This is a genomic window from Allochromatium vinosum DSM 180, from assembly GCF_000025485.1.
Lineage (GTDB): Bacteria > Pseudomonadota > Gammaproteobacteria > Chromatiales > Chromatiaceae > Thermochromatium > Thermochromatium vinosum.
The window spans coordinates 3196343-3253774 of the sequence record NC_013851.1; the positions used below are offsets into that span (position 1 = coordinate 3196343).

The 57432-nt window shown below is 65.8% G+C and carries 52 protein-coding genes and 1 pseudogene (1 of these 53 running past the window's edge); 29 read left to right on the forward strand and 24 right to left on the reverse strand.

Annotated features, from left to right (window positions below; genetic code table 11):
* Positions 1–2886: the 5' portion of an efflux RND transporter permease subunit gene (locus tag ALVIN_RS14080; RefSeq protein WP_012971995.1), read on the reverse strand. The gene continues 258 nt to the left of window position 1, outside the view; the window shows 2886 of its 3144 coding nt (coding positions 1–2886); the start codon lies at positions 2884–2886; the stop codon falls past the left edge of the window.
* Between the two features lie 21 nt (positions 2887–2907).
* On the reverse strand, positions 2908–4119 hold the full coding sequence (locus ALVIN_RS14085) for an efflux RND transporter periplasmic adaptor subunit (RefSeq protein WP_012971996.1): 1212 nt from the start codon (positions 4117–4119) through the stop codon (positions 2908–2910).
* Between the two features lie 132 nt (positions 4120–4251).
* Here ALVIN_RS14085 and ALVIN_RS14090 point away from each other — a divergent pair, with 132 nt between their 5' ends.
* Positions 4252–4863 (forward strand): TetR/AcrR family transcriptional regulator, encoded by a 612-nt coding sequence (locus ALVIN_RS14090; RefSeq protein ID WP_012971997.1) that lies wholly within the window; start codon positions 4252–4254, stop codon positions 4861–4863.
* 56 nt (positions 4864–4919) lie between these two features.
* On the opposite strand, the gene ALVIN_RS14095 is transcribed toward ALVIN_RS14090, so the two are convergent.
* From ALVIN_RS14095 to ALVIN_RS14115, 5 genes are all read right to left on the reverse strand, one after another.
* On the reverse strand, positions 4920–6554 hold the full coding sequence (locus ALVIN_RS14095; protein ID WP_012971998.1) for a methyl-accepting chemotaxis protein: 1635 nt from the start codon (positions 6552–6554) through the stop codon (positions 4920–4922).
* A 104-nt stretch (positions 6555–6658) separates the two neighbouring features.
* Positions 6659–7312 (reverse strand): hypothetical protein, encoded by a 654-nt coding sequence (locus tag ALVIN_RS14100; protein WP_012971999.1) that lies wholly within the window; start codon positions 7310–7312, stop codon positions 6659–6661.
* Between the two features lie 63 nt (positions 7313–7375).
* A complete protein-coding gene (locus tag ALVIN_RS14105; protein ID WP_012972000.1) occupies positions 7376–8842 on the reverse strand; it encodes an RsmB/NOP family class I SAM-dependent RNA methyltransferase in 1467 nt (488 codons plus the stop codon).
* Between the two features lie 29 nt (positions 8843–8871).
* On the reverse strand, positions 8872–10359 hold the full coding sequence (locus ALVIN_RS14110; RefSeq protein ID WP_012972001.1) for a RimK family alpha-L-glutamate ligase: 1488 nt from the start codon (positions 10357–10359) through the stop codon (positions 8872–8874).
* Between the two features lie 130 nt (positions 10360–10489).
* Positions 10490–11578, reverse strand: a complete 1089-nt coding sequence (locus ALVIN_RS14115) for a GNAT family N-acetyltransferase/peptidase C39 family protein (protein WP_043795689.1) — start codon at positions 11576–11578, stop codon at positions 10490–10492.
* A 148-nt stretch (positions 11579–11726) separates the two neighbouring features.
* On the opposite strand from ALVIN_RS14115, the gene argE reads away from it, so the two are divergent.
* A complete protein-coding gene (gene argE / locus ALVIN_RS14120) occupies positions 11727–12899 on the forward strand; it encodes an acetylornithine deacetylase (RefSeq protein WP_012972003.1) in 1173 nt (390 codons plus the stop codon).
* 7 nt (positions 12900–12906) lie between these two features.
* Here argE and hisC read toward each other — a convergent pair whose 3' ends face one another.
* From hisC to ALVIN_RS14165, 9 genes are all read right to left on the reverse strand, one after another.
* Entirely contained in the window at positions 12907–13992 is a 1086-nt protein-coding gene (gene hisC / locus ALVIN_RS14125; RefSeq protein WP_012972004.1) for a histidinol-phosphate transaminase, read from the reverse strand.
* The gene (gene hisD / locus ALVIN_RS14130; protein WP_012972005.1) at positions 13989–15296 is read right to left on the reverse strand and encodes a histidinol dehydrogenase; all 1308 of its coding nucleotides are present in this window, start codon (positions 15294–15296) and stop codon (positions 13989–13991) included. The genes hisC and hisD overlap by 4 nt, the downstream gene beginning before the upstream one ends.
* 68 nt (positions 15297–15364) lie before the next feature.
* Positions 15365–16015 carry an ATP phosphoribosyltransferase gene (gene hisG / locus ALVIN_RS14135; protein WP_012972006.1) on the reverse strand — a complete coding sequence of 217 codons (651 nt, stop codon included), beginning with the start codon at positions 16013–16015 and terminating at the stop codon, positions 15365–15367.
* Positions 16012–17292 (reverse strand): UDP-N-acetylglucosamine 1-carboxyvinyltransferase, encoded by a 1281-nt coding sequence (gene murA / locus ALVIN_RS14140; protein ID WP_012972007.1) that lies wholly within the window; start codon positions 17290–17292, stop codon positions 16012–16014. Before murA ends, hisG begins: the two co-directional genes overlap by 4 nt.
* A gap of 76 nt (positions 17293–17368) precedes the next feature.
* Positions 17369–17698 (reverse strand): STAS domain-containing protein, encoded by a 330-nt coding sequence (locus tag ALVIN_RS14145; protein ID WP_012972008.1) that lies wholly within the window; start codon positions 17696–17698, stop codon positions 17369–17371.
* Positions 17695–18318, reverse strand: coding sequence for an MlaC/ttg2D family ABC transporter substrate-binding protein (locus ALVIN_RS14150; RefSeq protein ID WP_012972009.1), 624 nt, complete (start codon positions 18316–18318; stop codon positions 17695–17697). Before ALVIN_RS14150 ends, ALVIN_RS14145 begins: the two co-directional genes overlap by 4 nt.
* Positions 18318–18785, reverse strand: a complete 468-nt coding sequence (mlaD, locus tag ALVIN_RS14155) for an outer membrane lipid asymmetry maintenance protein MlaD (protein ID WP_012972010.1) — start codon at positions 18783–18785, stop codon at positions 18318–18320. Before mlaD ends, ALVIN_RS14150 begins: the two co-directional genes overlap by 1 nt.
* Positions 18786–18791: 6 nt before the next feature.
* Complete coding sequence (gene mlaE / locus ALVIN_RS14160) at positions 18792–19571, reverse strand: lipid asymmetry maintenance ABC transporter permease subunit MlaE (RefSeq protein WP_012972011.1); 780 nt, start codon at positions 19569–19571, stop codon at positions 18792–18794.
* The gene (locus ALVIN_RS14165; protein WP_012972012.1) at positions 19571–20449 is read right to left on the reverse strand and encodes an ABC transporter ATP-binding protein; all 879 of its coding nucleotides are present in this window, start codon (positions 20447–20449) and stop codon (positions 19571–19573) included. The genes mlaE and ALVIN_RS14165 overlap by 1 nt, the downstream gene beginning before the upstream one ends.
* Before the next feature lie 274 nt (positions 20450–20723).
* On the opposite strand from ALVIN_RS14165, the gene ALVIN_RS14170 reads away from it, so the two are divergent.
* From ALVIN_RS14170 to mgtE, 14 genes are all read left to right on the forward strand, one after another.
* The gene (locus ALVIN_RS14170) at positions 20724–21743 is read left to right on the forward strand and encodes a KpsF/GutQ family sugar-phosphate isomerase (protein ID WP_012972013.1); all 1020 of its coding nucleotides are present in this window, start codon (positions 20724–20726) and stop codon (positions 21741–21743) included.
* 105 nt (positions 21744–21848) lie between these two features.
* Entirely contained in the window at positions 21849–22370 is a 522-nt protein-coding gene (locus tag ALVIN_RS14175; RefSeq protein WP_012972014.1) for a KdsC family phosphatase, read from the forward strand.
* A complete protein-coding gene (gene lptC, locus ALVIN_RS14180; RefSeq protein WP_012972015.1) occupies positions 22367–22981 on the forward strand; it encodes an LPS export ABC transporter periplasmic protein LptC in 615 nt (204 codons plus the stop codon). The genes ALVIN_RS14175 and lptC overlap by 4 nt, the downstream gene beginning before the upstream one ends.
* Before the next feature lie 8 nt (positions 22982–22989).
* Positions 22990–23490: a lipopolysaccharide transport periplasmic protein LptA gene (gene lptA / locus ALVIN_RS14185; RefSeq protein WP_012972016.1), complete on the forward strand. Its 501-nt coding sequence runs from the start codon at positions 22990–22992 to the stop codon at positions 23488–23490.
* Positions 23487–24212 (forward strand): LPS export ABC transporter ATP-binding protein, encoded by a 726-nt coding sequence (gene lptB, locus ALVIN_RS14190; RefSeq protein ID WP_012972017.1) that lies wholly within the window; start codon positions 23487–23489, stop codon positions 24210–24212. Before lptA ends, lptB begins: the two co-directional genes overlap by 4 nt.
* Positions 24213–24287: 75 nt before the next feature.
* Positions 24288–25778, forward strand: coding sequence for an RNA polymerase factor sigma-54 (locus ALVIN_RS14195; RefSeq protein WP_012972018.1), 1491 nt, complete (start codon positions 24288–24290; stop codon positions 25776–25778).
* A gap of 32 nt (positions 25779–25810) precedes the next feature.
* Positions 25811–26131 carry a ribosome hibernation-promoting factor, HPF/YfiA family gene (gene hpf, locus ALVIN_RS14200; protein WP_012972019.1) on the forward strand — a complete coding sequence of 107 codons (321 nt, stop codon included), beginning with the start codon at positions 25811–25813 and terminating at the stop codon, positions 26129–26131.
* A gap of 245 nt (positions 26132–26376) precedes the next feature.
* Positions 26377–26826, forward strand: a complete 450-nt coding sequence (locus ALVIN_RS14205) for a PTS sugar transporter subunit IIA (protein ID WP_012972020.1) — start codon at positions 26377–26379, stop codon at positions 26824–26826.
* Between the two features lie 24 nt (positions 26827–26850).
* Entirely contained in the window at positions 26851–27804 is a 954-nt protein-coding gene (gene hprK, locus ALVIN_RS14210) for an HPr(Ser) kinase/phosphatase (RefSeq protein WP_012972021.1), read from the forward strand.
* Positions 27805–27839: 35 nt separating this feature from the next.
* Positions 27840–28697: an RNase adapter RapZ gene (gene rapZ / locus ALVIN_RS14215; protein ID WP_012972022.1), complete on the forward strand. Its 858-nt coding sequence runs from the start codon at positions 27840–27842 to the stop codon at positions 28695–28697.
* Positions 28694–29083: a PTS sugar transporter subunit IIA gene (locus tag ALVIN_RS14220; protein ID WP_012972023.1), complete on the forward strand. Its 390-nt coding sequence runs from the start codon at positions 28694–28696 to the stop codon at positions 29081–29083. The genes rapZ and ALVIN_RS14220 overlap by 4 nt, the downstream gene beginning before the upstream one ends.
* 88 nt (positions 29084–29171) lie before the next feature.
* Complete coding sequence (locus ALVIN_RS14225; protein ID WP_012972024.1) at positions 29172–29441, forward strand: HPr family phosphocarrier protein; 270 nt, start codon at positions 29172–29174, stop codon at positions 29439–29441.
* Complete coding sequence (ptsP, locus tag ALVIN_RS14230) at positions 29438–31159, forward strand: phosphoenolpyruvate--protein phosphotransferase (RefSeq protein WP_012972025.1); 1722 nt, start codon at positions 29438–29440, stop codon at positions 31157–31159. Before ALVIN_RS14225 ends, ptsP begins: the two co-directional genes overlap by 4 nt.
* Positions 31160–31257: 98 nt before the next feature.
* Positions 31258–32619: a magnesium transporter gene (gene mgtE, locus ALVIN_RS14235; RefSeq protein WP_012972026.1), complete on the forward strand. Its 1362-nt coding sequence runs from the start codon at positions 31258–31260 to the stop codon at positions 32617–32619.
* Between the two features lie 66 nt (positions 32620–32685).
* Here the strand turns inward: mgtE and gatA are convergent, their stop codons facing one another.
* Positions 32686–34140, reverse strand: a complete 1455-nt coding sequence (gene gatA / locus ALVIN_RS14240; protein WP_012972027.1) for an Asp-tRNA(Asn)/Glu-tRNA(Gln) amidotransferase subunit GatA — start codon at positions 34138–34140, stop codon at positions 32686–32688.
* A complete protein-coding gene (gene gatC, locus ALVIN_RS14245) occupies positions 34140–34427 on the reverse strand; it encodes an Asp-tRNA(Asn)/Glu-tRNA(Gln) amidotransferase subunit GatC (RefSeq protein ID WP_012972028.1) in 288 nt (95 codons plus the stop codon). Before gatC ends, gatA begins: the two co-directional genes overlap by 1 nt.
* Before the next feature lie 245 nt (positions 34428–34672).
* On the opposite strand from gatC, the gene ALVIN_RS14250 reads away from it, so the two are divergent.
* The 10 genes and pseudogenes from ALVIN_RS14250 (at position 34673) to lipB (ending at position 43753) form a co-directional block, all read left to right on the forward strand.
* Entirely contained in the window at positions 34673–35719 is a 1047-nt protein-coding gene (locus ALVIN_RS14250; RefSeq protein ID WP_012972029.1) for a rod shape-determining protein, read from the forward strand.
* A 52-nt stretch (positions 35720–35771) separates the two neighbouring features.
* A complete protein-coding gene (gene mreC / locus ALVIN_RS14255) occupies positions 35772–36644 on the forward strand; it encodes a rod shape-determining protein MreC (RefSeq protein WP_207144896.1) in 873 nt (290 codons plus the stop codon).
* Positions 36641–37159, forward strand: a complete 519-nt coding sequence (gene mreD / locus ALVIN_RS14260) for a rod shape-determining protein MreD (RefSeq protein WP_012972031.1) — start codon at positions 36641–36643, stop codon at positions 37157–37159. The genes mreC and mreD overlap by 4 nt, the downstream gene beginning before the upstream one ends.
* 5 nt (positions 37160–37164) lie before the next feature.
* The gene (gene mrdA, locus ALVIN_RS14265) at positions 37165–39039 is read left to right on the forward strand and encodes a penicillin-binding protein 2 (RefSeq protein WP_012972032.1); all 1875 of its coding nucleotides are present in this window, start codon (positions 37165–37167) and stop codon (positions 39037–39039) included.
* Positions 39029–40159 carry a rod shape-determining protein RodA gene (gene rodA, locus ALVIN_RS14270; RefSeq protein ID WP_012972033.1) on the forward strand — a complete coding sequence of 377 codons (1131 nt, stop codon included), beginning with the start codon at positions 39029–39031 and terminating at the stop codon, positions 40157–40159. Before mrdA ends, rodA begins: the two co-directional genes overlap by 11 nt.
* Positions 40156–40668 (forward strand): annotated as a pseudogene (locus ALVIN_RS14275) (septal ring lytic transglycosylase RlpA family protein); the annotation flags it as partial. The gene rodA and the pseudogene ALVIN_RS14275, both read left to right, overlap by 4 nt.
* Before the next feature lie 177 nt (positions 40669–40845).
* Positions 40846–41988, forward strand: coding sequence for a D-alanyl-D-alanine carboxypeptidase family protein (locus ALVIN_RS14280; RefSeq protein ID WP_012972035.1), 1143 nt, complete (start codon positions 40846–40848; stop codon positions 41986–41988).
* A gap of 13 nt (positions 41989–42001) precedes the next feature.
* The gene (locus ALVIN_RS14285) at positions 42002–42862 is read left to right on the forward strand and encodes a D-amino acid aminotransferase (RefSeq protein ID WP_012972036.1); all 861 of its coding nucleotides are present in this window, start codon (positions 42002–42004) and stop codon (positions 42860–42862) included.
* Entirely contained in the window at positions 42855–43124 is a 270-nt protein-coding gene (locus ALVIN_RS14290; RefSeq protein WP_012972037.1) for a YbeD family protein, read from the forward strand. Before ALVIN_RS14285 ends, ALVIN_RS14290 begins: the two co-directional genes overlap by 8 nt.
* Positions 43121–43753: a lipoyl(octanoyl) transferase LipB gene (gene lipB, locus ALVIN_RS14295; RefSeq protein ID WP_012972038.1), complete on the forward strand. Its 633-nt coding sequence runs from the start codon at positions 43121–43123 to the stop codon at positions 43751–43753. Before ALVIN_RS14290 ends, lipB begins: the two co-directional genes overlap by 4 nt.
* A 7-nt stretch (positions 43754–43760) precedes the next feature.
* Here lipB and cowN read toward each other — a convergent pair whose 3' ends face one another.
* The gene (cowN, locus tag ALVIN_RS14300; protein ID WP_012972039.1) at positions 43761–44048 is read right to left on the reverse strand and encodes a N(2)-fixation sustaining protein CowN; all 288 of its coding nucleotides are present in this window, start codon (positions 44046–44048) and stop codon (positions 43761–43763) included.
* A gap of 151 nt (positions 44049–44199) precedes the next feature.
* A complete protein-coding gene (locus ALVIN_RS14305) occupies positions 44200–45714 on the reverse strand; it encodes a hypothetical protein (RefSeq protein ID WP_012972040.1) in 1515 nt (504 codons plus the stop codon).
* Positions 45715–45882: 168 nt separating this feature from the next.
* Between ALVIN_RS14305 and ALVIN_RS14310 the strand changes: the two genes are divergently transcribed.
* From ALVIN_RS14310 to ALVIN_RS14320, 3 genes are read left to right on the forward strand one after another with little or no spacing between them, the layout of a single operon-like run.
* The gene (locus ALVIN_RS14310) at positions 45883–46758 is read left to right on the forward strand and encodes an ABC transporter substrate-binding protein (protein ID WP_012972041.1); all 876 of its coding nucleotides are present in this window, start codon (positions 45883–45885) and stop codon (positions 46756–46758) included.
* A gap of 25 nt (positions 46759–46783) precedes the next feature.
* On the forward strand, positions 46784–48904 hold the full coding sequence (locus ALVIN_RS16700; RefSeq protein WP_012972042.1) for an ATP-binding protein: 2121 nt from the start codon (positions 46784–46786) through the stop codon (positions 48902–48904).
* A gap of 6 nt (positions 48905–48910) precedes the next feature.
* Positions 48911–49642: a phosphatase PAP2 family protein gene (locus tag ALVIN_RS14320; RefSeq protein WP_012972043.1), complete on the forward strand. Its 732-nt coding sequence runs from the start codon at positions 48911–48913 to the stop codon at positions 49640–49642.
* Here ALVIN_RS14320 and ALVIN_RS14325 read toward each other — a convergent pair.
* The 4 genes from ALVIN_RS14325 to ALVIN_RS14340 all read right to left on the reverse strand — a co-directional run bounded on the left by ALVIN_RS14325 (position 49618) and on the right by ALVIN_RS14340 (position 57232).
* Complete coding sequence (locus tag ALVIN_RS14325; protein ID WP_012972044.1) at positions 49618–50187, reverse strand: Uma2 family endonuclease; 570 nt, start codon at positions 50185–50187, stop codon at positions 49618–49620. The genes ALVIN_RS14320 and ALVIN_RS14325 overlap by 25 nt on opposite strands.
* A gap of 81 nt (positions 50188–50268) precedes the next feature.
* Positions 50269–55386 carry a response regulator gene (locus ALVIN_RS14330; RefSeq protein ID WP_012972045.1) on the reverse strand — a complete coding sequence of 1706 codons (5118 nt, stop codon included), beginning with the start codon at positions 55384–55386 and terminating at the stop codon, positions 50269–50271.
* Positions 55387–55486: 100 nt separating this feature from the next.
* Positions 55487–56557 carry a response regulator gene (locus tag ALVIN_RS14335; protein ID WP_012972046.1) on the reverse strand — a complete coding sequence of 357 codons (1071 nt, stop codon included), beginning with the start codon at positions 56555–56557 and terminating at the stop codon, positions 55487–55489.
* Between the two features lie 96 nt (positions 56558–56653).
* Complete coding sequence (locus ALVIN_RS14340) at positions 56654–57232, reverse strand: c-type heme family protein (RefSeq protein ID WP_043795691.1); 579 nt, start codon at positions 57230–57232, stop codon at positions 56654–56656.
* Positions 57233–57432: the final 200 nt, after the last annotated feature.

A 57432-nucleotide genomic window follows, 5' to 3' on the forward strand; every position in this document is an offset into this window, starting at 1 on the left:
TGCCGCTTCCAGTGCCGCGCTCAGGGCATCACGTCCTTCTTCCTGAAGCGTCTTGGCGAACTCGACGATGAGGATGGCGTTCTTGGCCGAGAGCCCGATCGTCGCCAGCAAACCGACCTGGAAATAGATGTCGCTCGGCAGCCCGCGTCCGAGCGCGGCGACCACCGCGCCGAGCACGCCGATCGGCACCACCAGCATGACGGCGAAGGGCACCGACCAGCTCTCGTAGAGCGCCGCAAGCGCCAGGAACACCACCAGCGCCGAGAGCGCATAGAGCGCCGGAGCCTGGGCGCCGGCTGCGCGCTCCTCATAGGAGATCCCGGTCCACTCCAAGCCGATGCCGGGCGGGAGTTTCCGGGCCAGTTCCTCGACCGCGACCATGGCCGCGCCCGTACTCAGACCAGGGGCGGCCTGACCGAGGACTTCGGCCGAGGGCAGACCGTTGTAGCGCTCCAGACGCGGCGAACCATAGGTCCAGGTTCCGGTCGCGAAGGCCGAGAAGGGCACCATGTCGCCATCGGCATTGCGCACGTACCAGGCGTTCAGATCCTCCGGCAGCATCCGATAGGGTCCGTCGGCCTGGACATAGACCTTCTTCACCCGTCCCTCGTGGACGAAGTCATCGATATAGGCGCTGCCCCAGGCCATCGAGAGCGTGCGATTGATGTCGGCCAGCGACAGCCCGAGCGCGCCGGCCTTGGTGCGGTCGACCTCGACCTGATACTGCGCCTCGTCCTCGCGTCCGTTCGGGCGCACGGCGATGAAACGCGGATCCTGCATCGCCATCCCAAGGAACTGACCGCGCGCGGCGGCCAGCACCTCGCGCCCGGCACCGGCCTTGTCCTGCAACTGCACGTCCCAACCCGAGGCGGTGCCCAGTTCGATGACCGCCGGCGGCGGGAAGGCGAACACGCGCGCGTCGCGGATGCGCGAGAAGGCCATCATGGCGCGTCCGGCCACCGCCTTGACGTGCAGATCGGGCCGCTGACGCTCCGACCAGTCCCTGAGCTTGACGAAGCCGATGGCCATGTTCTGGCCCTGACCGGCAAAGCTGAAGCCCGAGACCGTGATGAGCTCCTTGACCGCTTCCTTCTCGTTCTCCAGGAAGTGCTTCTCGACCTGCTTGAGCACCTCGCGCGTGCGTTCGAGCGTAGCCCCCGAAGGCAACGTAGCCTGGATGATGAGGATGCCCTGATCCTCGTCGGGCAGGAACGACGTGGTCATGCGCTCATGCAGCACCACCAGGGCACCGACCAGGATCAGATAGACGCCCAGGAAGATCCAGCGCCGGCGGGTGATACCGGCCACGCTCTTGCCGTAGACCGAGACACTGCGTTCGAAGTTACGGTTGAACCAGCCGAAGAACCCGCGACGCGGCCCATGCGGCATGGGCTTGAGCAGCGAGGCGGCCAGCGCCGGACTGAGCGTGAGCGCCACCACCACCGACAACAGCATGGCCGAGACGATGGTGATCGAGAACTGCCGATAGATGACCCCGGTCGAGCCGCCGAAGAAGGCCATGGGCACGAACACCGCCGACAGCACCAGGGCGATGCCGACCAGCGCGCTGGTGATCTGATCCATGGATTTGCGCGTCGCCTCCTTGGGCGGCAATCCATCTTCGTGCATCACGCGCTCGACGTTCTCGACCACCACGATGGCATCGTCGACCAGCAGACCGATGGCCAGCACCATCGCAAACAGCGTCAGGGTGTTGATGGTGAAGCCGAAGGCCGCCAGGATGCCGAAGGTGCCGAGCAGCACCACGGGCACGGCTATGGTCGGGATGAGCGTGGCGCGGAAGTTCTGCAGGAACAGATACATCACCACGAACACCAGGATCACCGCCTCGAAGATGGTCTTGACCACCTCACCGATGGAGATGCGCACGAAGGGCGTGGTGTCATAGGGGAAGACCGCCTCCATCCCCGGCGGGAAGAAGGCCGAAAGCTCGGTGATCTTGGCCTTGACCGCGTCCGCCGTCTGCAACGCATTGGCGCCCGTGGCGAGCCGGATCGCCATACCGGCAGCCGGACTGCCGTTGTGACGCGCCATCTTGCCGTAGCTCTCGCTGCCCAGCTCGATGCGGGCCACGTCGCGCAGATGCACGGTCGAGCCGTCGGCCTGGGTGCGCAGCCGGATGGCGCCGAACTCATCGGGCGTGTTGAGCCGGCTCTGGACGTTGACGGTGACGTTGAGCTGCTGACCCTGGGGCGAGGGGATCGCGCCCAGTTGACCGGCCGAGACCTGAGCGTTCTCGGCCTCGATCGCCGCGACCACGTCCGACGGCGTCAGGCCGTACTGGTTGAGCCGGTTGGGGTCGAGCCAGATCCGCATGGCGTACTGGGCCTCGAACAGGGTGATCTCACCCACGCCGGGGACACGGCTGATCGGGTCCTTGACCAGACTGGCGGCATAGTCGCCCAGATCAGCGTTGGTCAGGCTCCCATCGCGCGAGACGAAGGCCACGACCATCAGGAAGTTGCGCACGGATTTCGCGACCTGGATACCCTGGCGCACCACTTCTTCCGGCAGCAGCGCGTTGGCCAGTTGCAGCTTGTTCTGCACCTGCATCTGGGCCACGTCGGGATCGACGCCGTTCTCGAACGTCAGGGTGATGGTCGAGAGTCCGTTCGACTCGCTGGTCGAGGACATGTAGCGCAGACCGTCGAGACCGTTCATCTGCTGCTCGATGACCTGCGTCACCGAATCCTCGACGGTCTGGGCCGAGGCACCCGGATAGGTGGCGCTGATGGCGATCGCCGGCGGCGCGATGCTCGGATACTGCGAGACCGGCAGGATGCGGATCGACAGCAACCCGGCCAGCATGATGACGATGGCGATGACCCAGGCGAAGACGGGTCGGTCGATGAAGAAACGGGCCATGATGGGGTGCTCGGTGGTCGGTTAGTGAGTCGTGCCGGGACCGGACGCCGCCGCAACGGCCCCGGACGGCTGATCGTCGAGCACCACGGGCTGGGCCTGACCGCCCGGACGCACCTTCTGAAGACCGTCGATGATCAACCGATCGCCGGGCGCCAGGCCCTCGTCGACCAGCCAGTCGCTACCCAGTGCGCGATCGGTCTTGAGCATCCGCTGCTCGACCACACCCTTGGCGTCGAGCACCAGGGCATAGGGCCGGCCGCGCCGGTCGCGCTGCACGGCGCGTTGAGGTGCCAGGATGGCCTCGGGGCGCGTGCCCTCCTCCACCCGAGCGCGCACGAACATGCCGGGCAGCAGGACGTGATCGGGATTGGGGAAGGTCGCGCGCAGTGTGACCGCGCCCGTGCCCGGATCGACGCTGACTTCGGAGAACTCCAGCCGGCCGGCGAGCGGATAGTCGCTGCCGTCCTCCAGCACCAGGGTCACACGCGGCTGATCGCCGTCCGGACGCTGGAGACGCCCGTCTTCCAGTGCACGGCGCAGACGCAGAAGCTGGGCGCTCGACTGGGTGAGGTCGACATAGATGGGATCGAGCTGTTGGATGGTGGCCAGGGCCAGTTCCTGATTGGCCGTCACCAGCGCGCCCTGGGTGACGACCGAACGCCCGATGCGTCCGCCGATCGGCGCCGTCACCCGCGTATATTCCAGATCGATGCGCGCACGCGCCAACTCGGCCTCGTCGACCGCCACACTCGCGGCCGCCTCCTTGAGCGCCGCCTCAGCGTCGTCGAAGTCTTCCTGGCTGACCGCCTTGGCCTTGAGCAGATCGGCATAGCGCGTGGCCTTGAGCCGGGCGCGCTCGAAGGTCGCACGTGAGCGATTGAGCGCGGCCTGGGCGCTGTCATAGGTCGCCTGATAGACGGCCGGATCGATCCGGTAGAGCACCTGTCCCGAGCGAATCAGCGCGCCCTCCTTGAACAACCGCTCCTTGATGATGCCGCCGACCTGGGGTCGCACCTCGGCGACCCGATAGGACGCCGTGCGGCCCGGTAGCTCGGTGGTCAGGGTTGCCTCGCGCGCCTGGAGCGTGACGACTCCCACTTCGGCTGGCGGGCCGCCAGGGCCGCCCGGCCCCCCGCCCGGCGGTGCCGAGCGCTCACAGCCGACGACGGAGAGTGCCGCAACGAGCACGCACAGCCAGGCACCGGCCTGCTGCCGAGGGATCAGGGGGTTCATGGGCAACCTCGAGAGAGCACTAGGATTGTATAGAACGTTCGTTCTAGAATGATCATTCAATCTAGACATTCGAGGCCGCGACGTCAAGTGCGGAGGCGTGCCTCCACAGCGAGAACGAGGAGCGATCCCCGCATGACCCCGACGACCCGACCCGACCCAGAACAGACGCGCGCCCAGACGCGCCGACGTCAGATCCTGGATGCCGCCGCCATCTGTTTCGCGCGCGAAGGCTTCCACGGCACCAGTATCGCCGCACTCTCCAAGGCGGCGGGGATGAGTCCGGGGCACATCTACCATTTCTTCGAGAACAAGGAAGCGATCATCGAGGCCCTGGTCGAGCGCAAGCTGGAGCAGTCGCTGGAGATGGTGAGTCAGTTCGAGAACGCCGAGGACGTCTTCCAGGCGCTGATCGATCGCGTCGACATCGGGCTGAACGAGAAGACGGATCTGGACAACGCGGCGCTGGAGCTGGAGATTCTGGCCGAGGCGGCGCGCAACCCCAGGGTCGCGGCCAGCGTGCGTGCGGCCGACCGCATCAAGCACGAGCGCTTGATGGGCCTGCTGCGCAGCGTGCGACGTGCGCGCGGCTTGACGCACGACAGCGATGCCGCCGCCGTGACCGAAATCCTGATGGCCCTATTCGATGGACTCGCCGCACGGGCCATCAACCATCCTGATCTGGATCGCGAAGCCTTGATTCCCCTGATCCGAATAGCGCTGCGCACCTTCATCGAAGGCCAATAGCGCGGCCCCGCTTTCCGGTTCAGCCGTGTTCGTCCCCACAAACCACGCGCCCGGCTTCACAGCTGGAAGCGCATGGCGTGTCCCCTCAGCTCGTCGGCCAATTCCGACAGTCCGTGACCAGCCTGTTCGAGTTCGGTCATGCTGTCACGGGCCTCGCGCGTCCCTCCGCTGATCGAGAGGATGCCGCGACTGATCTCGACCGCGACCGCCGTCTGCTCCTCGGCGGCACTGGCGATCTGGGTCATGGTCTCCGAGATCCCGTCGACGGCTGCGGTGATCGCCTGAAGCGACTCACCGGCCCGGCCGGCCGTGGCCATGGAGTCGCCGGCTCCCTGCTGGCTGCGGTTCATCTCGCTGGCGGCCTGTTGTGCGCTGTGCTGCAATCGCTTGACCATGGCCTCGATCTCCTGGGCCGAGGACTGGGTACGCTGCGCCAGGGTCCGGACCTCATCGGCCACGACCGCGAAACCGCGCCCCACCTCGCCGGCACGCGCCGCCTCGATCGCGGCATTCAGCGCCAGCAGATTGGTCTGGCTGGTGATGGCCTGGATCACGTCAAGGATCTTGCCGATCTCCTGACTGTCGCGCTCCAGCGACCGGATGCTCTCGCCGGACTGGGCGATACGCTCGGCCAGAGCGGACATGGAATCAATGGTCTCGGTCACGGCGAGCCGGCCTTGATCAGCGAGCCGCTTGGAGGCACGGGTGGATTCGGCCACCGAAGCGGTATTACGCGCCACCTCCTCGACCGAGGCCGTCATCTCCTCCATGGCGGTGGCCACCTGATCGGTTTCCTGGTGCTGACGCTGCGCCACCTCGCGGACCTGTGCCAGATTGCCCGACATCTGGCCGGTTGCCGAGGACAGCGTCATGGCCGAGCCGGTGATGCGCTCGACCAGGGAGCGTAACTCAGTGACCATGCGATCGAAGTCGCGCGCGATGGCGCCGATCTCGTTCGGGACATCGAGATCCGTGCTGGCGGTGAGATTGGAATGTTCGACGATGCTGTGGATGGCGCGGCGCAAGGCACCGAGTTGTCCCGTGATGGAACGGTGAAACAGCCAGCCGAGCGCTACAACCACGACCAGCGCCGTGAGCGTGAACGCGATGGCCACGCTCGCCGAGGTCTGGTAGAGGGCGTGGGCGGCTTGCTGCTCGTCATGCGCCACCTCCAGTTGCAGATCGACCAGCTCGTTGAGCTTGGCGCTGACGGGATCGATGCTGTCATAGAGCGGACCATCGAACTCGTGCAGCTGCTCGGCCATGTTGCCGCGCTGCCCCTCCAGGCGGCGCATGACCGCCGCGATCGCCGCATCGGCGCGCGTGAAGCGTTGTTCGGCTTCATCGGCCAAAGCCGCCTCCCGTGGAGAGAGGCGGGTCTGGAGATAGGTCGACCAACGCGCGTGGATGCGTTCCTGGGCCTGGCGAATCCCGTCCAGCGCGTCCTCGGCGCTCATCCGGCCGGCATTGGCCTTGTTGACCGCGTCGATGATGAACACCGCATAGTCATCCGCGATCCCCTTGAGTCCCTGCAAGGGAACGACGCGATCCAGGTAGATGCGATCGACGCCTTGGTCGACCTGCCGCAATGCCGCAGTCGCAACCAGGCCGATCAGCACCATGGAGACACTGGGGACCAAGGCCAGAAGGATCAGTTTGGTGCTGATGTTGGCGCGTTCGATGAGTCTCACGTCCTACTCCTTAGCAGTGTCGATGAGCGTCATGATGACGGCAATCCCATCGTTTGGTCAGATCCCGAAACCGGCTGAAACCAGACCCGATCGGCTGGACGCGGTCAGTCGTTCCAGTAGAAGGACTGCTCGATCGCGCCGCTGGCCGGTATCTCGATATCGCGCGTCTGGACCTGACCGGCGTTGTCGACGCGCAGGACATAGCGTCCGGGTGCCAGGCTGGCATAGAACCAGGGGCCTTGGGAGACGGCTTCGAGCAGAGTCGGACCGGCGGCATCGTCGATGCGCACCCGGACGTCGGCCAGATAGGAACCTGAACCGGCGACGGCGAAGAGCAGGCGCAGGTTGAATTTGGATTTGACCTCCTGCATCTCGGTACGCTCGGAGAAGCCGATGCCGCCACTGATGTAGGGCACACCGCCGGCCACGTCGGTTGCAGGTGCGGGCGCTGGAACCGGAGCCGGAGCCGGCATCGGTGCGGGCTGAGCCTGAACGGGCGCGGCCGGTTCAGCGGGCAGAATGGCGCCGCCCGGCAGAACGGTCCCTGGCGGCAACAACATGCCTTCCTGAAGCACCGTACCCTGGGGAAGCTGGACCGCCGCCGGCGGTTGCTCGCCCGCAGGCGCGACGGCCCATTCGGTCCTCAGCCCCTGCTCGACCGGTGCGGGAGGAGCCGATCCGTACTGGGCCAGGACACCCGTCGGCAAGGTCAGCGCCAGCAACAGACCAAACCCGGGGGTCTTGTCGATTCGTGTCATGAAGTACCTCTCAGGTTTAATTCCGATGATCCGAAACCGTGCATCGAGGATAGTGCATTTTCGTCAGTCCGTCCCCGAGGTTCGACCACTCCAGCGACTCGGGAACTGACTCTCGATGACACCCGAGCGATGCAGGATGGCGATGCCGAGTACATGGCCCCGATAGCTCGCGATGACCTGTCCCGGCGGGTTGGCGGCCAGTTGCTCGGGCGTGGGCGCGAAGATCTCGCGGCGCAGATAGGCATCGCGCTGCTCGCGGCTGAGTTCCAGCCGAAAGCGCGTCACGTCCGGCCCGATGAGCAGCGCCCCGCTGGTGGTGGGCTTGGGCGGGCGGACGTTGGTGCGATGGAAGAAGATCCCGCGTCCCTCGGCCGGCGGCACGGCGGGCGGCGCGTGATCGGCGGCCATCAGGTGCAGACCGCGCCTGGTCTGGCGATTGATGCGGTAGCGGCTCCAGTAGTCATCCGGCAGTCCGTATTTAGACAACAGACCGTCGAGCCATTCGTCATGCTCGCTTTCGGCGAGGGTGGCGAGTTCGGGTTCCGGCTCGGCCGGAAGTCCGGCCTCCTTCTCCAGCAGTGCGATGAAAAAGCCGCCGGTGTCGTTGCGGTGGGGCCAGAGGCGCCGGCATCGCGCCAGCTCGGGCGGCAGCGTGCGGCCCAGCCACTCGGTCACGCCGGGCGCGGCGTCGAAGCCGGGGATGTCGACGGTCCTCAGCCGCACCCGGCCCTCGCACTCGGCCAGAATGTCGGCCACCACCAGCTCGTTCTCCTCAGGCGCGAAGGTGCAGGTCGAATAGAGGATCAGACCGCCCGGCCGGCAGCGCTGCACGGCCTTGCGCAACAGGGCGCGCTGGCGCGGCCCGAGCCGCTGGGAGCCGGCCGGATCGTGCCGCTGCAACAGGGACGGATTGCGCCGGATGGTGCCCTCGCTGGAACAGGGCGCGTCGAGCAGGATGCGGTCGAACTGACCGCCGGCAGTCGGCCAGTTGCTGGCGTCGCTCTGGGTGGTGGTCACATTGAGCACACCGAGCCGGTCCAGATTGCCTTGGAGCGCCTTGATGCGGCCATAGGAGATGTCGTTGGCGACGACCGTGCCCCGGTTGTCGAGCGCAAAGGCAATCTGGGCGGTCTTGCCGCCGGGCGCGGCGCACATGTCGAGCACGCGCTGACCGGGCTTGAGGTCCATGAGCGTGACCGGCAGTTGCGAGACGGCCTCCTGCGCATGGGCCAGACCCACGCAGTACCACCACTGCTGACCGGCCCGGAACGCGGGCGGCAGATTCAGAGCGTTGGGCAGACCCTGGATCGGTTGCGGTGACAGTCCCTGCTCGACGAGCAGCTCGGTCAGCGCCTCGACCGAGATCCGCGCCGGATTGGCCCAGAGCGCGACCGGCAACGGGCGGCCGAGCGACTCGGCAAAGGCGTCCCAGTCGTCGACTAGATCGCGATAGCGTCCGAGCCAGGAGTCGGCGATCTGATCCGGCGTGGGGAGCGAGGCCGCGCTGGAGCGGGCGGTGCGTTGGTTCATACAGAGAGTTCCTGAAACATCGATTCGGTCTATTTGTCCGCCCTGGCCGTGCGCCGCCGGTCGAGCCGCCGGACGAACTCGGCGATCAGCCGTGCGTAGAGTTCATCGCCCAGCACCCGATCCTCGACCCCGGCATCCAGACTGGGATTGTCGTTGACCTCGATCACGACCGGCCCCGTGGGCGTCTCCTTGAGATCCACGCCATAGAGTCCGTCCCCGATCAGGTCCGCCGCCTTGAGCGCAGTGCGCACGACCGCCGGCGGAACATCCGCGATGGCGAGCGTCTCGTGTCCGCCCTCGACATGACGCCCATCGCTCTCGTGCTTGACGATCTGCCAGTGATCCCGGCTCATCAGATATTTGCACGCGTAGAGCGGCTGGCGTCCGAGAATGCCGATACGCCAATCGAAGGGGGTATAGAGAAATTCCTGAGCCAGGATCAGATCGGACTCCTTGAACAGTCGGGCGGCGATACGGGTCAGACTCGCTCGGTCCTCGGCCTTGTGGACGCCGCGCGAGAAGGACCCCTCGGGAATCTTGAGCACCACCGGATAGCCGATCCGCTCCTCGGCCTCCAGCAGATTCTCCTTACGCAGCACCAGCGTCTTGGGCCGCGGGATGCGATGCGCGGCCAGCAGTTCGGCCAGATAGACCTTGTTGGTGCAGCGCAGGATGGAGTCGGGATCGTCGATGACGACCATACCCTCGCTGTCGGCCTTCTTGGCGAAGCGGAAGGTGTGATGCCCGATGCGGGTGGTCTCGCGGATGAAGAGCGCGTCGTACTCGGCCAGACGGCTGTAGTCCTTGCGCTGGATGAGTTCGACGTTCACGCCCTGGCTCTTGCCGGCCTTGACGAAACGGGCGAGCGCCTTGGGGTCGGAGGGCGGCAGTTCCTCCTCCGGGTCGTAGAGGATCGCCAGATCATAGCGATAGGACAACCGCGCGCGCGGCTGGCGCCAGCGCTTGGACAGATAGCCCTCGAGCGCCGTGAACAGCGGACTCTCGACCTCGTTGGCCACGGCCGTGATCGGCAACGCCTTGATCGCGCCGATGCGCCAGGTGCCGTGCAACCGGAACTCGACCTTGAGGATGGGGCAGCGGAAGGTCTCGAAGATCAGGCGCGCCAGCGGCTGCAACTCCTTCACGTCGCACTGACCGAAGCAGATCGTCAGCTCATAGGCGGTCGGGACCAGCGCATTGGTCTTGCGCCGTCCGAGCAGACGCTGCGCCAGGATGTTGAGCTCCTCGGTCGCCAGATCGTAGAGTTCGCGGCTGGAGATCTCTTGAATGGTGCGTACCGTCGGAATGACCTTGTGCCCGCGCGCCTCGGCCAGCAGCGAGCAGTAATAGCCGAGCGAAAGGTAGCGATAACTGCGGCAGAGATTGATGACACGCAGATCGCGCTTGGCCGCCAGCTCGCCGCCGGCCAGATAGTCGCGCGCCGTGACCACGGGCAGACGCGGAAAACCGGGCTTCCAGTCGCCTGGTTGCTCCACCAACAACAGATGTTCAGCCATGTGGATCGCGCTCGTTCATGGGGTCGGCCAGATATCGAAGCAAAGTGGAAGGTTTCAGGGTTCGCGCGGGCTCCGGGGACAGCCGCGCGGCCGGATCGCCCTGACAACGCACGAGACGCCCGTCGGTTGGTCAGTTGGAGACGAGCACGACGGCTTGCAGTCCGACCCGCCCATAGCGGGCCATGCGGGTGAATTCGTCGCGCTGGATCGGCATGTCGATGGAGTCGATGGTGGTCTCGCCGTTGGCGGTGTCGACATAGGGGTCGTGGACATAGACGAAGTGCTCATCGAAGCCGGTGATCACGACCCAGTGCGGAAACTTCTCGCCATAGATGCGGTAGGAACTGATGAGCACCAGCGGCACGGCGCCGGCATCCCAGCGCTGCTGGATGTCCTGGATGCCGAGCGTCCGGTAACGGATCGGGATGCCGCGTTGTTCGGCCTCAGCGAGCATGTCCTCGTGGACCAGACGCATGACTTCCTTCTTCTCGGGACTGCGCACCGAATCGACCAGCAGCACGCCGGTGTCGTTGACATAGACCTCGGCGGCGAAGTTCCGGCGCTGAGCGGCCAGTGCCAGACCGAGCGGGCCACAGCCGCCATGCCCCGAAGTCATGAAGATGGTGGTCGACTCGCGCCAGATGCGCAGTTCCAGGGTGCGGTTGAGCTCCAGGCTCGGGCGCAGCGCCTGCATGGCCATCATCAGCGACGAGGGGCCGCAGGTGAAGTCCAGCGTTTGCTCGTAGAAGGGCACGCGCTTGAGCTCGGGCTTGAGACCGGGCGCCATCGCCTTCTCGTAGCGCAGCGCCTCCATGTGGTCTTCGTAATAGTCCGAGAGCACGCCGAAACGCCGATAGCCGGCGCGCTCGAACAGGTGTTGCGAGGCCAGATTGTCGCGCCGGATCTCCAGACGCAGATAGGCACGATCCTGCTCCCAGGCGGCCTGCTCGGCGGCGGCGACCAGGGCGCGCCCGAGACCCTGCCCGCGCGCCCGCGCGTCGATGGCGATCGAATAGATCCGGGCCACCGAGGTGGCGCGACTGAAGAGTACCAGCACATAGCCCAGCAGCTCGCCGTCGGCCTCGGCGACCAGCGTGCTCGCGCGTCCGCGCGTGAGCAGATAGCGGAACTGGCGCCGGCTGATCCGGTCAGTCTCGAAGCAGGCGTTCTCCAGCCGCAGCAGGGCGCTCAGATCACTGAGGACGGCAGGGCGGATCACGAAGGGCAGGATAGCGGCAGCGATTGACACACGTGGCACGCCTGAGCGATTTCTATTGGAGCCGGCAAAGCCGACAATCTACAGCGCGGCCCGAAAAACGCAAGATCGCTGCACCCATCGCCGTCGAGACCCGGAGAGCTTCAAGACCATGACCACACAGTCCCCATCCCTCAAGACCATGCTCGAAGGGCTGATCGGCACGCTCTCGGTGAGCAGCGTCACACCCGCCTTCGATCACAGCAACGAACCCTTGGTCACGCTGCTGGCCGACTGGCTGGAGAGCGCCGGATTCCGCGCCGAGATCCTGCCGGTCCCCGGACATCCGGGCAAGTTCAACCTGCTCGGCACGCTCGGCTCAGGCCCCGGCGGTCTGGTGCTATCGGGTCACACGGATACCGTCCCCTTCGACGCCCCGCTCTGGACCCATGACCCGCTCAAGCTGACCGAAGCCGACGGGCGCTATTACGGGCTGGGCACCTCGGACATGAAATCCTTCTTCGCATTGGCGTTGGAGGCGGCGCGTGCGTTCCGCGCGTCGGATCTCAAGTGCCCGCTGATGATTCTGGCCACCGCCGACGAGGAATCGGCCATGCACGGCGCACGCGCGCTGGTCACGGCCGGACGGCCGCTCGGACGTCACGCCCTCATCGGCGAGCCGACCAATCTGCGGCCGGTACGTCTGCACAAAGGGGTGATGGGCGAATCGGTGCGGCTGGTCGGACGCAGCGGTCATGCCAGCGATCCAAGTCTGGGCAACAATGCGCTCGACGGCATGCACGAAGTCATGTCGGTGATCCTCGACTGGCGCGCTGAGTTGCAGCAGGCACATCGGCATCCGGCCTTTCCGGTCCCCTACCCCACAGTCAACCTCGGCCATATCCACGGCGGCGACAATCCCAACCGCATCTGCGGCGAGTGCGAGCTGCATCTGGATCTGCGCGTCCTGCCCGGCATGGATCCGGCTGACCTGCGCAACGCGCTGGCCGAGCGTGTCGCCGGGGTCGGCCGGCGGCGTGGGCTCCAGTGGTCGGTCGAGCCGCTGTTTGCGCCGATCCCGCCCGCCGAAACGCCGACGACGGCCGCTATCGTGCGCGCCTGCGAGTCACTCACCGGGCACGCGGCCGAGGCGGTCAGCTTCGGCACCGAGATGCCGTTCCTGAACCAGCTCGGGATGGACACCCTGATCCTGGGACCGGGCGACATCGCTCAGGCCCATCAGCCCGATGAGTTCCTGGCACTCGACCGCATCCCGCCGACGCTGGAGCTGCTGCGCGCGCTCATCCGGCGGTTCTGTGTCGAGGGTGAAGCCGCCGCTGGCTGAAGCGCGCTCAGGAGGCCGTCAGTAGCGACTCCAGCGCCGTCACCAGGGCTGCATTCTCAGCGGGCGAACCCACCGTGAAGCGCAGACAGTCCTTGAGCAGGGGATGGGCGCCATCGAGGTTCTTGATCAGGATGCCGGCCTGCTTGAGTCCCTCGAAGAGCGCCCCGGCACGTCCCTCGGGGACGCGCGTGAGGATGAAGTTGGCCTCGCTCGGATAGGGATGCAGTCCGGGAATCCGGTGCAGCGCCTCCTGGAGCCGGGCGCGTTCGGCGCGGATGGTCCGCGTCTGCTCATCGAACACCGCCTTGTGCTTGAGCGCAAAGGCCGCTGAGACCTGGGTCAGCACATTGACGTTGTAAGGCAGCCGCACCTTGTCGATCTCGGCCAGCCACTCGGGTGGCCCGACCAGATAACCGAGCCGCAGTCCGGCCAGCCCCATCTTGGAGACGGTGCGCATCACCAGCAGATTGTCCCAGTCGCCGACCAGCCCCATGAAGCTCGAATCGGTGAAGGGCGCGTAAGCCTCGTCGACGATGACCAGACCGGGCGCGGCCTCGATGATCCGCACCATGTCGTCGGCGTCGAAGCGGTTGCCGGTCGGATTGTTGGGATAGGCCAGATAGACCAGCGCCGGTTGCTCGCGCTCGATGGCCTCCAGCACCGCCGGCAGGTCGATCGAAAAATCCTCGGCCTGGAGCGGCACGCCGACATAGTCCATCCCGGCGAACAGCCCGATCATCCGGTACATGACGAAGCCCGGATCGACCGAGAGGATCTTGCGACCCGGCGCGGCGACCGTGAACGCCAGCATCTGGATCAGCTCATCGGAGCCGTTGCCGAGCAAGAGCCCCATGTCCTCGGGGATCTCCATCGCCTCGCGCAGGGCCGCCTGGAGCACGAGTCCCTGCGGATCGGGATAGCGGTTGAGTTCCAGTCCGCGCAGCGTCTCCAGCCAGTCGGCCTGGAGCGACTCCGGCCAGGTATAGGGATTCTCCATGGCATCCAGCTTGATCAGTCCGCTCGACTCGGGGACGTGATAGGCCCTGAGCGCGCGGATCTCGGGGCGGACCAGGGACTCGATGCGTGCGTTCATGCCTCGAAGTCTCCGCGATACTCGGCCGAACGGGCGTGCGCCGTCAGTCCTTCGCCGCGCGCCAGCACCGAGGCGGTCCGCGCCAGTCGGGCCGACCCCTCGGCCGAAGCCATGATCAGACTGGAGCGCTTCTGGAAGTCATAGACCCCGAGCGGCGAGGAGAAGCGCGCGGTGCGCGAGGTCGGCAGGACGTGATTGGGGCCGGCGCAGTAGTCGCCGAGCGCCTCGGCGGTATAGCGCCCCATGAAGATGGCCCCGGCGTGCCGGATGCGCCCGACGATCGACTCGGGATCGGCCACCGACAGCTCCAGATGCTCGGGGGCGATGTGGTTGGCGACCGCGATGGCGTCGTCCAGATCGCGCGCCAGGATCAGCGCTCCGCGTGCGCGCAAGGCCGCTTCGATGATGGGCGCGCGCTCCATGGTCGGCAGCAGCCGGTCGATGCTCGCGGCCACCCGATCGAGGAACCCGGCGTCCCAGCTCACCAGGATCGATTGGGCATCCTCGTCGTGCTCGGCCTGCGAGAACAGATCCATGGCGATCCAGTCCGGATCTGTCTGACCGTCGCAGATCACCAGGATCTCGGACGGACCGGCGACCATGTCGATGCCGACCTGACCGAAGACGGCGCGCTTGGCCGTGGCCACATAGATGTTGCCCGGCCCCACGATCTTGTCGACGCCGGGGATGGTCTCGGTGCCATAGGCGAGCGCGGCCACCGCCTGCGCCCCGCCGACGGCGAAGGCCCGATCGACACCCGCGACATGCGCCGCCGCCAGCACCAGCTCGTTCAATTCGCCGTCCGGTGTCGGCACCACCATGATGAGCTCGGCCACACCCGCGACCTTGGCCGGGATGGCGTTCATCAGCACCGAAGACGGATAGGCCGCCTTGCCGCCGGGGACATAGAGTCCGGCGCGATCCAGCGGCGTGACCTGCTGACCGAGCAGGGTGCCGTCTGGATCGCGATAGCTCCAGCCGCTGAGCTTCTGATGCTCGGCATAGGCCCGGATGCGTTCGGCCGCCGCTTCGAGCGCCTGACGTTGCTCGGCGGGGATGGTGTTCCAGGCCTGTTCCAGACGCGCGCGCGGCAGTTCCAGATCGGCGGGCGCGGCCGGCGTCCAGCGATCGAAGCGCGCGGTATAGTCCAGGAGCGCGGCGTCGCCCCGCGCCCGCACCTCGCGGATGATCTCGGCGACGATCTGCTGGACTCGATCATCGGAGACCGACTCCCAGGCCAGCAGCCCATCGAGACGGGTGTCGAAATCTGAGTCCGAAGTGGAGAGACGTTGGATGTCGGTCACGGCGGTAAGATCCTTGTTCGGTAAAGCGCGCCCGAAATCCGCAAAGGCTCCAAGCGCAAGATGACGACTCAAGCCTGGCGTTCGGTCACGGCCTCGCGCAGCAATTCCAGGAGCGTGGTCACGGCTTCGTGCTTCATCTTCCAGGAGGCCTTGTTGACCACCAGACGCGAGCTGATGTCGGCGATGTGTTCCAGCGGCACCAGACCATTGGCCTTGAGCGTGTTGCCGCTCTCGACCAGATCGACGATGAGATCGGCCAGTCCGACCAGCGGAGCCAGCTCCATCGAGCCATAGAGCTTGATGATCTCGACCTGCTGGCCCTTGGCGGCGAAGTGACGCTCGGCCGAGTGGACGTATTTGGTCGCAATGCGCAGTCGGCGTGTGCCGGGTTCGGGCGTCTCGGGGCGGCCGGCGACCATCAGGCGGCAGCGGGCGATGCCCAGATCCAGGGGTTCGTAAAGCCCCTCCCCGCCATGCTCCAGGAGCACGTCCTTGCCGGCCACGCCCAGATCGGCCGCGCCGTACTGGACATAGGTCGGCACGTCGCTGGCGCGGATGATGACGAACTTCACCATCGGGTTGGAGGTTTCAAGGATCAGCTTGCGGCTGGTCTCCGGATCGTCCAGCGGCTCGATCCCGGCATGGGCCAGCAGCGGCAGTGTCTGATCGAAGATGCGGCCCTTGGAGAGCGCGATGGTCAATGGGACAGTGAGATTCATGGCGATAGGATCCTGTCAGCCCCGGCGATGCGCCGGATGTCGGCGCCCAGGGTCGAGAGTTTGGCCTCCATGGTCTCATAGCCGCGATCCAGGTGATAGATGCGATCGACCAGGGTCTCGCCGCGCGCGACCAGTCCGGCCAGCACCAGCCCGGCCGAGGCGCGCAGATCCGTGGCCATCACCGGCGCGGCGGTGAGACATTCGACGCCGTGACAGACGGCGACGTGCCCGTCGATACGGATGTCGGCGCCCATGCGCTGGAGTTCCGGCACATGCATGAAGCGGTTCTCGAAGATGGTCTCGGCGACCGTGCCCACGCCCTCGGCGATGGCGTTGAGCGCACAGAACTGGGCCTGCATGTCGGTCGGGAAGGCCGGATGCGGCGCGGTGTGGATGTCGACCGCGCGCGGACGCCGGCCGCCCATGTCGAGGTCGATCCAGTCCGGCCCGGTCGTGACAGTGGCGCCGACCTCGCGCAGCTTCTGGATCACCGCATCCAGACAGTCGGGACGGGTCGCGTTCACCCGCACCCGGCCGCCGGTCATGGCCGCGCCGACCAGGAAGGTTCCGGTCTCGATGCGGTCGGGCATGATCCGGTAGTCGCCGCCGCCAAGCCGCTCGACGCCCTGGATGCGGATGCGGTCCGTGCCCGCGCCCTCGATGCGTGCGCCGAGCGCGTTGAGGAACTCGGCCAGATCCACGACTTCCGGCTCGCGCGCGGCGTTCTCGATCAGGGTCTCGCCGGAGGCCAGACAGGCCGCCATCATCAGGTTCTCGGTGCCCGTGACCGAGACCAGCTCCATAACGATGCGCGCACCGTGCAACCGCTGGGCGCGCGCGCGGATATAACCGCCCTCGACCGTGACTTCGGCGCCCATGGCGCGCAGTCCGTCGATGTGCAGATTGACCGGCCGCGCACCGATGGCACAGCCGCCCGGCAGCGAGACGTCGGCCTGACCATAGCGCGCGACCAGCGGCCCGAGCACCAGGATCGAGGCGCGCATGGTCTTCACCAGCTCATAGGGCGCAACGAAGCTGCTCAGCTCGGCGGGATCGACACGGATGCCGTCGGCCGCATCCTGGGTCAGACGCGCACCCATGCGCCCCAGCAGTTCGAGCGTGGTGCGGATGTCGCGCAGACGCGGCACATTGGTCAGGTTCACCGGGCCATCGGCCAGCAGGGTCGCCGCCAGGATCGGGAGCGCCGCGTTCTTGGCGCCGGAGGCGCGCACCTCGCCCTGCAAGGGAGTGCCGCCGGTGATGAGGAGTTTGTCCATGGGAAATATCGCGATCGAAGACTGTGACGACAGGAGCACGCCTGTCACGCGCCGCGTGGCCGGCTAACGGGATCGTTCAGGTTGGTGGTGCGGCCGGAGCCAGCAGATCACCCAGGTTGGAGACGGCCGCAAGCCGGCCGAGCGAATCGGGCAGATGGGCATAGCTCAGGTGCAATCCACGACGGCGCGCCATCTCCAGCCATTCCAGCAGGAGCGCCAGACCGGCGCTGTTGGCCCGCTCGACCCCGGCGAGATCGACGACCAGTGACGCCTGACCGCGCGCCGCCGCCGTGCGCAGCAGCACCTGCCCCTCGACGGCGAGCCGGCCGACGGTATCGAAGTCGAGCACGCCGTCGAGCGTCCAGCGGTCAGGCTCGGACGCGGTCAGCCGGGCAGGAGGATTCACTCCTGACCCTTGCGGTTCATCTCGCCGAGCCGTGCGATGAGTCCGTCGATGCCGTTCTGACGGATCTCGGTGGCGAAGCTGCTGCGATAGTTGCCCACCAGGCTGGCGTTGTTGATGACCACGTCATAGACCTTCCAGCCGCCGCCGGCATTGTGCATGCGGTAATCGACCGGGATGGGCGTCGAACCGGCCTCGCGCACCTCGGTCGCGACCGTCACCATCGCAGGCCGGTTGCCCGGCTTGGACGGCAGATAGCGGATCTCCTGACCCGAATAGCTCAGGAGCGAGCGCGCATAGGTGCGGATGAGCACCTGCTTGAAGCCATCGACCAGCTGGCGCTGCTGGGCCGGCGTGGCCTGACGCCAGTACTGGCCGACCGCGCCCTGGGTGATGCGCTCGAAGTCGAAGTGCGGCAGGACGATGGTCTCGACCAGCCCGTAGATCAGCGACGGATTACGGTCGATCTCGGCGCGGCGCGCCTCCAGCGTGTCGAGCATGCGCTCGGCGGTGCGCTGGACCAGCGCGGTGGCCTCGTCCTGGGCGGCCAGGAGCGAGCCGCTCCAGGTGAGCGGTGCCAGCACCAGGAGTAACAATAGGAAATGACGTCGTTGAAGAAGCATTAGCCGCTCTCACCCGCTTTCTTGAAAAGGAATTGTCCGATCATCTGTTCGAGTACCAGCGCCGACTGCGTGTTGACGATCTCGTCGCCGTCGCGCAGCGGCTCGGGACTGCCGCCCGGCTCCAGACCGATGTACTGCTCGCCGAGCAGGCCGGCAGTGAAAATGCTGGCGAAGGTGTCGTCCGGGATCGAGTCGACCGCCGCGTCGATCCGCATCGAGACCACCGCCTCGTAGGTCTGCTTGTCGAAGCGCACCGACTCGACGCGCCCGATGCGCACACCGGCCATGGTCACGGGCGCGCGCACCTTGAGGCTGCCGACATTGGCAAAGCGCGCCTGGACCAGATAGCCCTCGCCGGCCGTGTTCAGGCTGAGGTTGCTCACCTGCATGGCCAGGAAGAAGAGCGCGACCAGCCCCAGGGCCACGAAGGTTCCAACCGTCAGCTCGACATTGCGTCGTTTCGCCATCTCGATTCAGTCTCCGAACATCAGCGCCGTCAATACGAAATCCAGCCCCAGCACCACCAGGGCCGCGTGCACCACCGCGCGGGTGGTCGAGCGGCTCACGCCCTCGGAGGTCGGAACCGTGTCATAGCCCTGGAAGAGCGCGACCCAGGTCACGACCACGCCGAAGGCCAGACTCTTGATCACACCATTGACCAGATCCTCGTCGAAGTCGATCTTGGCCTGCATCTGGCTCCAGTAGGCGCCCTCGTCGACCCCGAGCAGACCCACGCCGACGAAATAGCCGCCCAGCACCCCGACGGCGCTGAAGATGGCCGCGAGCAAGGGCATCGACAGCACGCCGCCGACGAATCGCGGCACCAGGATGCGCCGCACCGGGTCGACGGCCATCATCTCCAGACCCGAGAGCTGTTCGGTGGCCTTCATCAATCCGATCTCGGCGGTGAGCGCCGAGCCAGCGCGCCCGGCCACCAGCAGGGCCGTGACTACGGGGCCGAGTTCGCGCACCAGAGACGCCGCGACCATGACGCCCAGACTCTCGGCGGCGCCGAACTGCGAGAGCACATAATAGCCCTGGAGGGCGAGCACCATCCCGACGAACAGCCCCGAGACGCCGACGATCAGGAGCGACAGCACGCCGATGTTGAACAGTTGCTCCCAGAGCAGACGCGGACGGCGCAGCACCTCGCCCAGACCGAGCAGGATCGCCAGCAGCAGCAGATGACCGCGCCCGAGCCGTTCCAGGGCGTCGAGCACGCCGCGACCGAGTCGCGCCAATGGATCGAGCATCAGCGTCGCCTCCCGGTCAGCAGATCTTCGGCCAGCTCGGGGGCCGGATAGTGGAAATGCACAGGCCCGTCCGGCAGACCGTCCATGAACTGGCGCACCCACTCGGAGCGATCGGCGGCCAGTGCGTCCGGCGTGCCCTGGGCGACCACCCGCCCCTCGAAGATCACATAGAGATAGTCGGCGATGCTCGCCGTCTCGCGCACATCGTGCGAAACCAGGATGCTGGTCAGGCCCGAGGCGTCGTTGAGCTGGCGGATGAGCGCCATCAGCATCCCCATCGAGATCGGATCCTGGCCGGTGAAGGGTTCGTCGTAGAGGATCATCATGGGATCGAGCGCGATCGCCCGCGCCAGCGCCACCCGGCGCGCCATGCCGCCCGAGAGTTCGCTCGGCATCAGGTCGCGCGCCCCGCGCAACCCAACGGCCTCCAGTTTGAGCAGCACCAGCTTGCGCACCATCGAGGCGCTCAGATTGGTGTGCTCGCGCAGGGGATAGGCGACGTTGTCGAAGACGCTCAGATCGGTCAGGAGCGCACCCGACTGGAAGAGCATCCCCATGCGCCGGCGCAGCCGGTAGAGTTCGGCCCTGTCGAGCCGGGTCACGTCCCGACCGTCGACGAGAATGGTTCCGGCGTCCGGGTGCAGTTGTCCGGTGATGAGCTTGAGCAGCGTCGTCTTGCCGGTCCCGCTCGGCCCCATCACCGCTGTCACCGCGCCGCGTCGGATGTCGAGATCGAGATCCTCGAAGATGACCCGCTCGCCGCGGCGAAAACTCAGACCACGGATCTCGACGAGCGCGTCCGAGACGGCGGCGACCGGATCGCTCACCGCGCCGCGGGTCTCCAGTACATCATCTGGCTCAAGCCCTTGCCCCGTCATGATCCCAGCGTCTCGATCGAAACGTGCGATTCTCATCCTCACGGATGCCAGCGTCAAGCCATGCCGACGATCGGCGGCGAATCCGGCGCACGCTTCCGGCTGCGGCGACAGGGCGGTCGCCTGGAGGTCTGGGCTTGCAGGATTTGCCGATACGGCCATCAATCCTGTTAATCTTGCCCCAGCCATCGATCTGGACCCTTCACGAATGTGCCGCTTGATCGATGCTCGCCCCCTGGTCCTCAATCACATCGAACCCAGCTGGATACGGCTCGCCATGACTGAACGACGACGACTCGGCACACCGCCGGCTGTGCTCTCACCCGAGCAGGCCGGCCAGATCAAACGCCTCGGGCGCGCTGTGATCGAGACCGAGGCCAGCGCCGTGGCGGCGCTCGCCGAACGCCTGGACGACGCCTTCGTCGCCGCCTGCGGCCACATGCTCGCCTGTGACGGGCGCATCGTGGTGCTCGGCATGGGCAAGTCCGGCCACATCGGCGGCAAGATCGCCGCCACCCTGGCCAGCACCGGCAGTCCGGCCTTCTTCGTCCATCCCGGCGAGGCCAGCCACGGCGATCTGGGCATGATCACCCCGCGTGACGTGGTGCTGGCCATCTCCAACTCGGGCGAGACCGCCGAACTGTTGACCATCCTGCCGCTCATCAAGCGGCTTGGCGTCCCCCTGATCGCCATGACCGGGCGGCGCGAGTCCACGCTGGCACACGAGGCCGATGTCCATCTCGATATCAGCGTCGCCACGGAGGCCTGTCCGCTCGGTCTGGCGCCGACCTCCAGCACCACGGCGGCCCTGGCGATGGGCGATGCGCTGGCCATCGCGCTCCTGGAGAGCCGCGGCTTCACCGCCGAGGACTTCGCGCGCTCGCATCCGGCCGGCACGCTCGGACGGCGCCTGCTGCTGCACGTCGACGACGTGATGCACCAGGGCGAACGCCTGCCCTGGGTGGCGCTCGGCACGTCGCTACTCGATACGCTCGAAGAGATCTCACGCAAGGGGTTGGGCATGAGCGCCGTGGTGAACCCGGATGGCACCCTGGCCGGTGTCTTCACCGATGGCGACCTGCGCCGCGCGCTCGACCAGGGCATCGACGTCCATCACACATCGATCGATACGGTCATGACGCGCCAATGCGCCACCATCCAGTCGGGCGCGCTGGCCGTCGAGGCCGTGCGTCTCATGGAGTCGCGCGCCATCAATGGCTTGCTGGTGGTCGACACTGGAGGGCGCCTGATCGGGGCGCTCAACATGCACGACCTGCTGCGCGCTGGAGTCGTCTGAGGATCGGCCCGCCGGATTCGAGCGACTCCGTGCTCGTATTGACCCCATGCCGCGAAAAGGCTACAAGGGCACGCATTCCAACCCTGGACGCGATTCAATCACGACATGACAGAGCTTCGAGAACGCGCCTCACGCATCCGGCTGGTCATCTTCGACGTCGACGGCGTACTCACCGACGGCAGTCTCTACCTCGGCGACGATGGCCAGGAGTACAAGGCGTTCAATTCGCGCGACGGTCACGGCATGGTTCTGCTCCGGGAGAGCGGCATCCGTCTGGCCGTGATCACCGGACGCAACTCCAATGTCGTGCAGATGCGCATGGAGAGCCTGGGCGTCTCCGACATCTTCCAGGGCTATCGTCACAAACTCCCGGCCTATGAACAGCTCAAGCAGGTCCATGGACTCACCGACGATCAGGTCGCCTATGTCGGCGACGACATCATCGACCTGCCGGTGATGCGCCGGGTCGGGCTGGCGATCGCGGTCGCCGACGCCGATCCACGGGTGCGTGAGCTGGCCCACTGGCGCACCACGGCACCGGGCGGACGCGGCGCGGCACGCGAGGCCTGTGAATTCATCCTCGACGCCCAGGGACATCTCGAACCCCTGCTGGCCTCCTACGCATGACCCACTTCGCCGAGCGTCAGTATGGAGCACGCCGCCAGTGGCTGCTCGGGGCCGGCTTCGTGCTCCTGGGACTCGGCGCCTGGTGGCAGCTTCGCTCCCTGCCCGAGGACGATGGCGTCCGCGCACCGCGCGAGCGGCGGCCGGACTATAGCGTCCAGGGGCTCGCCGCCCTGGAGACCGACGCCAGCGGCCAGCCGAGCCGGCGTCTGAGTGCCGAGCGGCTACGCCACTATGCCGACGAGGATCTCTCCGAACTCGATGAGCCGCGTCTGGTGCTCTATCGGCCCGACGGGCCGCCCTGGTTCGCTCAGGCACGCCTGGGGCAGGTGCAGGCCGGCGGTGATCAGGTGCGCCTGACCGGCGCCGTTCGGTTCGACCGCGAGGCCGACGCCACCAACCGCCCGGTCCATCTGCAAACCGAAGCCATGGACATCTGGCGCCAGACCGGACTGGCCGAGACCGATCTGCCGGTGCGTATCGACAGCGACGGCGACTCAGTGACCGCCAACGGGATGAAGCTGTGGTACCTGGAAGACAGCTCGCGCACCAGCTTCCATGGCCGCGCCCGCATCCGGCTCTCACCCGAACCCGAACGCCAGCCAGCACCATGAGGCGTCCCATGTTCTCCAGCTTTTCCAAGTGGCCGCCGCTCCTCGGCCTCCTGCTCGGCCTCGGTCTTGGCACGCATGCCTGGGCGCTCGAAGCCGACGCCAGGCAGCCGATCTACATCGAGGCCGACGAGGTCGAGGTCAACGAGGCCAACAGCACCAGCGTCTATGTCGGCCATGTCCAGGTCGACCAGGGCAGCATGCGCCTGCTCGCCGACCATGTGACCGTCTACCATCGCGAAGATCGTCAGCCGCGTCTGATCATCGCGCTCGGCCAACCGGCCCGCTACAAGCAGTTACTCGACGACGACCAGGGCGAGGTCCAGGCCTTCGCCAAGCGCATGGAATACGACGCCGACAAGGACGAGCTGGCGCTGATCGGCGAGGGTCTGCTGATCCAGGGCGAGGATCGGCTCACGGGCGAACGCATCCTCTACGACCGGGCCAAGGCGCGTTTCCGGGCCGGCGGCGCGGGCCGGGTCAAGATCACCATCACCCCGGACGAGTCATGAGCGGTCTGCGCGCCGAACACCTGATGAAGCGCTACGGCAGCCGCCAGGTGCTCCAGGACGTCAGCGTCCGGGTCGAGCCGGGCGAGGTCGTGGGCCTGCTCGGACCCAACGGTGCCGGCAAGACGACCTGCTTCTATCTGATCGTCGGTCTGATCCAGGCCGACCAGGGCCGCATCCTGCTCGACGAGCGCGATCTCACCCGCCTGCCCATGCACGCGCGGGCGCGGGCCGGACTGAGCTATCTGGCCCAGGAGCCCTCGATCTTCCGCAAGCTGAGCGCACGCGAGAACATCCTGGCCATCCTGGAGACGCGACGCGACCTCAGGCGCGCCGAGCGCGAGGAGCGCTGCGAGCATCTGCTGGAGGATCTGGGCATCGCGCATGTCGCCGACTCGCTCGCGCTCAGTCTCTCGGGCGGCGAGCGCCGGCGGCTGGAGATCGCGCGCGCCCTGGCGGTCGAACCCTCGGTGATGCTGCTCGACGAGCCTTTCGCCGGTGTCGATCCGATCGCCGTCGGCGACATCAAATCCATCGTCACCCATCTGCGCGATCGCTCCATCGGCGTGCTCATCACCGACCACAACGTACGCGAGACGCTCGCCATCTGCGACCGCGGCTACATCATCGGCGGCGGCACCGTGATCGCTGCCGGCGAGCCTTCAGAGCTGCTGGCCAACCAGCGCGTGCGCGATGTCTATCTGGGTGCCGATTTTTCCATGTAGACTAGACTCAAATTACAGGCACCCTTATTGCTCAAATCACGTTAGACGGAACACAGCCGGACGCCAACTCGATCGATGAAGCCATCCATTCAGCTTCGACTCAGTCAGCAACTCACCATGACGCCACAGTTGCAGCAGGCGATCAAACTGCTGCAACTGTCGACGCTCGAGTTGCAGCACGAGATCCAGGAGGCGCTCGAAAGCAATCTGATGCTGGAGGAAGGCGAGGAATCCGAGCGTCTCGACGCCGGCGTGCTGGAGGACGCACGTCTGCCCCGGCTCGACGACGACCGCTTCCAGACCGACGAGACCCCGTCCGAATCGCCCCTGGAGCGCGAGGTGCGCGCCGAGTCCAACGAGATGCCGGAGGAGTTGCCGGTCGACACCCAATGGGCCGACGTCTTCGATGGCTATCTGCCGGCGACGGCGTCGGGTTCGAGCGACGACGCCGACTACGACCCGCTGCTGCACCGCTCGCGCCCGCAGACGCTCTGGGATCATCTGACCTGGCAGCTGAACCTCAGCCGCCTGAGCGAGCGCGACTTCATGATCGCCCAGGCCGTGATCGACGCCATCGATGCCGACGGCTATCTGCGCGCCGACGTCGGGGAACTCGTGGCCACCATCGACGATCCCACGATCGGCGCCGATGAGGTCGAGACCCAGATCCACCGCGTCCAGTCGCTCGATCCGGCCGGCGTCGGCGCGCGCGACCCGCGCGAGTGCCTGCTGATCCAGTTGCGCCAGCTGTCGCGCGAGACGCCCTGGCGCGATCTGGCCATCGCCGTGTGCGAGACCGGATTCGAGCACCTGCCGCGCGGCGACGTCACCGCCCTCGCGCGCCTGCTCAAGGAAACCGAGAGCGACCTGACCCGCGCGCTCGACCTCATCCGCGGACTCCATCCGAAGCCGGGCCGCTTGATCGAGGAGACGGCCTCGGAGTACGTTGTCCCCGACATCTTCGTGCGCAAGAAAGAGGGCCGCTGGCAAGTCGAATTGAACCCGGACATCACCCCCAGACTCAGGGTCAATGCCGACTATGCGCGTCTGGTGCGGCGCGCCGACCAGAGCGCCGACGGCCAGACGCTCAAGAGTCACCTGCAGGAGGCACGCTGGTTCATCAAGAGCCTGGCGAGCCGCAACGACACGGTGCTGCGCGTGGGCGCCAAGATCGTCGAGATGCAGCAGGACTTCCTCGAACATGGCGACGAGGGGATGCGTCCCATGGTCCTGCGCGACATCGCCGAGGCACTGGAACTGCACGAGTCGACCATCTCGCGGGTGACGACACAGAAATACATGCATACACCACGAGGCACCTTCGAACTCAAATATTTCTTCTCGTCCCACGTCAACACCACATCTGGCGGCGAATGCTCGTCGACGGCGATCCGCGCCCTGATCCGCAAGCTGATCGCGGGAGAATCCCCGCGCAAGCCACTCAGCGACAACAAGATCGCCGAGGAACTGGCGAATCAGGGCATCGACGTCGCACGCCGAACAGTCGCCAAATACCGCGAGGCCATGGGTATCCCAGCCTCGAGTGAGCGCAAACGCCTGGCTTGACAGGCCGTTTGAATCTTTGAAGGAGTCCAATGATGCAAATCAATCTGACGGGTCATCACATCGACGTCACCGATGCGCTGAAGTCCTATGTCGACAGCAAATTCGAGCGTCTGGCACGCCACTTCGACCACGTCATCAACGCCCATGTCGTCCTGAGCGTCGAGAAGCTCGAGCAGAAGGCCGAGGCCACGCTCCATGTCAACGGCGGCAAGGTCTTCGCCGACTCCGTGCACGAGGACATGTATGCGGCCATCGACGGCCTGATCGACAAGCTCGATCGTCAGGTCATCCGCTACAAGGAGAAGAAGAGCAGCCATCGCGGCGGAGCCGTCAAGGTGGCCGAATCCGAATGAACCCGGCCACTCCACTCCCTTGGAAGCCGTGTCTTCCGAGGTGATGGATGCAACGCCCGTCACACCTCGAGGGCCGGCACCACCGGCGTTCGAGGTGTCTTTCATCGAGACGGCACCGGCCACGTCCGTCCGCCCGAGGTACCCCAATCCATGACCAGCATCGAATGCCGGCGGCATCCTGGTTGGATCAGCCATCACCCCCTGGCCGCCCGCGCGCGCGTCAGTGGTTAGCAGGAGTTGGAGCCATGTTAGGCCCTGACCTGATCAACGAAGCCCGTATCGGATGCGGCCTCGAGATCGCGAGCAAGAAGCGCCTGCTCGAGACGCTGGCCGAGCTGCTCGCCAGCGATCATCCCCGACTTCAGACCGAAACCGTCTTCGAGCATCTGCTCGAACGCGAGCGTCTGGGCAGTACCGGACTCGGCCACGGTATCGCCTTGCCCCACGCGCGCATGAAGGACGTCGGTGAGGTGGTGGGCGCCTTCGTGCAGACCGTCCAGGGCGTCGATTACGACGCCGCCGACGGCGAGCCTGTCGACCTGGCCTTCGCGCTGCTCGTGCCCGAGGCGGCCAACGAGGAGCATCTGCGACTGCTCGCGCATCTGGCCAGCCTGTTCAGCGACCCGAACAGGCGGGTTCGACTGCGTGAATCCGGCTCGCGCGCCGAGATCCTGCGTGTCCTGAGTGCCTTCTAGGCCCATGCACCCCAGTCGATTCACATGATCGACAGCCTCCAGAGCGTCGTCGCCCAGACCGGTACCCAGCTCAAGCTGCGCTGGCTAACCCCTGAGCCCCAGCCCCCCCGCCCGTTGCGCGGGGCGGATCCGGGGCAGTCGCTGATCGGCTCGCTCAATCTCATCCATCCCAACCGACTCCAGGTCGTCGGTCCGCCCGAGCAGACCTATCTGGCGGCACTCGGGCGCACCGCCCACGACGAGACGCTCGACAAGCTGTTCGCCGACCGACCGGCGGCCATCATCCTGAGCGACGACATCGCCCCGACGTCCGATCTGCTGGAGCGCGCCCGCGCCACCCGGACGCCGTTGCTCGGCTCCACGCTGGGCGATCAGGAACTCATCAACCATCTGCGCTACTTCCTCACCCAGGCCCTGGCCGAGCGCAAGACCATCCACGGCGTCTTCATCGAGGTGCTGGGCATGGGGGTGCTCCTGATCGGCGCGCCGGCCGTCGGCAAGAGTGAGCTGGCGCTCGATCTCATCACGCGCGGCCACCGGCTGATCGCCGACGACGCGCCGCGTTTCGCCCGCATCGCGCCCGAGGTGATCGAGGGGAGCTGCCCGGAGACGCTCAGGGACTTCCTGGAAGTGCGCGGACTTGGAATCCTCAACATCCGCGCCATGTTCGGCGAGGGCGCGGTCCTGCGTGACAAGACGCTCAATCTCGTCGTCGATCTCCAGCCGCTGGCCCAGCCCGAGCTCGAATGCATCGACCGGCTCACCGGCAGTCTGTCGGCCATGAACGTGCTGGGCGTGGCCATCCCCAAGATCATCATGCCGGTGGCGCCGGGCCGCAATCTGGCGATCCTGGTGGAAGCGGCCGTCAGGCACCAGATCCTGCGCATCCGCGGTTATGACGCGGGCGTGGACTTCATCGACCGCCAGGCGCGCGCCATCCGCCTGGATCGGCCGGATCCCCCCGTCGCCCGAGACTGATCCCGAACCCGATCGCTCGACAGGAGGCACGCCCCATGCAAATGATCATCCTCAGCGGTCTGTCCGGTTCCGGCAAGAGCATCGCGCTCCACACGCTGGAGGACATGGGCTTTTACTGCATCGACAATCTGCCCTTCTTCCTGCTCCAGGATCTGGTGCTCGGGCTGCACGAGACGCTCGACGAGGCCTTCGGCAAGACGGCGGTCGGCATCGACGCACGCAGCAATCCCGAGGCCCTGCGCCACCTGCCCGATCTGGCGAGCGCGGCGCGCGAGCGCGGGATCGACTGTCGCGTGCTGTTCCTGGAGACCCAGCTGGAGATCCTGATCCGGCGCTACAGCGAAACGCGGCGCCGTCATCCGCTCACCAACAACGACCGCTCGCTGCGCGAGGCCATCCAGCTCGAACAGGAGTTCCTGGAACCGGTGCGCAAGCGCGCCGACCTGGTGATCGACACCACCCAGACCAATGTGCATGAACTGCGCGATCAGGTGCGTGGCTGGCTGCTGGGCGGGGAGTCGCCCCGGATCTCGATCCTGCTCAAATCCTTCGGTTTCAAGCATGGCGTGCCGCCCGACGTCGATTTCGTGCTCGACGTGCGCTGTCTGCCCAATCCGCACTGGGAGACCGAACTGAGGATGCTCACCGGACTCGATCCCGAGGTCGCGCGCTTCCTGGAGTCCAGCGCCGAGGCGCTGAACATGCGCGCCGACATCCTCACCTTCTTCGAGCGCTGGATCCCGCGTTTCGAGACCGACGGACGCAGCTATCTGACCATCGCCATCGGCTGCACCGGCGGCCAGCATCGCTCGGTCTACATGACCGAACGGCTCGGCGAGCACCTGGAGTCGCTTGGCCACAAGGTCATCGTCCGCCACCGGGAACTGGCGTGAGCGTCGGTGTTCTGCTCGTCACCCATCGTTCGCTCGGAATGGATCTGCTGCGCATCGCCGGCGAGATCCTCGGCCAGACACCGGTCGGGGTCGCCTGCTGCGAGGTGATCAACGACACGCCGCCCGAGGAGATCCTCCGTCACTGCCAGCAGCTGGCCGCGACCATCGATCAGGGCGAGGGTGTACTGGTGCTGACCGACCTCTATGGCGCCACGCCGGCCAACATCGCGTATGCGTTCGCCGGCGCGCATGCGCACGTACGCGTGGTCAGCGGTCTGAACCTGCCGATGCTGCTGCGGACTCTGAATTACGCCGCACTCGATCTCGACGCCCTGACCGAGAAGGCTCTCAGCGGCGGTCGCAATGGCGTGCGCGGCAGCGACTGAAGCGCGCTCGATCCGAATACCCTCACGCCGATTCAAACGCCTCCACAGGCGATTCAGGTACTACTCTTAGCCAGAAGGATCACATCGGATGATTCGCCAAGAACTCGAGATCCGCAACAAGCTCGGTCTGCACGCGCGGGCGGCCGCCAAGCTGGTGCAGTGCGCCAATCGCTTCGAGAGCGAGGTCACGGTCGAGCGCCGTGGCCAGAGCGTCAATGGCAAGAGCATCATGGGCGTCATGATGCTGGCGGCCAGTCAGGGAACCACGGTCGTGGTGGAGGCTACGGGCGCGGACGAACAGGAGGCCATGACGGCCATCGAGCAACTCATACTGGACCGCTTCGGAGAACCAGAGTGACCCTCGCCTTCCAGGGCATCGGCATCGGCACCCCGAACTCGATCGCACTGGGTCCGGCCTTCGTCGACATCCGTGGACAGGGGGGCGTGACCCACGCACCGATCGGTGCCGATGAGATCCAGGACGAGATCGCCCGTTTCGATCTGGCGGTCGAGGCCGCGCGCGGCGCGCTCAAGCGGGTACATGCCCAGATCCCGCCGGACACGCCGATCGAGATCGTCGAGTTCATCGACACCCATCTGCTGATGCTGGAGGATACGGCGCTCATCGACGGCGTGCGCCATATCGTGGCCGAGCAGCTGTGCACCGCCGAATGGGCGCTGCAACGCCAGCGCGATACCCTGATCGCGGTCTTCGACCGCATGGACGATCCCTATCTGCGCACGCGCCGCGACGACATCGAGCACGTGGTGCGCCAGATCCAGATCTTCCTGCGCGGCGAGCCGAGCGAACCGATGCTCGCCGAGCGGGATCTGGCCGGTCATGTCGTGGTCGCGCGCGACCTGATGCCGGCCGATGCCATCCTGCTGCATCATCGCGGTGCCGTGGCCTTCGTCACCGAGTACGGCGGTCCCATGTCGCATACCGCGATCCTGGCGCGCAGTCTCGGCGTGCCGGCGGTCATGGGGCTGCACGACATCAGCCGCTATCTGCGCGCCGGAGAGTTGCTGATCGTCGACAGCGCGAGCGGGACGGTCATCGCCAATGCCGACGCGCAACTCGTCGCCGACTACCGTCGGCGACTGCGCGAGATCCAGGTGCGCCAGAGCCGACTGCGCACGCTCGTCGACCGTCCGGCCCGCACGCGCGATGGCGTGGAGATCCGGCTCCAGGCCAATCTGGAGCTGGCCGAGGACGTCGAGCTGGCCAAGGCCAATGGGGCGCACGGAGTCGGACTCTATCGCACCGAGTTCCTCTACATGAACCGCGCCGACCTGCCGGACGAAGAGGAACACCTGGCCAACTACAGCGCCATGCTGGCCGATCTCGACGGCCGGCCCATCACCATCCGCACGCTCGATCTCGGGGTCGACAAGCACAGCGAGGCCCTGGCCCGGCCCGGCTCGAACGTCAGCAATCCGGCGTTCGGACTGCGCGCCATCCGGCTCTGCTTGAAGGAGCCGGAACTGTTCCGGCCCCAGGTGCGCGCCATCCTGCGCGCCTCGGCGCTCGGCCCGGTGCGGCTGATGCTGCCGCTCGTCACCAGCGTCCACGAACTCGACCGCGCCCTGGCCATCATCGCCGAGCTCAAACGCCAGCTCGACCGCGACGGACTGGACTATGACGACGCCATGCCGATCGGGGCCATGATCGAGGTGCCCGCCGCCGCGCTCACCGCGCACGCCATCGCGCGCCGGATGGATTTCCTGTCGATCGGCACCAATGACCTGATCCAGTACACCCTGGCCATCGACCGCCTGGACGATGCGGTCAACGACCTCTTCGACCCGGCGCATCCGGCCATCCTGCGTCTGATCCGGCTCACCATCGAGGCCGGACGCGCGCTCGACGTCCCGGTCGGGATGTGCGGCGAGATGGCCGGCGATCCGCGCTTCACCCGGCTGCTGCTCGGCATGGGACTGCGCGAGTTCAGCATGCAGCCCGGCGCCCTGCTCGACTCGGATGCCGACACCCTGGCCAGACGCGCCGACCGGCTCTTCGCTCGACTCGACGAGTCCGACTCCACCGATCTGCTCGCCGCCTTCGATGCTGCCTGAACCTGCCTGCCCTCGCCGCGAACTGGTAGCATAGTCGTCTCCCGGCTCGTACCGGGCGATCCGGCCTCCCGACTCAGCGACCGCGCCAGCAGGTGACCATGAGCCTTCCCGCGACCTCCATTGCCGACAACACGCGCCTCGAGGATCTGCGTCGCGTCCTCGAACAGGGCGCGGTGCGTCAGGCCGCGCGCATGCTCAATGCCCTGCAACCGGCCGAGATCGCCCACCTGCTCGAATCGCTGCCGCACAAGGAACGCGAGCTGCTGTGGAACCTGGTCGATGCCGAATACGACGGCGAGGTGCTGGCCTATCTGCACGACGACGTGCGCGAGCAGCTCATCGCCCTGATGGATGCCGGCGAGCTGATCGCCGCCATCGGCACCCTGGACACCGACGACCTGGCCGACCTCATCCAGGATCTGCCGCTGGCCATCACGCGCGAGGTGGTCAAGTCGCTCGATCAGCAGCGGCGCGACCGGCTCGAAAAGGCGCTCTCCTATCCCGAGGACAGCGCCGGCGGTCTCATGAACAGCGACACCGTAACCGTGCGTCCCGAGATGACGCTCGACGTGGTGATCCGCTATCTGCGCCGGCTCAAGGACGGACTGCCGGACATCACCGACAACCTGATCGTGGTCGACCGCAAGGGCCGCTATCTGGGCGTGCTCTATCTGACCGACCTGCTGACCCATGACCCGGAGGACTCGGTCGCGGAGGCCATGACGCTCGATGTGCAGGCCATCCCGGCGACCTGGAGCGCGCGCGAGGTCGCCACCCGCTTCGAGCAGCACGACCTGGTGACGGCGCCGGTGGTCGACGAGGAGGGCAATCTGCTCGGACGCATCACGGTCGACGACGTCATGGACGTCATCCGCGAGGAGGCCGATCATCAGTTCCTCGGTCAGGCGGGCTTGTCGGAGACCGAGGACATGTTCGCACCCGTGATCCTGAGCGCGCGCCGCCGCGCGCTCTGGCTGGGGATCAATCTGCTCACGGCCTTTCTGGCCGCCTGGGTCATCGGACGCTTCGAGGACACCATCCAGCAGATCGTGGCGCTGGCGGTATTGATGCCGGTGGTCGCCAGCATGGGCGGTATCGCAGGCACCCAGACGCTCACGCTCGCCATCCGCGGACTGGCGCTCGGTCAGCTCACGTCCAACAACAGTCGCTGGTTGCTGATGAAAGAGCTGGCGGTGGCGGCCATCAACAGCGTCATCTGGGCGCTGGTGGTGGCGCTGATCGCCTGGGTCTGGTTCCGGGATCCGCAGATCGCGCTGGTCATCGGCGCGGCGATCAGTATCAATCTGCTGGCCGCCGCCCTGGCCGGGGCGCTGCTGCCGCTGGCGCTCGAACGGTTCGGCATCGACCCGGCGCTGGCCGGCGGGGTGATCCTGACCACTGTGACCGATGTGGTCGGCTTCCTGGCCTTTCTGGGGCTGGCGACCCTGTTTCTGCTCTGAGGACGAATCGCGCTGTTCCCCTGCCCCGCCCTCTCCCGCAAGGGGAGAAGCGGGCGGTTCGGGCGTTCACTCGAAACCGGCTGGTGCGGCCTGATGCCAGTGCGTCGCGTGCTGGTAGCGGTGGGCGACGTTGAGCAGACGGGCTTCCTGGAAGTAGTTGCCGATGATCTGCAACCCGACCGGCAGACCGTCGACGGGTTCGACCGGGATCGACATCCCCGGCAATCCGGCGAGGTTGGTGGCGATGGTGTAGATGTCGTTGAGATACATCGACACCGGATCGTCCATCTTGGAGCCGAGCTGGAAGGCGGTCGTGGGGCTGGTCGGTCCCATGATGACGTCGACCTGCTCGAAGGCGCGCTTGAAATCGTCCGCGATCAACTGGCGGATCTTCTGCGCCTTGAGATAGTAGGCATCGTAATAGCCGGCCGAGAGCACATAGGTGCCGATCATGATCCGGCGCTGGACCTCGGGACCGAAGCCCTCGGCGCGACTGCGCTCATAGAGGTCTTGCAGGTCTTTCGGATTGTCGCAGCGATGGCCGTAACGCACCCCATCGAAGCGCGCCAGGTTGGATGAGCACTCTGCCGGCGCGACCACATAGTAGACCGGCACCGATAGAGGGCTGTTGGGCAGGCTGATCTCGACGATCTCGGCGCCGAGCGCCTCGTACTCCTTGATCGCCGCCATGACCGCATCGCCGATGCGCGCATCGAGTCCGGCCCCGAAGTATTCCTTCGGCAGCCCGATGCGCAAACCGTGCAGATCGTCGTCGAGCGCGTCGACATAGTCCGGCACCGGGACGTCGGCGCTGGTCGAGTCGCGCTCGTCGAAGCCGGCCATTTCGTCGAGGATGAAGGCCGCGTCCGCCGCCGAGCGCGCCATGACACCGGCCTGATCGAGCGAGGAGGCGAAGGCGATCATGCCCCAGCGCGAGCAGCGTCCATAGGTCGGCTTGATGCCGGTGACGCCGCACAGCGCCGCCGGCTGACGGATCGATCCGCCGGTGTCGCTGGCGGTCGCCGCCGCGCACAGCCGTGCGGCCACCGCCGCCGCCGAGCCGCCCGAGGAACCGCCCGGCACGCGAGCCGCGTCCCAGGGATTCCTGACCGGGCCATACCAGCTCGTCTCGTTACTCGACCCCATGGCGAACTCGTCCATGTTGGTCTTGCCCAACACCACGGCACCGGCCGCCGCCAGCCGCTCGACGATGGTCGCATCATAGGGCGCGACGAAGCCGTCGAGCATGCGCGAGCCGCAGCTGGTCTTGAGTCCTTGGGTACAGAAGATGTCCTTGTGCGCGATCGGGATGCCGGTCAGCGGCCCGGCCTCGCCGGATCTGAGCGTCTGGTCGGCACGCTCGGCCGTCGCGAGCGCCGATTCGGCCGCCACCGTGATGAAGGAGTTCAGCGCCGGATCGAGCCGCGCGATGCGCTCCAGATAATGCCGGGTCAGCTCGACGCTGGAATAGGTACGCAGCCGCAGATCCGCGGCCATTTGAGCGATCGATTTGTTCTGCATCAGTCGATGACCTTCGGAACCAGATAGAGTCCGCCCTCGGTCAGGGGGGCGATGGACTGGAAGCGTTCGCGCCGGTTCGGCTCACGGGGAACGTCCGGGCGCAGACGCTGGGCCATGTGCAGCGGATGGGCCATGGGCTCGACGCCTGAGGTGTCGACCGCATCCATCTGGGCGACCAGATCGAGGATGTTGGTGAGGTCCGTGGCATAGCGCGCGCGCTGCTCGGGAGCGATGGCGAGCCGCGCCAGATGGGCGATCTTGTCGATGTCGGATGAATCCAGTGACATGTTGCAGCAGCCGTTGGCAGTAAAATGGGCGAAAATAGCACAAAAGGGCGTCCGGGCGGGCGACTCTGCCCGGCATTCCCGAAGACCGGACACAGCGGGCGCCTTGCCGATCCAAGCCCGCATTGCTAGATTAGCGCCCCAATCATCCAGGGATCCCGTATCGGAACCGAGACCCGGGCTACTCCTCTTCTGCGACGCCGCACCCATCCATGGCGTTCCTTACCACCCGGAAGGTATCTTTACCGATGTTCTTCAGAAACATTCGCGGAATGTTCTCCAATGATCTGTCGATCGACCTGGGGACCGCCAATACCCTGATCTATGCGCGCGGCCGCGGCATCGTGCTCAACGAGCCCTCGGTCGTGGCCATCCGGCACGAACGCCAGGGCGGCACCAAGACGGTGGTGGCCGTCGGCGAGGAGGCCAAGCAGATGCTCGGTCGTACCCCTCAGAACGTCACCGCGATCCGGCCGATGAAGGACGGCGTCATCGCCGACTTCACCGTCACCGAGAAGATGCTCCAGTACTTCATCCATAAGGTGCATGAGACCAGCTTCCTGCGTCCCAGTCCGCGCGTGCTCATCTGCGTGCCCTGCGGCTCGACGCAGGTCGAGCGCCGTGCCATCAAGGAGTCGGCCGCCGGCGCCGGCGCGCGCGAGGTCTATCTGATCGAGGAGCCCATCTCGGCAGCCATCGGCGCCGGGCTTTCGGTGCACGAACCGCGCGGCTGCATGGTCATCGACATCGGCGGCGGCACGGCCGAGGTGGCGGTGATCTCGCTGAGCGGCATCGTCTATGCCGAGTCGGTACGGGTCGGGGGCGATACCTTCGATGACGCCATCGTCAACTATGTGCGCCGCAACTACGGCACCCAGATCGGCGAGGCCACCGCCGAGCGCATCAAACACAGCATCGGCTCGGCCTTCCCCGGCAACGAGGTGCTGGAGATCGACGTCAAGGGCCGCAGTCTGGCCGAGGGCGTGCCGCGCAGCTTCACGCTCAACAGCAACGAGATCCTCGAAGCCCTTCAGGAGCCGCTGTCGATGGTGGTGCAGGCGGTCAAGATGGCCCTGGAGAAGACGCCGCCCGAGCTGGGCGCCGATGTCGCCGAGCGCGGTATCGTACTGACCGGCGGCGGTTCGCTGCTGCGCGGTTTCGACCGGCTGATCGAAGAGGAGACCGGACTGCCGGTGATCGTGGCCGAGGATCCGCTGACCTGCGTCGCGCGCGGAGGCGGGATGGTGCTGGAGATGCTCGACACGCAGGAGAGCGCCTTGTTCGCGACCGAATGACAACCAAGAGCGTTCGCGGACTCTCTCGCCGAGGACTGCCGTCATCAAACCTCTGTTCAACCCTGGCCCATCACCCAATGTCCGCGTCATCCTGGCCGTGCTGATGGCGCTCGGGTTGCTCGTGGCCGATCATCATCAGCACCACCTGGAACTGCTGCGCACGGCGCTCTCACTCGTCACCTATCCGTTGCAACTGGCCTCCGACCGACCCAGCCAACTCTTTCGCGAGGCCCGTGAACGCTTCGTCAGGCAGGACGTCCTGCGCGACGAAAACGCCGAACTGCATCGCGAAAACCTGCTGCTCAAGGCGCGACTCCAGCAATTCGATTCGATGGAGGCCGAGAACGCGCGTCTGCGCGACCTGCTCGGCTCCTCGCTCGACGTCGGCGAGCGGGTGCTGATCGCCGAGATCATGGCCGTCGAACTCGCGCCCTATCGTCAGCAGGTCATGCTCAACAAGGGCACCAATGCCGGGGTTTTCGTCGGTCAACCCGTGCTCGACGCCAATGCGGTGATGGGGCAGGTCATCCGCACCAATCCGTTCTCTTCAGTGGTCCTGCTGATCACCGACTCGGATCATGCGCTACCGGTCGAGGTCAATCGCAACGGACTGCGCACCATCGCCGCCGGCACCGGTCCCAATCAGGATCTCGAACTGCTCTATATCCCCAAGAACGCCGACATCCAGGTCGATGATCTGTTAGTGACCTCGGGAATGGACGGACGCTTTCCCGCCGGCTATCCGGTAGCACGGGTCAAGACCGTGCGCCAGGATCCGGACAACCCCTTCACCACCGTCCTGGCCGCGCCCACGGCCCGGCTCGATCGCAGCCGCGAAGTCCTGCTGGTCTGGAATCTGAACGAGACCTCACGCCTGCAGGCCCTGACCGCCGAGGCCCTCCAGCCCAGGGACATGCCGCAGTGAAGACCGTCAAGAAGCGCGCGAGCAAACCGTCCTACAAGCCCCGTCAGCCCTTCTGGCCGATCGCGCTCTCACTCACGCTGGCGATGTACCTGACCATCCTGCCGCTGTCGGACTGGCCCTGGGACTACCGCCCACCCTGGACCGTGCTGGCCATCCTCTTCTGGTGCTTTGCCACACCGCGCCGGGTCGGCATCTTCACGGGGTTCGTGGTCGGCCTGATGCTCGACGTGCTCACCGGCGCCCTGCTCGGTCAGCACGCGCTGTCCCTCTCGGTCACGGCCTATCTGGCGCTGGTGCTGCGCCCGCGCATCCGCATCTTTCCACCGTGGCAGCAGGCCTTCTTCGTGGCGCTGATCCTGTTGACCGAGCGACTGCTGACCCTCTGGATCATCGGCGCGACCGGGCAACCGATGCCGGCCCTGACCTACTGGATCTCGGCGCTGGTCGGTCTGGCCTTCTGGCCGATCATGGCCTGGCTGCTGGTGCCTTTCGAACGCCGCCTGGGGTTGGGTTGAGCGATATGCTCGAAAGCAGTCTGGAGGATCGCCAGCGCGAACAGCGTCTGGTCAGGACGCGCGCCATCGTGGCGGGCGTGTTCGTCGTCCTTGGGCTGAGCCTGATCCTGGCGCGTCTGTTCCATCTGCAACTGGAGCTTCACGAGCATTTCACGGTCCTGTCGACCGAGAACCGGGTCAAGATCCAGCCGGTACCGCCCAACCGCGGGCTGATCTTCGATGCCAAAGGCGTGGTGCTCGCCGAGAATCATCCGTCTTTCTCGCTGGTGATCACGATCGAGAAGGTCGGGGATCTGAAGGCCACCATCGACGAACTCAAAAAGCTGATACCGATCGAGGATGGCGACCTGTCGCGCTTCGAGCGTCTCAAACGCCAGCGCATGCGCTTTCAGCCGGTCCCCATCCGCTTGAACCTGACGTCCGAAGAAGTAGCCCGCTTTGCCGTCGACGGCTATCGTTTCCCAGGTGTCGAGGTCCATGCCGAGCTGATCCGCACCTATCCAAAGGGCGAACTCACGGCCCATGTGCTCGGCTATGTCGGACGCATCAACGAAAAGGAACTGGCGCGCATCGACAAGGGCAACTATGCCGGCACCAACTTCATCGGCAAGGGCGGCGTGGAACTGGCCCACGAGGACGTGCTGCACGGCAAGGTCGGCTATCAGCAGGTCGAGGTCAATGCGCGCGGACGCATCCTGCGCACGCTCGAGAGCACGCCGCCGGCACCGGGTCAGGATCTCTATCTCTATCTCGACATCGCGCTGCAACAGGCGGCCACCGAGGCGCTCGGCGAGAATCGCGGCTCGATCGTGGCCATCGATCCGCGCAGCGGCGGCGTGCTGGCCCTGGTGAGCACACCGAGCTTCGACCCCAACCTCTTCGTCGAGGGGATCAGCCAGAGCAATTACGACGCCCTGCTCCACTCGCCCGACAAACCGCTCTACAACCGCGCCATTCGCGGTCAGTATCCGCCCGGCTCCACGGTCAAGCCTTTCATCGGGCTCGGCGGTCTGTCGCTGGGGTTCGTCACGCCGCGCAAATCGACCTTTTGTCCGGGTTACTTCTCGCTGCCGGGCCAGAAGCACCGCTTCCGCTGCTGGCGGCGCGGCGGACATGGCACGGTCGATCTGGAGCTGGGCATCGTGCAATCCTGCGATGTCTATTTCTACTGGCTGGCCAACCAGATGGGAGTCGACAAACTCCACGCTTTCCTTTCGGAATTCGGTTTCGGTTCGCGAACCGGCGTCGACGTCTCGGGCGAGCTGCCCGGACTCCTCCCGTCGCGCGAATGGAAGGAGCGCGTACGCAAACAGCCATGGTATCCGGGCGAGACGCTCATCATGGGCATCGGTCAGGGCTATTTCCTGGCCACGCCCATGCAACTGGCGGCGGCCACCGCCGCCCTGGCCAACAAGGGGCACTTCATCCAGCCGCGACTGGCCTATGCGCGACGTGTGCCGGGGGCCGACGTGGCGACCGTCTTCCCCACGGTTGCACGTCAGATCCAGATCACCAATCCGGGCGATTGGGACATCGCCATCGAGGACATGGCCAAGGTCGTGGAGAGCCAGCGCGGAACAGCCAAGCGCATCCACTCCAACGACTACCGGATCGCCGGCAAGACCGGCACCTCGCAGGTCTTCACCATCGGCCAGAAGGAGCGCTACGACGCGTCCAAGATCTCGGAGCGTCTGCGCGATCACGCGCTCTTCGTCGCCTTCGCGCCGGTCGAGGATCCGCGCATCGCCGTGGCGGTGATGGTGGAGAACGGCGGTTCGGGTAGCGGGACCGCCGCGCCGATCGCACGCCGGGTCATCGATGCCTATCTCGGCGGCACGCCGCTACCGGACGAATCGGGGGAGACGCCGGATGGCGACTGATCCACTGTCCTCGCGGACGAACTGGGAGGTCGATGCGCCCGAGAGCGGCTGGCTGCGCCGGCTGCATATCGATGCGCCGCTCATGACCGGACTGCTGGCGCTCTGCGGCTTCGGCCTGGTAGTGCTCTACAGCGCCGGTGACCGCGAGCTGGTGATGGTCGAGCGCCAGCTCCTGCGTCTGGGCATCGCCTTCGGCATCATGCTGGCCATCGCCCAGATGCACCCCAGCCAGTTCAAGCGCTGGTCGCTGGGACTCTATGTGTTGGGTGTACTGATGCTGGTGGCGGTGCTTTTGATCGGCGACATCGGCAAGGGCGCGCAACGCTGGCTCGATTTCGGCGTAGTGCGCTTCCAGCCCTCGGAGCTGCTCAAGCTCGCCGTGCCCATGACCGTGGCCTGGGTATTGTCGCTGCGCCCGTTGCCGCCGCGTCTGTCGGTCGTGCTGCTGGCGGCGGTTCTGAGCCTGATCCCGGTCGGGCTGATCGCCAAGCAGCCGGACCTGGGCACCTCGCTGCTGGTCCTGAGCGCAGGCGTCATGGTGCTCTTCATCGCCGGACTGAGCTGGCGCATGATCACCGGACTGGCGGCCATCGCCGCCGCCGTGGCGCCACTGGTCTGGATGCACATGCACGACTACCAGCGCGCGCGCGTCATGACCCTGCTCGATCCGCAGTCCGACCCGCTCGGAAGCGGCTACCACATCATCCAGTCCCAGATCGCCATCGGCTCGGGCGGACTCTCGGGCAAGGGCTGGCTCAACGGCACCCAGTCGCACCTGGAGTTCCTGCCCGAGCGCCACACCGACTTCATCTTCGCCGTGATCGGCGAGGAATTCGGCTTCACCGGCATCCTGGCGCTGATGGCGCTCTACCTGTTCATCATCGGACGCGGACTCATGATCGCCGCGCGCGCTCAGGACAACTACGAGCGCCTGCTCGCCGGCGGCCTGACGCTGGTGTTCTTCGTCTATCTGTTCGTCAACACCGGCATGGTGAGCGGTCTGCTGCCGGTGGTCGGCGTGCCCCTGCCCCTGGTCAGCTATGGCGGCACCTCGATGGTGACACTCATGGCCGGTTTCGGGATACTGATGTCGATCGAGACCCACCGTGCCAGAAAATGAGCCGGATCATGCGTGACACCCTCTTCTTACCGCCCCTCATCGCCATCCTGCTGCTCTCACTGGCCGGCTGCGCCAGTCGCGGCGAACTCGACGATGAGGCCATCGCCCGCATCCCGGATGCCGTGCCCAAGGTCGAGCCGCTGGCCAAGTCGGGCAACCCCGAGTCCTATGTGGTCTTCGGCCGGCGCTATTTCACCCAGAAGTCCGCGCGCGGCCATGTCGAGCGCGGACTGGCCTCCTGGTATGGACGGCCCTTTCATGGCCGCCGGACCAGCTCGGGCGAGACCTACGACATGTATGCCATGAGCGCGGCGCACAAGACGCTACCGCTGCCGACCTATGCGCGCGTCACCAATCTCGAAAACGGTCGCCGTGTCGTGGTGCGGATCAACGATCGCGGCCCCTTTCACGACGGTCGCGTCATCGATCTCTCCTACACGGCCGCCGTCAAGCTCGGAATGAAGCGCCAGGGCACGGCGCGAGTGGAAGTCCAGGCGATCGATCCCAGACGCCGTTTCTGGAGCTTCCTGCCCTTCCTGGCTGACCACTCCGAGGCCGAGAGCGACACTGGCCGCCCGACCCGCGCGGCGGCTTCGCTACAAAACTGAAACACTGTGCCATTTTTGCGATTTGAGGGGTAAAATGCGCCACAATTCTCTCGCCACCCCCGAGTTTTCGGATCACCCATGAAATCAGCCATCAAGCGCCTGCTCCCGTGGTTTCTGCTGCTGCTCCCGCTCGGCCTGCCCGTCGGTGCGCAAACGACGACGCCCGCTCCTCCCGAACTGGAGGCCAAGGGTTATCTGCTGGTCGACTTCCATACGGGCAAGACCCTGGCCGAACTCAACGCCGACGAGCGGCTCGAGCCGGCGAGTCTGACCAAGATCATGACGGCCTACACGGTGTTCCGCGAACTGGCCTCCGAGCGCATCAAACTCACCGATCAGGTGTTGGTCAGCGAGAAGGCCTGGCGCACCGGCGGCTCCAAGATGTTCATCGAGGTCGGCAAGCATGTCAGTCTGGAGGATCTGCTCAAGGGCATGATCATCCAGTCGGGCAACGATGCCAGCGTGGCCCTGGCCGAATACGTCTCGGGCAACGTCGAGTCCTTCGCCAATCTCATGAACGCCCATGCCAAGCGGCTCGGCATGACCAACAGCCATTTCACCAACCCCAATGGCCTGCCGGACCCCGAGCTCTATACGACCGCGCGTGACATGGCGCGGGTCGCCGTGGCCCTGATCCGCGAGTTTCCCGAGTACTACGCCTGGTACTCCAACCAGGAGTTCACCTACAACGGCATCACCCAGGCCAATCGCAACCCGCTACTCAAGCGCGATCCCACGGCCGACGGCATCAAGACCGGCTACACCAAGGCGGCCGGTTACTGTCTGGTCGGATCGGCCAAGCGCGACGACATGCGCCTGATCTCGGTCGTGATGGGCACGCCCAGCCCCAGGGCACGCGCCGAGGCCAGCCTGGCCCTGCTCAACTATGGTTTCCGCACCTACGAGAGCCACAAGCTCTACCCCGTCGGTCAGCCGATCGAGAACCTGCGCGTCTGGTATGGCGAACAGGACACCCTCCCCGTGGGACCGGAGCGCGACGTGGTGGCCACGATCCCGCGCGGCCAGTACGACAAGCTCAGCGCACGTATCGAGAAGACCTCCGACATGAACGCCCCCATCGCTCAGGGCGACCAGCTCGGCGACGTGGTGGTGTCGATGGGTGAGGAGGAAGTCACGCGCATTCCGCTCGTCGCGCTCCAGGATCTGCCCAAGGGCGGTCTCTGGCGTCAGGCCAAGGACAGCGTGTTGCGGATGTTCTGATGGGCGATCGCACGTGAACGAACTCTATCTCAACGGCGCCTTCGTGCCGCCCGAGGCCGCGCACATCTCGGTCATGGACCGTGGATTCCTGTTCGGCGACGGCGTCTACGAGGTCATCCCGAGCTATGGCGGACATTTCCTGGGTCTGGAGCCGCATCTCGACCGGCTGGACGCGAGCCTCGCCGCCATGCGGCTGGAGGCGCCGCTCGCGCGTGAGGACTGGCGCGCGGTGCTGCGGCGGCTGATCGGCGAGCCGCCGGCCGCAGATCAGTACGTCTATCTCCAGGTGACGCGCGGCACGGCGCCCGAGCGCGATCATCTCTGTCCCGCAGGTGTGCGACCGACCGTGCTCGCCTTCGCCAAGCCGATCAAGCCGCGCGCGCCCGCCATCGCCGAACAGGGCGTCGCCTGCATCACCCATCCCGACATCCGCTGGCTGCGCGGCGATATCAAGTCGATCTCGCTGGCGGCGGCGGTGCTGATGCGCCGCGAGGCCGCCGACGCCGATGCGCTGGAGACCATCATGCACCGCGACGGCTGGGTGACGGAGGGCGCGGTCTCCAACGTCTTCGTCGTCGCCGGAGGCGCGCTCATGACCCCGCCCAAGAGCCGGCTGCTGCTCTCGGGCATCACGCGCGAACTGGCCCTGACCCTGGCGCACGAGCACGGTCTGGAGTTCGTGGAACGGCCGGTCGCGCTCGACATCCTGCGCGCGGCCGACGAGATCTGGCTCAGCAGTTCGACCCGTGAGGTGCTGCCGGTCACGCGGCTCGACGGCGAACTGGTGGGCGACGGGCGTCCGGGACTGCTCTGGCGCCGGATGGATGCCCTCTATCAGGACTACAAGGCACGGGTGCGAGCAGGCCATGTCTGACCAAACAGAAACCCTGATGACCTTTCCCTGCCGCTTCGCGGTCAAGGCCATGGGACCGGCCGGACGCGGACTGGAAGCGGTCGTGGTCGAGATCGTCAGCCGTCATGCCGAGGGCGTCGACGAGACGGCGATCTCGGTGCGCGAGAGCCGGGGCGGCAAATGGATCGCCGTCACCCTGACCTTCGAGGCCCACAGCAAGCCCCAGCTCGACGCCATCTACCAGGAACTCAGCGCCCACGAACTGGTGGCCTGGGCGCTGTGAACGCGCCGTCTCCACCGCTGCGCATCCGACATCTGGCCGGACTCCAGGACTATGGAGCGACCTGGGCAGCGATGCGCGCCTTCACCGATACGCGCGACGCCGAGACGCCGGACGAACTCTGGCTGCTCGAACATCCGCCGGTCTTCACGCTCGGTCAGGCCGGGCGTCCCGAGCATCTGCTCGCCCCCGGCGCCATCCCGGTGGTCCAGACCGATCGCGGCGGGCAAGTGACCTATCATGGTCCGGGTCAGCTCGTCGCCTATCTGCTGCTCGATCTGCGACGCGCGGGGATCGGTATCAAGCGGCTGGTGGAGCGACTGGAACAGGCGATCATTGATCTGCTGGCCGCGCACGGCATCGAGGCCGAACGGCGCCCCAACGCGCCCGGCGTCTATGTCGCCGACGCCAAGATCGCGTCACTGGGTCTGCGCGTGCGCAACGGCTGCAGCTATCACGGTCTGGCGCTCAACGTCGACCTGGACCTGGAACCCTTCGGCCGCATCAATCCCTGCGGCTATGCCGGACTGGCCGTCACCCGGCTCGTCGATCATGTCCCTGGGATCACGCTCGCCGAGACGGCTCAGGCGCTGGCCGAGATCCTGCCGCGACAACTGAGCCGACCGGACTGAAGCCGACTCAGCAGCACTCGTCCTCGATCCGGTCGAGCAGATCCAGCCCTTCGCGGTGTCCGTGGTGCTCGAACAGGGCGCGGATATAGTTGACCTGACTGCCGACGACGAACAGCTCGTCCTGCCCCATCCGCGTGATCTCATCGAGCTTGCGCTCGAAATAGGCGCTCCAGGACGAGGCCTCGGGCGCCTCGATACAGTCACGGATACAGTCCAGAACGCGACGCGCCTGCTCGTCGCACTCGATTCCCTCGAACGTGATATAGCGATCAATCTTCACGGCAGCCTGGGACACGGTTGATGATTCCTCTGTTGTCTCGAATCCGACACGACCCGGCTGGATCGGAACAGGCCAGGTCATTGATACCGGGTCGGTTTCGGTGGAGAGCCGCTACCGACCCATCATGTGCCGGAGATTCAAGCAAGAACGAGGCCGGATTCGCGTCTCAGGGCACCCGCGCCACCGGACGCATCTCCTTGTCACAGGTGCCGCCGACACTCACCGAGCGCATCGCACCCGACCCCTTGCAGGTTTCGCCGCGATCGGCGATCCGGCAATGGAGTTCGACCGGATCGCCTGAGCCGAGCCAGTTCGGCACCTTGCGATAGCGTCCGGTGCCGGCCGAGCGACAGCCGCCCGGGATGCCATAGGGCGGACAGTAATCCGGACGCTTCAGCGAGACCTTGCGCGCATCGACCAGGAAGCCCGGATAGTTGTCCTGGACGCGGACGACATCGCGATCCGGCTCCTGAGTGACCAGAAACTCTTTGAACGCATAGCCGGAGCCGGATTTGTCGCCGACCTCGATGCGGGTATTGGCGATCAGCGCGAAGTCGCCGCCCTTGCGCGCTACGGCGCCGGTCATGTACTCGACCCGGTCGTGGTTGGGGAAGCACTGGCCCATGGCCGGGGCGTGATAGTAATGGCGCGTGGTGGTCAGATCGCTCAGACTGTTGCCGGGGAAGACGGCGCGCAGACCCGAATCACCGCCATAGAGGATCTGCTCGGCATCCGGCACGGTCTGGGCATACATGGCCTGGAGCTTGGCATAATTGTCGCGGTCGGCCAGATCCGGGCGCAGATAGCAGGCGGTCAGACCCGAAATCTGGGTCAGGTACTCGTCCCAGATGTTGTACTGAGAAGGCGCTGAGGAGACGCCCTGGAAGTCGCCGGGAAAGGTACAACCCTGCTTACTCTGGCACTGGCCCACCGCACGATTGCGGATCGAGAGCACCACGATGTTGCGCTCGCAGGCGCCATAGGCATTGCAGCCGCGTCCCAGATGTCCCTCGTAGAGCGCGGTGCGCATGGCGTAATCCAGGTGCTTGGCGCGCGCGAGCGTGGTCGGCGAACCGAGATCCGAGCGCCGGGCGCTGAAATCCTCCCAGGCGCGTTCCAGAGCCTGACGGCGGCGCGTCAGGCGCGCGTTGACCGAAGCACATTCGTTCGAATCATGGAAGGCGCGCACGATGCGGTCGAGTTCACTGGTGCCGCCGGTCGAGCCGTTTCGTCGACCCGAGCGCGGCGGATCGAAGAAGGGCGCCTTCTCCAGCGCATAGAGCTCGCGCACATTGATGACGTTGCGCACGCTGGCCGGGCAGTGATGGTTGCGTACCTGGAGTTCCTTGCGTTCGGCCACGGCGCGCTTGAAGACCTCGGTCGAGGCCGGAGTCGCCGAGCGCGGGTCGACCACGACCTCGAAGCCGACATAGGGCGTGCCGTCCCTGTCGGTCAGCGGCTCGCCGTCGCGGATCATCAGACAGGGGATGACCGAGGTGCCTTGCACCAGGGTTCCGGCACGTCCGGCGGCGGTGCCGGCAGCCGCGAAGCGGTCGGCGTCGTAATAGGGGACGTCCATGGGGCCATTGAACTTGTAGACCGTCATCACGGGCGTGGCCGGAATCGCAGCCAGCAGATCGAACGAGACGAGTAGCGCGAGCGCGCCGAACCAGATACGCATGAGACTGAACCTTCCTCGATGTTGGATGCAGGGGGCGTTCTAGGCTAGGCCAAGCCGGAGTGCGAATCCACCCCCGAGTCCTTCACAGGGACCGGCATGCTTGAGAATGACGCCCTGATATGCCGTAATGCAAACTCGAATCGAGACCGTTCCGAGGATCAAGTCACCATGTCACACGCACTCAGGCTGTTCGTCGGCGTCCTGCTGATCGCCATGCACGGCCCCGTCATGGCCGACGACGATCGTCTCCAGCGCATCCGGACGGCCCAGACCCTGCGCGTCTGCATCTGGCCGGATTACTACGGCATCTCGTTCCGCAATCCCAAGACGCTCCAGCTCTCGGGGATCGATGCCGATCTGGCGCGCGAACTGGCCCGCGACCTCGGCGTCGAGGCCGAGTTCGTCGACAGCGCCTTCGCCAGCCTGATCGAGGACGTGCTCGGCGACCGCTGCGACATCGCCATGTTCGCCATCGGCATCACGCCGGCGCGTCAGCAGCATCTGCGTTTCACCCAGCCGTATCTGGCCAGCGACATCTATGCCATCACCACCCGCACCAATCGGCGCATCCGCGACTGGTCAGACATCGACCAGCCGGGCACCGTGGTCGCCGTGGCCAAGGGCACGCTGCACGAGGCGGTCATGCGCGAGAAACTCCAGCACGCCGAGTTGCGCGTGCTCGACACGCCCCATTCCCGTGAGCAGGAAGTCCAGTCGGGACGGGCTGACATCTTCATGACCGACTATGCGTACAGCCGGCGCATGCTCGACAATCACGACTGGGCGCGTCTCGTCTCGCCCACCCAGTCCGATCAGAACACCGGCTACACCTGGATGACGACGCCGGGCATCGACCAGCACGACTGGGAACGGATCGTCTCGCCGAGCGCGAGCTATCACCTCACGCCCTACGCCTGGGCCATGGCGCCGGGCGATGACGCCTTCCACGCGCGCGTCGAGCGTTTCATCACCGCGATCAAGACCGATGGCCGACTCCTGGAGGCGGCGCGCCGTCACGGTCTCGAACCCATCGTGGTGCATTGAGCCAGCCCGGCATCCGGCCGCATTCATGTCTCACAGCGAATCACAGCGACACGGCCTGATCCTGGCCGCCCTGGTCCTATTGGCGAGCGGCTGGCTGGCGGCCTTCGGCATCACGCTCTGGCGTCTGCACGACAAGGCCACCACGGATGCCTTCGCCACGGCCCGGATGCACGCACGCAATTTCGAGGATTATCTGACCAAGACGCTCCAGGTCATCGACCTGAGCGTGGGCAATCTGCCGCCGGGACAGGATCTGACCGACGACCGGGCGCTCGCAACGCATCTGACCGGATTGCTGCGTCCCTCGCCCTTTCTGCGCTCGCTGTCGATCCTGACGACGGATGGCTCGGTGATCGGCAGTTCGGATGCACGCAATATCGGTCTCAGGATCACACTGGACGGCTTCTACCCGGAGACCACTCTGGGCGGCGCCCCGCCACGCATCGGCCGACCCTGGGTGGGACGGGATCTGGCGAACGCGACCCCGAGCACGGGCCAACCACCGCCGCCGCGTGCCGCCAGCCTGATTCCGGTCATGCACCGCTTCGAACTCGACGACACGCCCTACTGGTGGCTGGCCGCACTCAACCCGGACGACTTCATCGGCCATTTCAGCCAACTGCTGCCGATCGAGGAGGGGCGCGTCCAGCTCCTGCGCTATGACGGTCTGCTGCTGCTCTCGACCAGTCCCGACGACATCCCCGGACGCCCGGATCAGTCCGGCGCGGTGCCCGCGCGGCTGGAGCGCCAGGAGCTGGGCGAGCTGGCGCAGACACTGGCCGACGGCCATCACGTCCTGACGGCCTATCGCGCCTCCAGCCGCTATCCGGCCGTGATCGCCGTCCATCTCGATCGCGGCTACATCCAGGCACAGTGGCTCCGTGAAGCGGGCCGGCTGTCGATGATCGTCGTGCCGATCCTGGCCGCGCTCTCGGCGGCCATCCTGCTGCTCTGGCTGCGCCGCCGCCGTCTCGCGCAGCAGCGCGCCGAACTGGAACGCCAGCGCCGGCTGACCTCCAGCGTCTTCGAGGCCAGCAGCGACGCCATCATGCTGACCACGCCCTCGGGCGAGATCCTCTCGACCAACCCAGCCTTCGAACGCATGACCGGCTACAGCGGCGCGGAGGCGCTGGGGCGCAATCCGCGCTTCCTGTCCTCCGGGCTGCACGACCAGACCTTCTATCGCGATATCTGGTGTGCCGTCATCACCCAGGGGCACTGGCGCGGCGAGATCGTCAATCGCCGCCGGGATGGCGAACTCTACAATGCCCTCCTGACCATCGATGCCGTGCACGACGAGTACGGCGAGCTCCAGCACTATGTCGGTGTCACGTCGGACATCACCGACCGCAAGCGGCACGAGGCCGAACTGCTGGCCGCCAAGGAGCGTGCCGAAAGCGCCGCGCGCGCCAAGACGACCTTCCTCTCGACCATGAGCCATGAGCTGCGCACGCCCATGCACGGCATCCTGGGCATGACCCAACTGCTACTGGAATCGGATCTGAACGAACGCCAGCGGCGTCAGCTCGACACCGTCAAGCGTTCAGCCGACACCTTGCTGGCCATCCTGGCCGATATCCTCGACTACACGCGCATGGACGCCGAGGAACTCCAGCTCCAGCCCGGCCCCTGTGATCCGCTCCGGATCATCCGGGACGTCATGACCGTCTACGCCCCCCAGGCCGAGAAAAAAGGACTGGGCTTCGTCCTGGACTCCAGCCGTCCGGCGCCGGGATTCGTGATCGTCGATGCACGGCGCTTGCAGCAGATACTCGACAAGCTGACCGCCAATGCCGTCAAGTTCACCCACGAAGGCGAGATCCGGCTCGCGACCTGGCTCGACACCGAGACGCCGGCGGGCGGGAGCGGCCGGCTCGCCATCTGCGTGACGGATACCGGGATCGGCATTCCGGACGCGCTGCATGAGAGCATCTTCGAGCCCTTCGTCCAGGCCGACGGCTCGCATACGCGGCGCTATGGCGGCACCGGGCTGGGTCTGGCCATCGCCCGCCGTCTGGCCGAAGCGCTGGGCGGCACCCTGAGCGTGGAGAGTGAACCCGACCAGGGCAGTCGCTTCACGCTCAGTATTCCCGTCCAGCCGATCGAGATCGGCCGCGCGTCGTCCCCATCATCGAATCCGAGCTGATCGCCCATGTCCAGTGTCCTGTCGCCTCTGACCCGTTCGAGCCGGTTCGGCGTCCCCCTGATCCTCTGGATCGGTTTTCCGGTCTTCGCCCTGCTGATGGTGCTGTGGCCGGGTCTCGATCTGGCCGTCTCCGGCATGTTCTACACGCCTGGAGCCGGATTCACGCTCAAGGGCGAGCCTTGGGAGCGTGCGCTCCATGAGTCGGTGCCTGTGCTGATGGTGGGGGTGAATCTGGCTCTGATCGCGCTCTGGTGGTTCAACCGGCGCACCGGGCGCGGCTGGCTCGGGTTCACGGGGCGCAAGCTGGCGTTTCTGCTCTGTCTGCTGGTCCTGGTGCCGGGTCTGCTCGTCAACCTGACCTTCAAGGAGCATTGGGGGCGGGCGCGGCCGGTCACTGTGATGGAGTTCGGCGGGGACAAGACCTTTACGCCGGCCTTCGTGCTCTCGGATCAGGAGGGCGGCTCGTTCAGTTCGGGACATGCGGCGGCGGCGGCCTATCTGGTGGCGGTGGCCGCAACCCTGGCCGGGCGCGGCTCGCTCTGGATGTGGCTGGTGCTGGTCTATGCGCTTGGGGTCGGGCTGGCGCGTCTGGTCTCGGGCGGGCACTTTTTGAGCGACGTGCTGACGTCGCTGCTCCTGGTGTGGATCGGTTATCGGTTGCTGGGCTGGCTCTTCTTTCCCGAGACGCAAGCGGCGAAAGCCGGCATTCGAGTTCAGTCGAAGACCACATCCTCGTAGACGGCGTCCTGGTCGCAGGAGAACTCCAGGGATTCGAGCACGAGCGGCGCATCCGAAGCCACCGGAGACAGCAGCCAGCCCTGGTCGCAACGCCGGAAGACCTCGATCGAGCGGCTACGTGAATCGATCAGAACATATTCGCGCAGGGTCTCCAACTGCCGATAGTGGGCGAACTTGGCGCCGCGATCATAGGCTTCGGTCGATTCCGACAGGACTTCGATGATGAGGGTCGGTTCGCGCTTGAGCTTGCGTTCGCCCGCGTCGGACGATGAGCAGGTGACGAAGACGTCGGGATAGAAGACGTTTTCGGAGGTCTGAGTGGCGACTTGCAGCTTCATGTCGGCCATATAGACCCGGCAAGGCGTACCACGCACATGGGCACGCAGTAGCGCGCCCATGTTCAGCGCGACGGTGACATGCTCCTCTGTCGCGCCGGCCATGGAGAAGACCTCACCGGCGATGTATTCGTGCTTGATGTCGGAGGCTTCCTCGCCCGCCAGATAGTCTTCCAGGGTCAGGCGCTGGGCTTCGGCTAGGTTCGACATGGCCATGGCTCCGTCGATCGTGGTTGGGTCTCGTCTAGGCTATCAGGATCGGCGTCGTTTTGCTGTCCCTGATCGCCGCGCTCACGTCAGATTTTGCTCCAACTCGTCCAGCACCGTCAGAGCGGCCTCGAAGTCATAGTACTCGATGGCCCGAGTCATCCGGCCCATGAGCAACCCGAGCGCACTGCCCGCCAGCAGCGGGGTCAGTTCATCGACCACATCCGCCGCCTCGGTGTCGTCGTCGAGCAGCAGAGCACGCAAGCGAGCCAGGATCGGCTCGACGACCGCACGCTCGACCGGAGCCGCACCGGATTCAGCCGATTCCGATCGATCGAGCACCGCCAAGCCGGCCAGCACAGGTTCCAGACAGACCAGCGTCTCGGCCAGAAGCACGTCGAGATGCTCGGCTGATTCACCCGCCTGACAGGCCGATTCCAGCGCCTGAGCCGCTGCCTGCACATCAGGCGCGGCGATATTGCCGGCCACGCCCTTGAGCGTATGGGCGCAGCGCGTGGCGGCCTCGGGGTCGGAGTCGAGCCGCGCCGCCGTGAAACGCACGGCAAAGTCGCCCTGACTCTCGCGGAAGCGGCGCAGAAGCTTGAGATACAGACGCGGATCATTCTGACTGATGGCCAGCCCCGCCTGGGTGTCGATCCCCGGAAGTTCGGGGATCGACTCGACCGGCGTATCCGGGATCTCGATACGGACAGCCGACGCAAACGATGGCAGAACGGCCCGTGCCGGACGAATCCACTTGGCCAGGGTCGCGAACATCTCGCGCACATTGATCGGCTTGCCGATGTGGTCGTTCATGCCCGCCGCGAGCGCCTTCTCACGGTCGCCGCTCATGACGTTGGCGGTCATGGCGATCACCGGCAACCCCGCCAGCTCCGGCTGCTCGCGGATGGCGCGCGTGGCCGTGTAGCCGTCCATCACCGGCATCTGACAATCCATGAGCACGCCGTCGAACCGTGACTCACCGGCGAGCCGTTCCAGCGCCTCGCGCCCATTGGCGGCGATCTCGACACTCAGTCCGTTGCTCACCAGCAGCTCCAGCGCCAGTTCCTGATTGAGTTCGTTGTCCTCGACCAGCAGCACATGGGCGCCGCGCAGACCGGCGATCGCCTCAGAGGATTCCTCCTGACGATTGGGCATGCGTGTGAACTGCCCGCCCCGACGACCGACGGCGTGCATGATGGCATCGAGCAGGTTCGAAGATGTCACCGGCTTGGTCAGGAAACCGGACACACCCAGCTCGACGGCCACCTGATGCGCCGCCTCGTGCCCGTAGGCCGTCACCATGATCAGGGCCGGTGCCTGGGTGATCTCGGTTTGGGCGCACAACCGCCGGATGGTCTCGATGCCGTCCATCTCGGGCATCTTCCAGTCCATCAACACCAGATCGAAGGGTTCCAGCCGATCGACGACACGCAAACGATCGAGCGCTTCACGGCCGCTCGCCGCCGATTCGACGGCGAAGCCGAAGGCCAATAGCATCTGGGTCAGGATCTCGCGCGCGGTGGCATTGTCGTCGACGACCAGAATCCGCAGCGACAATGCTTCGAGTGTCAGACGCGCGGGTTCACTGACGACGCCGGACTGCTGCCCAAGGCGCACATCGAAGCCGAACGTACTGCCCGCCCCCGGCGCGCTCTCAACCCGGATCTCGCCGCCCATCAGCTCGGTCAGACGCGTGGAGATCGTCAGCCCCAGGCCGGTGCCGCCATATTTGCGCGTCGTCGACATATCGGCCTGACTGAACGGTTCAAACAACCGCGCCTGCTGCTCCGCCGACATCCCGATGCCGGTGTCGCACACACTGAAACCGAGCCGCACCCAGTCCGCGCCCTGATCCATCACCCTGACCGAGATCAGGATCTCGCCGCCCGGCTCAGTGAACTTGACCGCGTTGTTGCCGAGATTGATCAGGATCTGTCCCAGCCGCAGCGGATCGCCGACGAGCGCCGTCGGCACCTCGGGGGGCAGATCGAACATCAGTTCCACGCCCTTTTCCTCGGCCTTGAGACCGACCAGATTCGCGAGATTGTCCATCACGTCTTCGAGCCGGAACGCGATGTGCTCGATGTCGAGTTTGCCGGCCTCGATCTTGGAGAAGTCCAGGATGTCGTTGATGATCCCGAGCAGAGACTCAGCCGAGCGGTGGACCTTCTCGATGTAGTTGCGCTGACGCGCGTCGAGTTCGGTCTGCAGCGCCAGATGCGACAGGCCGATGATGGCGTTCATCGGCGTGCGGATCTCGTGACTCATGTTGGCCAGGAAGCTCGACTTGGCCTGCGTGGCCTCCTCGGCCAGCTCCTTGGCGGCCAGCAACTCGACTTCGGCGGCCTTGCGATCGCTGATGTCGATCACGGTCCCGGCCAGATCGATCGGAGCCCCCGCCGAGTCATAGCTGGCCTGTCCCTGCTCGTAGACATGATGGATCCGGCCCTCGCGGTCGATGATCCGGTATTCGACCGTATAGGGCAGATGCCGCGACACGGCTGCATCGATCAACTGTTCGACATGCGCGACGTCATCGGGATGAATGAGGCTGGTATAGGTGCGTACGCCCTTGTGGATGAACGCGCTGGCCGGATAGCCCGATAGTCGCTCGATCTCATCGCTGATGAACAGCATGGTCCAGTCCGAGTCGATCAGACAGCGGAAGACCGTGCCTGGAATGGTGCTGACCAGATTCCGGAACAAACGCTCGCGCGCGGCCAGCTCCTCATCGATGCGCCGGCGCTCGGTGAGATCCTGGCTCATGGCGACGAAGTGCGTCACCTGTCCGCGGCGATTGGTCACAGGCGCGATCGAGACCGAGACCCAATAGAACTCGCCATCCTTTTTGCGGTTGCAGATCTCGCCGTTCCAGGTCCGGCCGCTCAGGATGGTGTCCCAGAGTTCGACATAGAGTTCCGGGGGGTTGAGATCGCTCTTGAGCAGGCGCGGATTCTCCCCGATGGCCTCCTCGCGCGCATAGCCGGTCAGCCGGGTGAAGGCCGGATTGACGTGCTCGATACGGCCCTCGACATCGGTGATCACGATGCACAGCGGGTTCTGCTCGACCACCTGGGCGAGCTTGCGCAATTCATGCGTGCGCTCCTCGACCAGCACATTCAGGCGCGTGCGCGTGCGCTCGCCCAGCCAGACGAGGATCGCGGCCAGGGCCAGCGCCAGGAACACCGTGCTCAGGAGCGCGCCCAGAATGAGCGCGCGCGAGTCGCGGAAAGGCGCCAGCGCCTCATCCAGATCGATCTCGGTGGCCACGCCGACACCCAGGCGGCTCGACCAGCTCCAGGCGCCCATGACGGGCACGCCTCGATAGTTGCGATAGCCCTGTACATCGAGTCCGTCCTGTCCGCTCAACACCGCCTCGGCCAGCCGGGTCAGGGGCCAGGTGGAAGGCTCACTCGTCGGTGCCTGACCGGCCGTCAGATCGACGCCGGGATCACGCACCCTCCAGTTCAGAAAACCGGGCGCGTCGCCGATACGGACCGACAGCGCCTGGGTATCGCTGAAACGCGATGGCGTCAGCAAACGTGCCTGACGGTCGAGCAGATAGGTCTCGCCCGTCTCGCCAATGCGCATGATCGACCCGATCCGGCCGAAGGTCAGGGCCGGATCGAAGCGCATGGCCAGCACGCCGATGATGTGCGCCTCACGTCTTATCGGCGCGAGGATGAACATGGCCGACTCCGAGCGAGCACTCGCGGTCGGCTCGTCTGGACGATCCAGTGTCGTCGGCGGGATGAAGACCGGCTCCCCGGCCAGCGCACGCGCGAAGGCTTCGGGTTCGCGCGTGGCCAGTTGCGACGGACGATCCGCATCGAGCGCATGCACGGCAATGGCGACACGCCCATCGGGCGCGAGCAGTTTCAGATTGGATAGACCCGTTTCCTCGATGTACGTCTGCTGGATTTGGCGAAGACGCTCGCGATCGGCCACCTCGGGTCGCGGCGCACCGCCCGGCGTATCACTGATGAACCGACTGGCCAGTGCGACCAGTGCCGGATGCTCGGCGATATGGTGGATGTGGAGCATCCGTTCATCCAGCCACATCTCCAGCGTCCCGAACGCTGCGCGGTTGAGGGTTTTCAACGTCTGCCCGATCTCGGCGCGCAGTCCGCGCTCCATCCGACCGAATCCATGACCGGCCAGGATCAGGATCAGGGTCAAAAAGATCCCGACCACCAGCAGAGCGATCTGGCGCAGATTGCGCCGGTCGAACAGCCGGTCCTCCGCGCCCTGATGCGAGTGCCGCAACAGGATCAGGAGCAAAACCGCCAAGGTCGTCAGAACCGCGACGCCGATCAGGAGCCGTATGGAAACCGGCCAGAATGCCTCGCCCTCCACCGGCTCATTGCCGACCACAGCTGTCGTCGCGTACAGCCAGCGCTCCCTGAGCTGATTGAGCTCTTCCGGGGTGACGCGCGCCATTGCCTTGCCGAGCGCCGAGTGCAGCAACGGCCAGTCGCTGCGCACCCCGATGCGCAGCCCGGCCATGTTCGGGTCGACGGCATCGACCTCACCCGAGATCAGCAGATTGGTCAGCAGATTGCCGGCGATCTGATAACGCACCACGGCATCCCGGCCGATGGCGGCATCGGCCTGTCCGAGCGCAACGGCTTTCAGCGAGTCGAGCGCATCCGGGGTCGGGAGGCGCTGAATGTCCGGATAGTGCCGGCTCAACAGACCCTCGATGAAGAAGCCGGCCGGAAAGGCGACCACCCGCCCACGCAAGTCGGCCAGCGTCGCGAAACGCTGGTCGCGACGACTGACGATCACATTGGGCGTTGTCGCATAGGACTCGGTGAAGAGCAGATCGGCGCGCCGCGCCTCGGTGGCGACGATGTTGAGCATCAGATCGAGCCGTTTGTCGCGGATCTGGTCCATGAAGGCGTTCCAGTCCGACCCGGTGTGATACTCGACCCGCAGACCGAGTTTGTCGGCCAGCAGGTTCAGATAATCGATCGAGAGGCCGCGTGGCTCACCATACCTGTTGAAATTGAAGGGCGGCCAGTTGCGCTCGTTGTGCGCGCGGATGACGGGATGCTCGTGCAGCCAGGCGCGCTCGGCCTCGCTCAGGGGGATGTCGGCGCTTGCGGCCACTGTATGGGCCAGGGATTGGACGCCAGCCGGCCCCAGGACGACCACGAGCAGCGTGAAAGCGATGATGATCGTCGTACGCCGGGTCATCGTAAATGTGTGACGACCGGAGAGCTATCCATGACACCGCCCGCCTGCGGGTGGCGTCGACGCCGCATCGCGATCCATGGCACTCGCCGCACCGCTCGGGCTAGACAGGCGCGCCATCGGTCACGGTCTCATTCGGGGCCGTCTCCTCGGCATAGTGGGTTTTGATCTCCAGCACCCTGGGCAGCACGTCCAGGAAGGGCGGAATGAGTCTGGGATCGAAATGCGAGCCGGCGCCTTCCTTCAGGACCGCGACCGCCTGCTCCACTGGCCAGGCTTTTTTGTAGGGACGCTCCGAGGTCAGGGCATCGAAGACATCGGCGATGGCGACGATACGCCCCACGCGCGGAATATCCTCGCCGGCCAGTCCGTTGGGATAGCCCGAACCGTCCCATTTCTCGTGATGGGTCAGGGCGACGATGCGCGCCATCTCCAGCAGATCCGAGTCGCCCGCGTCGCCGAGGATATCGGCGCCGATCTGGCTGTGGGTCTGCATGATCGCCCATTCCTCGGCATCGAGTTTGCCGGGCTTCTGCAGGATACGGTCGGGGATGCCGATCTTGCCGATGTCGTGCATGGGCGCCGCATTCAGCAGCAGCTCGGCCTCCGGCTCGCTCATGCCGATGGCCTCGCCGAGCAGCCGCGAATAGTGGCTCATGCGGATGACATGCAACCCGGTCTCGTTGTCCTTGTACTCGGCGGCGCGTCCGAGACGCTGGATGATGCGTAGACGGGTCTCGTGCAGGCGGGCCGTCTGTTCGCGGACCTTGCGGTAGAGCTCCCGGTTCTGATCGTAGAGCGCGAGCTGGGTGCGCACGCGCGCGAGCACCACCGGCGGACTGATGGGCTTGGTGATGTAGTCGACCGCGCCCAGGTCAAAGCCGCGGATCTCATCTTCGATGCCGATCTTGGCGGTGATGAAGATCACCGGGATATGGCGCGTGGTGAAGTCCCGCTTGAGCTGACGACAGACCTCGAAGCCGTCCATACCGGGCATCATGATGTCGAGCAGGATCATGTCGGGCGGATCACCCGAACGTACGATCTGCAGGGCGCGTTCGCCGCGGGTGGCCGCCTTGACGTTGTACTCGACCTTGAGCGTGTTGACCAACAGGTCGATATTGGCCGGCGCATCGTCGACCACCAGGATCGTTTGTCTGTGAGCATCTATCATTGAGCGACTCCAAATCCGTGAGGAAACGACCCGTCGTGGCCCGGCCCGTCTCGATGCGGCATGAGGCCGCTCAAGCCGAGTTCGTCATGTCCAGATTTAGCACAAAAGCGACTTCGAATCCTTTAACCAGGTCTCGTTCGGGCACAGTCGGGGAGGCGCTTCACGCATTCCCCATCGATGCCCGAGTCTCCATTCTCTGGCGCCCGGCTCGAAGGCACGCAGTGCCTCGACCTCCCAGGGATGGGCTGCATTCTCCGGTCGGATGGGTTTGAGGCTGGTGATATGGAACCGCACGCCGGAGCGCTCGGCGGCCCACTCAGCAAGGATGCGCGTCATGTAGGCCGGATTGATCTTGGTCAGCGTCAGCGAGTTCGCGTGGAGATCGCGTTGCGGATGCTTGAGATAGGGATTGGGGGGCGTCTCAGGCGTGACCGGCACATAGACACCCTCGTGCCTGGCGTTCCAGCTGCGTGTGATCAGCAGCAGATCGAAGAAGGAACGGGCCGACTCGCGTGACAGCTCCTCGCGATGGTGTGCGGCCTGATACAGATTCCAGTCAAGCGAACCGGCCACGATTACCAACCAGAGTCCGAGCACCAGAGACAGCTTGAGCCGGAGCTGGAGAGCGGCGCGCAAGCCACCGCCCCCCTCCTGGACGTTGGCATAGCCTGGCATGCCGACCGCGCCCTGAGACGCTCTCGATGTCACGGAATCGACCTCGCTAACTATTTTCACGTCAGCCGCTTCCTGAGGGGGCCACCGATGGGCGAGTCCCTGCAATAACCCAGAGCCAAAGTGTGAAGTCGGACGGACGAAGCAAACAGGGAGAATCATGCTTGATGCGCACTCGCCGGAGACGCTATAACAGTTCTGAG

What these genes read in the sequence shown, in the direction of transcription:
- ALVIN_RS14085 (WP_012971996.1), bottom strand. Translation starts at nt 4,119, where the DNA reads ATGAACCCCCTGATCCCTCGGCAGCAGGCCGGTGCCTGGCTGTGCGTG.
- ALVIN_RS14090 (WP_012971997.1), top strand. Translation starts at nt 4,252, where the DNA reads ATGACCCCGACGACCCGACCCGACCCAGAACAGACGCGCGCCCAGACG.
- ALVIN_RS14100 (WP_012971999.1), bottom strand. Translation starts at nt 7,312, where the DNA reads ATGACACGAATCGACAAGACCCCCGGGTTTGGTCTGTTGCTGGCGCTG.
- ALVIN_RS14105 (WP_012972000.1), bottom strand. Translation starts at nt 8,842, where the DNA reads ATGAACCAACGCACCGCCCGCTCCAGCGCGGCCTCGCTCCCCACGCCG.
- ALVIN_RS14110 (WP_012972001.1), bottom strand. Translation starts at nt 10,359, where the DNA reads ATGGCTGAACATCTGTTGTTGGTGGAGCAACCAGGCGACTGGAAGCCC.
- argE (WP_012972003.1), top strand. Translation starts at nt 11,727, where the DNA reads ATGACCACACAGTCCCCATCCCTCAAGACCATGCTCGAAGGGCTGATC.
- hisC (WP_012972004.1), bottom strand. Translation starts at nt 13,992, where the DNA reads ATGAACGCACGCATCGAGTCCCTGGTCCGCCCCGAGATCCGCGCGCTC.
- hisG (WP_012972006.1), bottom strand. Translation starts at nt 16,015, where the DNA reads ATGAATCTCACTGTCCCATTGACCATCGCGCTCTCCAAGGGCCGCATC.
- murA (WP_012972007.1), bottom strand. Translation starts at nt 17,292, where the DNA reads ATGGACAAACTCCTCATCACCGGCGGCACTCCCTTGCAGGGCGAGGTG.
- ALVIN_RS14150 (WP_012972009.1), bottom strand. Translation starts at nt 18,318, where the DNA reads ATGCTTCTTCAACGACGTCATTTCCTATTGTTACTCCTGGTGCTGGCA.
- mlaD (WP_012972010.1), bottom strand. Translation starts at nt 18,785, where the DNA reads ATGGCGAAACGACGCAATGTCGAGCTGACGGTTGGAACCTTCGTGGCC.
- mlaE (WP_012972011.1), bottom strand. Translation starts at nt 19,571, where the DNA reads ATGCTCGATCCATTGGCGCGACTCGGTCGCGGCGTGCTCGACGCCCTG.
- ALVIN_RS14165 (WP_012972012.1), bottom strand. Translation starts at nt 20,449, where the DNA reads ATGACGGGGCAAGGGCTTGAGCCAGATGATGTACTGGAGACCCGCGGC.
- ALVIN_RS14170 (WP_012972013.1), top strand. Translation starts at nt 20,724, where the DNA reads ATGACTGAACGACGACGACTCGGCACACCGCCGGCTGTGCTCTCACCC.
- ALVIN_RS14175 (WP_012972014.1), top strand. Translation starts at nt 21,849, where the DNA reads ATGACAGAGCTTCGAGAACGCGCCTCACGCATCCGGCTGGTCATCTTC.
- lptC (WP_012972015.1), top strand. Translation starts at nt 22,367, where the DNA reads ATGACCCACTTCGCCGAGCGTCAGTATGGAGCACGCCGCCAGTGGCTG.
- lptA (WP_012972016.1), top strand. Translation starts at nt 22,990, where the DNA reads ATGTTCTCCAGCTTTTCCAAGTGGCCGCCGCTCCTCGGCCTCCTGCTC.
- lptB (WP_012972017.1), top strand. Translation starts at nt 23,487, where the DNA reads ATGAGCGGTCTGCGCGCCGAACACCTGATGAAGCGCTACGGCAGCCGC.
- ALVIN_RS14195 (WP_012972018.1), top strand. Translation starts at nt 24,288, where the DNA reads ATGAAGCCATCCATTCAGCTTCGACTCAGTCAGCAACTCACCATGACG.
- hpf (WP_012972019.1), top strand. Translation starts at nt 25,811, where the DNA reads ATGCAAATCAATCTGACGGGTCATCACATCGACGTCACCGATGCGCTG.
- ALVIN_RS14205 (WP_012972020.1), top strand. Translation starts at nt 26,377, where the DNA reads ATGTTAGGCCCTGACCTGATCAACGAAGCCCGTATCGGATGCGGCCTC.
- hprK (WP_012972021.1), top strand. Translation starts at nt 26,851, where the DNA reads ATGATCGACAGCCTCCAGAGCGTCGTCGCCCAGACCGGTACCCAGCTC.
- rapZ (WP_012972022.1), top strand. Translation starts at nt 27,840, where the DNA reads ATGCAAATGATCATCCTCAGCGGTCTGTCCGGTTCCGGCAAGAGCATC.
- ALVIN_RS14225 (WP_012972024.1), top strand. Translation starts at nt 29,172, where the DNA reads ATGATTCGCCAAGAACTCGAGATCCGCAACAAGCTCGGTCTGCACGCG.
- mgtE (WP_012972026.1), top strand. Translation starts at nt 31,258, where the DNA reads ATGAGCCTTCCCGCGACCTCCATTGCCGACAACACGCGCCTCGAGGAT.
- gatA (WP_012972027.1), bottom strand. Translation starts at nt 34,140, where the DNA reads ATGCAGAACAAATCGATCGCTCAAATGGCCGCGGATCTGCGGCTGCGT.
- gatC (WP_012972028.1), bottom strand. Translation starts at nt 34,427, where the DNA reads ATGTCACTGGATTCATCCGACATCGACAAGATCGCCCATCTGGCGCGG.
- ALVIN_RS14250 (WP_012972029.1), top strand. Translation starts at nt 34,673, where the DNA reads ATGTTCTTCAGAAACATTCGCGGAATGTTCTCCAATGATCTGTCGATC.
- mrdA (WP_012972032.1), top strand. Translation starts at nt 37,165, where the DNA reads ATGCTCGAAAGCAGTCTGGAGGATCGCCAGCGCGAACAGCGTCTGGTC.
- rodA (WP_012972033.1), top strand. Translation starts at nt 39,029, where the DNA reads ATGGCGACTGATCCACTGTCCTCGCGGACGAACTGGGAGGTCGATGCG.
- ALVIN_RS14280 (WP_012972035.1), top strand. Translation starts at nt 40,846, where the DNA reads ATGAAATCAGCCATCAAGCGCCTGCTCCCGTGGTTTCTGCTGCTGCTC.
- ALVIN_RS14290 (WP_012972037.1), top strand. Translation starts at nt 42,855, where the DNA reads ATGTCTGACCAAACAGAAACCCTGATGACCTTTCCCTGCCGCTTCGCG.
- ALVIN_RS14305 (WP_012972040.1), bottom strand. Translation starts at nt 45,714, where the DNA reads ATGCGTATCTGGTTCGGCGCGCTCGCGCTACTCGTCTCGTTCGATCTG.
- ALVIN_RS14310 (WP_012972041.1), top strand. Translation starts at nt 45,883, where the DNA reads ATGTCACACGCACTCAGGCTGTTCGTCGGCGTCCTGCTGATCGCCATG.
- ALVIN_RS16700 (WP_012972042.1), top strand. Translation starts at nt 46,784, where the DNA reads ATGTCTCACAGCGAATCACAGCGACACGGCCTGATCCTGGCCGCCCTG.
- ALVIN_RS14320 (WP_012972043.1), top strand. Translation starts at nt 48,911, where the DNA reads ATGTCCAGTGTCCTGTCGCCTCTGACCCGTTCGAGCCGGTTCGGCGTC.
- ALVIN_RS14325 (WP_012972044.1), bottom strand. Translation starts at nt 50,187, where the DNA reads ATGTCGAACCTAGCCGAAGCCCAGCGCCTGACCCTGGAAGACTATCTG.
- ALVIN_RS14330 (WP_012972045.1), bottom strand. Translation starts at nt 55,386, where the DNA reads ATGACCCGGCGTACGACGATCATCATCGCTTTCACGCTGCTCGTGGTC.
- ALVIN_RS14335 (WP_012972046.1), bottom strand. Translation starts at nt 56,557, where the DNA reads ATGATAGATGCTCACAGACAAACGATCCTGGTGGTCGACGATGCGCCG.
- ALVIN_RS14340 (WP_043795691.1), bottom strand. Translation starts at nt 57,232, where the DNA reads ATGCCAGGCTATGCCAACGTCCAGGAGGGGGGCGGTGGCTTGCGCGCC.